Origin of the sequence: Flavobacterium piscis (assembly GCF_031457575.1) — a bacterium.
In the GTDB taxonomy this organism is placed as follows: Bacteria; Bacteroidota; Bacteroidia; order Flavobacteriales; family Flavobacteriaceae; genus Flavobacterium; species Flavobacterium piscis_A.
Genome location: NZ_JAVDWQ010000003.1, coordinates 115343 through 173013, shown reverse-complemented (window position 1 = coordinate 173013; position 57671 = coordinate 115343). Strand labels below are relative to the sequence as shown.

The following is a 57671-nucleotide window of genomic DNA, read 5'->3' as shown; positions in this document are numbered from 1 at the left end:
GATAATTCATAATGAGACACCATTTGAAGGAACCATTTTAGAAAACATCACTTTTAATGATTCTTCCATAAGTTCTGAAGATTTAAAATGGGCAATCGAAGGGGTCCAGCTTAGCTCGTTCATAAAATTATTGCCAAAAGGTTTAGACACGCATATTTATCCTGAAGGAAAACAATTATCTTCTTCTAATGCTCAAAAAATTCTATTAGCCAGAAGTATAATTCATAAACCAAAAGTGCTTTTTTACGAAGATCCTACAGATACTATGGATGAAAATGTTGCCAATGAAATTATTGATTTTATTACTTCAGATGAAAATAAATGGACCATTATTGTTTCATCCAAAAATCCGCATTGGAAGACAAAATCTACACGAAATATAACAATGCAAAACGGCCTTATCATACTTGATCAAAAAACAATGAACCATGCTTAACATTTCTGACAATAAAACAAAGTTACAACCTCTTGATCGATATGAAACTATTAGAAACCTCAGTAACAGACCTCATTATAAGATTTTAAATAAAATTATACTCGGCACTTCAATCTTAGGGATAATCGCTCTTTTCCTCCCATGGACACAGAATATTTCCGGATCAGGATCTGTAACGACTTTAAAACCAAATCAAAGACCACAATCTATTCAAAGTGTAATTTCCGGGCGAATTGAAAAGTGGTATGTGCAAGAAGGTGACTTTGTAAAAAAAGGAGATACAATTCTATTTATCTCTGAAATAAAAGAAGACTACATGGATCCTAATTTGGTAGCAAACACCAAAAACCAGGTAGATGCAAAAAAGAACTCTTTAGAATCCTACGGAGAAAAAATCAATACGCTTTCAAGCCAAATTCAATCTATAGAAAATGAAAAAAATCTAAAACTGGAACAGGCAAAAAACAAAGTCAGACAATCTCTCTTAAAAATAAAAAGTGACAGTATGGACCTTGTTGCTGTAAAAACACAATTACGAATTGCAAATACCCAATATATACGTTCGGTACAATTAAACAACGAAGGATTAAAGCCACTTACTGATGTTGAAGAGAAACATTTGAAGCTTCAGGATGTTGATGCCAAAATTATAACTCAGGAAAACAAATACCTAACAAGCAAAAATGAATACATAAACGCTAAAGTTGAAATTAATCGAATTTCTGCCGAATATTCTGAAAAAGTTGCTAAAGCAAAAAGTGACCAATTTACAACCCTGAGCAATAAATTTGATACTGAAGCTCAGGTAAGCAAATTAGAAAATCAATATGCGAACTATAGCTTAAGAAATGGCATGTATTATATTAAAGCAGTCCAAAGCGGTTATATCAACAGAGCCCTGCAGGCAGGTTTGGGAGAAACGATAAAAGAAGGTACACCAATCGTAACTATAATGCCTTCCCAATACGATATTGCAGTTGAGACTTTTATAAATCCGATCGATTTACCTTTGATTAAAAAAGGAGAAAAAGTGCGCGTTTGGTTTGATGGCTGGCCAACAATTGTATTTTCGGGCTGGCCAGATATATCATACGGAACTTTTGGAGGAAAAATTGTTGCAATCGAAAACTTCATCAGCGATAACGGAAAATACAGAATCTTAATTGCTCCTGATCCAAACGAAGCAAAATGGCCAAAACAGCTAAGTATTGGCTCTGGTTCTCAAACAATTGCTTTGTTAGACACTGTGCCAATTTGGTTTGAAATATGGAGAACCTTAAACGGATTTCCTCCTAATTATTATAAAAGTGACCAGAAAGTAATTAAAGAGAAAAAATAATGAAAACAATACTTATAGCTTTTCTTTTTTTTTATTGTACCGTTTTTAGCCAACAACCAATCTCTAAAGAACTTACTTATAATGAGTTTCTTGGCTATGTAAAAAAATACCATCCTTTGGTTAAAAATGCTAATTTAGAAATAAGTAAAGCACAAGCCAATTTGATGATGGCACGAGGTGGTTTTGATCCCAAAATTGAAGTAGATTTTAGTCAAAAGCAATTTAAAGACAAGGAATATTATTCTATTTTAAACAGCAGTTTTAAAATTCCAACATGGTATGGAATTGAGCTGAAAGCAGGGTTCGACAATAACGAAGGTGTTTATCTTAATCCGGAAAACACAACTCCAAATCAGGGATTAACTTCTTTTGGGATCAGTGTTCCTATAGGGCAAGGCCTGCTTATTAATCAAAGAATGGCGGATATCAGGAAGGCTAAAATTCAGATAAAACTCAGCGAATCTGAAAGAAAACTTCAAGCCGTTAACGTTTTGTATGATGCTTCGGTTACTTATTTTAACTGGAAGAAGAATTTTGAAGAAATGAAACTTTACGAAACTTACAACAAGAATGCTGAAATACGCTTAGAAGGAATAAAATCTTTAATCAATCAAGGCGACAAACCTGCTATTGATAGTATTGAAGCAGGAATTATTGTAAAAAACAGGGCATTGAGTCTTGAAGATTCTAAATTGAAACTAGCCAAATCCAAACTTGAATTATCTAATTTTATGTGGATTGACAACAACATTCCACTGGAAGTTTCAGATGAACTTGTACCGGAAACAGCACTCGAAACTACGTTGCAGGAAACTCTAAAAACAAACGATTTATTGCAAAATGATTTTAATTTAGAAACGCATCCAAAACTAAATGCATTGCAAAACAAAATAGAGATTTTGAATGTAGAAAAAGATTTCAAACAAAACATGTTATTGCCTAAAATAAATATTGGTTATTCTTACTTATCTGAACCAGAATTCATTGACAATTATCGTTTTCAGGATTACAAAATTGGATTAGAGTTATATTTCCCCTTATTTTTGAGAAAAGAACGCGGAAGCTTAAAATTAGCCAAGTATAAACTTCAGGAAAACCAATTTGTGTTAGCTCTGGAAAAAACACAATTAACCAATAAAATTGGTGCACAGAAAATAGAAATCAGTTCGCTGATAAAACAAAAAAAAATTGCTAACGCCTTGGTAGAAAACAATATGACCATGCTGAATTCTGAAGAACGTTTGTTTACTTTTGGAGAAAGCTCTTTATTTCTGATTAATACCCGAGAGAATAATTTAGTAAATGCAAAACTCACTTCTATTGCACTCGAAAACCGATTTTATATCTCCAATTCCGAACTCTTCAAAATTATGGCAAATCCTGATTAAGGTTTAATTTTAAACAAACCTTATGAGTGACATAATTCACTTGAGTTATAGTTAGCGTATATGGGAGCTAACTATAACTCAATGGTTCAATTAAAAGTAGTAACTATCTTTAAGCTTTTGTTTATCCGATTTTAGAAATATAAAATAATCCGATTTTTTAACTCCCTCTCCTTTGGAGAGGGCTGCAGTGAGAAAATTTCACACAAAATAATGATACGTCCATTCAACGCCATAAATTATAAGTCCGATAAGCCCTCCAACCAATGTTCCGTTTATTCTAATGTACTGAAGATCTTTTCCTATTTCTAATTCTAATTTTTCTGAAACTTCCTTCCCGTCCCAGCTTTTTACTGTAGAAGAAATCAAATCTCCTATTATTTTTTTATTATTCAAAAGAACGGAAAGCAAATCATTTTTGATAAAATTATTGATTTTATCAACCATAACAGCATCTTTTTTGAGCCCGTTTCCGAAACCCTGAATCAAACTGGCAATATTGTTTTTAATTGCCGATTCGTCACCTTTATTCAAATCGTTTGTTATTGATAATTTTATCTCATCCCAAATCCCATTAATATAATCCTGAACTTCTTTTTTTCCGGCAAAGCCCATGATGATAGTATTGATTTTAATTCTCATCTCTTCAGAGTTCTTCACTTTATCCAGAAAATCATGAACGTATTCATCTATTTTAAATCGGATTTCACTTTCCGGATTTTTGGCTTCATCCAGAAACTCCTGCAATCCATTAAAAATACCTTCTGAAATACTTTTATCGGCTAAGCCAAAACTCAGAAAAGGCGTAGATTGTTTTACTTTTTTCCGGATCAGTTCTTTGTTGTTACTTAATTCCGTACTCACAACTTCAAGTATATTAGTAAGCAATTCATCTTTAATATTTCCTTTCTGCAATGGTTCTAAAGCCAGTGCTACCCAGTCTCCAAAATTAATGGCTTCTAATTTTTCCCTGAACTGAACCTGAATAAATCTTTTTATATCCTCATCTTTTATCGTTTTCAGGATTCCCGGAATAATATTTAATGCTATAGAATTCGCAATTTTATTGGCATTTTCTTCCTGCGAAAGCCAATCAGAAGCTTTTGTGGCAAAGTTGAATTCATCTAGCTTAATTTCTAATTTTTCACGATTCAGAAATTCTTCAGAAACGAAACTGCCCAGATTTTCTCCAATCTCATTTTTTTTGACCGGAATAATAGCCGTATGCCAAATCGGAATTCCCAACGGATGTCGAAACAAAGCTACCACAGCAAACCAATCCGCAATTCCGCCTACCATTGCAGCTTCACTAAAAGCCTGTAACATCGGGATTTTAAAATAAATCGCAATTATAAACAGAAGTACCGCAGCACCCAGAAGCATTGAAGCATTTCGCTTCATCTTCTTTAAGGCTTTTATTTTAGACAGCGTTTCCTGATCGATTGAAGTTTTCATGATTGATATGTTTTACTACTAATTTAGGGCTTTTTCCTGAGATAAGAAATCATAATGATTTTGATATTCGACAGAAGTATTGTTATTCATCAAAATTTAAAAATACCGGCAGTAATTAATTTCAAAATCAACTTTAAAAAAATAATATTAAAATTGTACTTTTGCGAACTGAAAATCTGAAAAATATGATTATCCAAAAAACAAGGGAGGAAATAGAATTAATGCGCGAAAGTGCTTTGATCGTATCTAAAACATTAGGAATGATTGCTTCTGAGATAAAAGAAGGGGTTACCACATTATATCTTGACAAATTAGCCGAGGAATTCATTCGTGATCATGGTGCAGTTCCTAGTTTTTTGGGATTGTATGATTTTCCGAACTCGCTTTGTATGAGCCCTAACGCTCAGGTTGTACACGGGATTCCGAATAATACCCCTTTGCAAAACGGAGATGTGATCTCTGTAGATTGTGGCGCCTTTAAAAATGGATATCACGGAGATCATGCCTATAGTTTCGAAATTGGAGAAGTTGCCCCTGAAACCAAAAAGCTTTTGCAGGTAACCAAAGAATCCCTTTATGTAGGAATCAGAGAATTTAAAGCCGGAAATCGCGTAGAAGATGTTGGAAATGCGATTCAGAAATATACAGAATCTCACGGATACGGAGTTGTCCGTGAATTAGTGGGTCACGGTTTAGGCCAAAAAATGCACGAAGCTCCTGAAATGCCAAACTATGGTAAAAAAGGCAGGGGAAAACTTTTTGTCGAAGGAATGGTGGTTGCCATTGAACCTATGATTAACATGGGAACAAAAAACATCAAACAACTAAAAGACGGCTGGACAATCCTGACAGCTGACGGAAAACCAAGTGCGCACTTTGAACACGACGTCGCATTAATTGACGGAAAACCAGAAATCTTATCTACCTTCTATTACATCTACAAAGCTTTAGGAATCGAAAGCACCGAAGAAGATGAATTTAGAAAAGTGCCTTTAGTACTTTAGAGGTTACACAAAGATTCACTAAGAAAAACGCAAAGATTCACTAAATTATTTTATCCGTTCTTAATTAATGTACGAAGAAAGCACAGAATCACGTGATGAATTGGATGCAATCTCATATAAAATTATAGGTTTTGCAATTGAAGTTCATAGACAATTAGGTCCTGGTTTATTAGAGTCTGCTTATCAAGAATGTTTGTGTTATGAACTTATGAATGCTGGTTTAGTTGTTGAAAAACAAAAAGCACTACCGATAATTTATAAAGATATAAAACTAGATCATGGATATAGAATTGATTTGTTGATTGAAAATAAAATTGTCATTGAATTAAAAACTGTTGAAGCTTTTACAGATGTACATTTTGCTCAGATACTTACTTATCTAAAACTTGGAAATTATCCATTAGGATTACTTATTAATTTTGATTCTAAAATTTTAAAAAACAACATTAAAAGATTTATAAACACTTTGTGAAGCTTTGTGCTAACTTTGTGAAACTCTGTGAAACGCCCAATGAAAAAACTTTTTAAACTAGTACTTAATACAATTCCGCGCCCATTATTAATTCGCTTGAGTTATGTGGCTCGTCCAATTTTGGCTTTATCATTAAAAGGAGACAAATTTACTGATCCTATTGACGGAAAAAGTTTCAAGTCGTTTTTACCTTATGGATACGGAAAACAACGTAACAATGTGCTTTCGCCAAGTACACTTTCATTAGAAAGGCACCGTTTGCTTTGGTTATATTTAAACGATCAGACTGATTTTTTTACAGCACCGAAAAAAGTACTTCATTTTGCTCCGGAACAGGCATTTTATAAGCTTTTCCGCAAGCAAAAAAATCTGGATTATACGACAACCGATTTGTTTTCGCCTTTGGCAGATGTAAAAGCAGATATTTGCAACCTGCCTTTTAAAGACAACGAATACGATGTAATTTTGTGTAATCACGTTTTAGAACATATTCCGGATGATACGAAAGCCATGCAGGAATTATTTCGTGTTTTAAAACCTGGTGGAATGGCAGTTTTACAAATTCCGCAGGATTTATCGAGAGCTGTAACTTTTGCAGATGATTCGATTACAGATCAAAAAGAACGTGCTAAAATATTCGGACAATACGATCACGTCCGTATTTATGGCCGTGATTATTTTGATAAATTAAGAAGCAAAGGTTTTATTGTAATTGAAGAAGATTACACGAATAAAATTGCACCCGAATTGGTAGAAAAATATTGTCTGGCAAAAGGCGAAATTATTCCGCTATGCTTTAAACCGGAGAATTAAACATTCGATATTTTTTTGAACCATATATAAGGTGATATAAGTTCATTTAAAAACTTTTCGAACAATACAATTCGAAAATAAAAAATCATTTTTTAAGTATTTTGCTTTAGCAATCCGTTTTATCAGCGTTATTTTATTAGTTTTGAATTGAACTAATTTCACAAAAGTCCAACAGAATCAAACTCTTAATTTTGGATATTACAAAATCATTTCAGTTTTGTTTTGACATCAGTTTTGAAAAAAACCTGAATGTTTATATTCCAACAGCTTATATCGTTGAGAATACCGATGAAATTAAATATTTAAACAAAAAAGCAAGTACAAATGTGCTTGAAAGTTTCGGAATTGTTTTTGAAAATTTAGATTCAAATACCAAAAAAATACTTACAGTTTGTGAATCTTTAAAACCTGAATTTATTTTCAAGAAATTCAGTGCCAAAATCAAATCAGCTAAAACCATTGCCGATTTGCAAAAAGATCGCAAAATTGATTTTGCCATTCGTCAGCATTTAAAATTCAATTTAAGTTCCTTTTACGATTTGATTTTGAAGGAACAATTTCCCTTATCAATTAATATGGGATTCGAAAAAGACTTTTATCGGTCCAGGGTCAATATCGACTCTCGTGATTTTGAACCTCAAATTCGATTTGACAAGCATTCTGAAGGCATTACATATACTCTTTCTTTAAAAGAAAACGAAACTACTTTTCTACCCATGAATAGCAGCATTGATATTCTTTTGGATGAGCCGGGCTGGTTAATTATCGATAAAAAATTAGGAAAATTAAAAGAGCTTAATTCTAAAAAACTGACTCCTTTTCTAAAGAAAAAATCAATTGAAATACCTTCAAAATTAGTTGATGATTATTTTAAAAGTTTTATTCCCGAAATAGCCAAAAAAATTGATATTGAAGCCACGGGTTTTGAAATGGAAGTGCGGGATCAAATAATTTCGAGTACGATTCAGCCAGTTTATGATTTCTTTAAAAATTGTTATTACCTCAACCTTTATTTCGATTATAACGGTTACTTATTTGATGCCGGTAAAACTAAAAAAACACATTCATTTGTTGATTTCAGTATTGTTAATGAACCCAAAATAATTCAGTTTAAAAGAAGTGCCGTCGAAATTTTATATACAAAAAAATTGCTTGAAATTGGCTTGGTAAAAGTCAAAAACGAACTTTTTGGGCTGGATACCCATTTAGAAGCCAATGATCCTTATATCAATATTCAATTAATTATTGACAATAAGGAAAAGCTTGAAAATTTAGGTTTTACAATCCAAAACCTGAAACTTGAAAGCAAAGAAATTATTACTGAAAACCATACTGTTTCGGCCTCAAAAGAAACAACCGGCGATTGGTTTGACATTAAAATTATCATTACTATTGGGAAATATACAATCAATTTCAGCGATATAATTCCAAACATAAAAAGCAAGGAAAGAATGTTTATGCTGCCTGACGGAAACTATTTTTTAATTCCGTTAGAATGGTTCAGTAAGTATAGTTCACTGGCTAAACTGGCCAATACAGAAAATGGAAACCTTCTTTTGCGTAAAAGCAATTTCACCGCTTTAGATACTATTCCCGAAATAGAAAATGAGGTAATTGAACAAGCTGAATATAAACCTTCAGATTTACTGAAAGCAACCTTAAGACCTTATCAGATTGACGGGGTGAAATGGCTTCTGGGTCATTTCAACTCGAATTTAGGTGCTTGTCTGGCTGACGATATGGGACTCGGAAAGACATTACAAACCCTGGCCGTTTTAGTTGCTGTTCAGGAACAGTTAGGGTTTACAACCAAAATTACCAATTTTGATTTATTTTCAAATGAAACTACTATTGAAAAAGAACCTTTAAAAGCTCTGATTGTTTTACCTTCCTCATTGGTTTTTAACTGGTATAACGAAGCGGGAAAGTTTACACCGCATTTTTCAAAAATGCAATATGTTGGTAACGACAGAAAATTATTGGCAGGCAGATTAGATTCAACCGACTTAATTTTTACAAGCTACAGCATTGTTCATCGTGATATTTCAATTTTAGAAAAATATAATTTCCGCTATTTAATTTTGGACGAAAGCCAATACATTAAAAATAAAAATTCTAAAATTTTCAAAGCTATTAATAAAATAGATACAGCTCATAAAATGGCGCTAAGCGGAACGCCTGTCGAAAACTCACTGGACGATTTATGGTCGCAAATGCAATTTATAAACCCGGATATTTTGGGCAGTTATGCTTTCTTTGCAGAAAATTTTAAAATTCCGATTGAGAAAAAGCAAGACGAAAATAGTTTATCTGAATTAAAGAACCTTATTCAGCCTTATATTTTAAGGCGAACCAAAGAGCAGGTTTTGAAGGATTTACCCGAATTGACAGAACAGATTTATTATTGCGATATGGATCCTGAACAGGAAAGATTATATGAAAAAGAAAAATCTAAAGCCCGGAATTTTTTACTAAAAACAGATGGATCCAGCCCTGATAAAATTAGCATTATCAACACGCTGATGAAGTTAAGACAACTGAGTAATCATCCAAAAATGATCGATCAGGAGTCGGAAATTGATTCCGGAAAATATATTGCAGTCACTAATTATCTGGAAAGTTTAGTAAAAGAGAAACAAAAAACCATCATTTTTAGCTCCTTTGTTACTAATTTGAGTTTTTACACCACTTGGTGCAAGGAAAACAAAATAGAATTTTGTGAAATTACCGGCGAAACCCCTGCGAAGAAAAGAGAACAGCAGGTAAATCTGTTTCAGGAAAACGAAGATCCTTTGCTATTTTTTATTTCGCTCAAAGCAGGCGGTGTAGGTTTGAATATTACCAAAGCTTCATATGTTTTGTTCTTAGACCCCTGGTGGAACCCTTTTGCTGAAAAACAAGGAGTTGGAAGAGCGCACCGAATTGGGCAATTAAACAAAGTAAATGTGATTCGGTTTATTTCGAAAAATACGGTAGAAGAAAAAATAATCAAACTACAGGAAAACAAAAAGCTATTATCTGATTCACTTTTAGAAGAAAGTTATATTAACGACGAAATCGAAGTTAATTTAGAATACATTTTGGGTGCTTAATAAAATGTTCTTAAAACCAATAAACTAGCATCTTAATACGTTAGATAAAATTGTTATATTTACAATCTTACAACGTAATAAGATGCCAAAATTTTTATATACAAGTTTACTTTTGTTTTTTATTTTTGCTTCCGCAGAAGCCCAGGAAGTACAAACTGAAGTAATTCCACCTTATAATATCAAGACCGTTTCTTTCATTCAAAATGGCAGTAATGTTGTGCCAATATTTGAATTAGGGTCTGGATTTGAATTGCAATTTGACGATTTATTTGGTAACGAAGCCAATTATTATTTTGAAATTACCCATTGCGATTATAATTGGAGACCCAGTAGTATCCCTAAAACCGATTACATTCTTGGTTTTGACAATCAAAGAATTGTAGATTATATAAATTCCTACAATACACTTCAGGTATACTCACATTACAGACTGGCTTTTCCTAATCAGTTTACCACACAGTTACGTCTTTCAGGAAACTATATGCTAAAAATTCTGAATGAAGACAGAGATGTCGTTTTCTCCAGAAAATTCATTTTATATGAAAATCATGCCACAGTTGCAGCTCAGGTAAAAAGAAGCCGTAATCTAAGTAATATCGATTATAAGCAAAACTTAGATTTTTCAATAGCTTCAAATGATATTGTATTTCAGACTCCGTTAAAAAATGTAAAAACACTTTTGATTCAGAATGGAAATTTCAATACAAGTATCAAGAACGTTCCCCCACAATATACACTCGGCAATCAATTGGTTTATAAATACGATAGTGAAACACAATTTTGGGCCGGAAATGAGTTTTTATATTTTGAAAATAAAGACATCCGTGCGGCCAATAATAATGTTGGAAAAGTGGGTGCCAATACTGACATCTATAATGCTTTTTTATATACAAGCCCTGCAAGAGCCAACCAGGTTTATACTTTAAACCAGGATGTGAATGGAAATTTCGTAGTTAAAAATATAAATGCTTCCAATAATGAAATCGAAGCGGATTATGCCTGGGTTTATTTTAGTCTTTCTGCCCCGGCGTTCAGATTAAACAAAGATATTTACATTACCGGAATGTTCAATAATTACAGCTTGTCTCCAGAATACAAAATGGATTATAATGCTGAAAAAGGAGTTTATGAAAAAGCCGTGATGATTAAACAGGGTTTTACTAATTTTCAATACACTGTTGCTGACAAAAATGGGGCAATTGACTATGAAAATGCCATAGACGGAAACTTTTATCAAACTGAAAATGAGTATACCATTTTAGTTTATTATCGTGAAAATACAGAACGTTATGAAAGGGTTATCGGAAAAGGTAATGCGAACTCATTGAATATTATTAACTAAACATTCTAAAAAAGGATTTCAATCGAATCATTTTTTTTTGTAAGTTTGCAGATATAACACACACATATATACTACTTTAGTTATGGTTTCTCAGATAACAAGAGGCATAAAAATATCTGTTTTGACTAGTTTTGAAGGTACGTACTTCAAGAACTACAAGATTCATTTTGCCTTTAGTTATGTTGTTACAATCGAAAATCACAGTAAGGATTCTGTACAATTAACTTCTCGCCACTGGGAAATTTTTGACTCTTTGAATGATCTGGAAGTTGTTGACGGTGAAGGCGTTATCGGAAAAAAACCAGTTTTAAAACCTGGTGAAAATCACACTTACAGTTCAGGTTGTTTACTATCATCTCCATATGGTGCGATGAAAGGTCATTTTAATATGATTAATTTCACTACAACCAAAATATTTAAGGTAATTGTCCCTACTTTTAGAATGTGTGCTCCTTTTGCATTGAATTAACTGAGGCTGATTTCTATCACATCTTCTTTTGTAATGGCGTAAACCTTATCATTTTCCGTTGGAATCAAGTAATAATTTCCTGTAAATTCTCCAAACGCCGGAAAAATCATCTGATTGGGTTTCCTGAAAAAACAGGACAAACTTAAAAATTGTTTTCCCAATCCTCTTAATTGTATGCCGGGGTGTATATGTCCGCAAAAATTAAAAAGTCCATACTCCTCTTTCGGATGATGCGTCAGTAAAAAATCATCAATTACTAATTCGGAATAAATTTCAATATTCAAATCGGCATAATATTTTTTTGAAATGATATCATGATTCCCTTCTATTAAAATTATTTTATGAGAATAGGTTTTGGTCCATTCCACAAATAAATTCCATTCATTATTGATTTTACTGTGAAACAAGTCCCCTAGAAATATAATTGTAAACGGATTAAACAAATCCAAAACCATTTTTAACCTTGCAAAATTTTCAAAAATAGCATCATTGGGAATTCCAATCCCGTGTTTTCTAAAATGTGCTACTTTGCCTAAATGCACATCAGAAATAAGCAGTATCTTTTTTTTCTCCCAAAAAGCGGCACCCGACTGATGCAGAATAAAATCCTGGTTGTTTATTATAATATTCATATTTAAATATAGCAAACCTTTTATAGTCCATCAAAAATTATTTCATGTAACTGACCGTCATTTTTTTAATTCTTTCTGCTAATGTTTCACTGGATAATTTTTCCCTCAATCGATCTGTAATAATTGGAAAACTAAAAGGTGTTGGTTTTTTACATTGTTTCCAGACAATAGTTTGCCGGTTAACCCTTTCTAAAGCCTGAATCAAACGTCCTTCTTCTAACTGATGTTCAAATGTTTCTGAATAAGCCTGCTGAAGCAATAAATTATCCGGTTCATAATCCCTGAAAACTTCAAAGAGCAATTGAGATCCGCTCTGCAAATGTTTTGTTTTTACTGGCCGGCCAAGCATGCCGGTAAATACCAATCCGGCAATTACGGCGATATCCCTGAATTTTCTTCTGGCCATTTCGGTTAGATTAAGGCTTTTTTGCAAATCATGATGCACATATTCTGTTGAAAACAAATTGTTGTCAAAAACTGATTGCATATCAATTTCCTGATCAGAAAGCAATTCAAATCCGTAATCATTATACGCCAGAGAAAAAGTAATTGGAGACAATAAACTAATACGATACGACAAAATACTGGCTAAGGCTTCATGCACAAACCGACCTTCAAAAAGATAAAAAACGGCATGAAAACCTTCTCTCGTTTTAAAGGTTTCAATGAGAAATTCATCAGCATTTGGGACGATACTTTCTTTTCGCTGTCTGGTAAAAATGGGCTGTAATGCTTTTAATTCAGGAGTTAAATTCTCACTATTTGCAGTATATAATTCTTCCCGAAGCAATTCGCTCATTTGTACAGACAAAGCCATTCGTCCGCCCATCCAGCTTACTGTTCGTGATTCTTTTTTGGGATCTGCTTTTCGCACTAACACCTGCATATTTTTCACACTAAATAATTCCAGTCTCTTTCCGGCAAATGTAAAAACGTCTCCCGGCTGTAGTTTTGAGGCAAACCATTCTTCAATATTTCCTATATAACCACCGCTTAAAAATTTAACACTCAGTGATGCATCGCCAACAATAGTTCCAATTTGCATTCTGTGATGCATCGCAATCAATCGGCTGTTAATTTTAAAACGCCCGTCTTCTTCGACTTCAACTTTTTTGTATTCATCATACGCCTGTAAGCTTTGGCTTCCATTGGTAATAAAATTCAGAATCCAGTTCCAGTTTTCCTTTGTGATATTCTGATAACAGAAAGTTTGTCGAACTTCTTCAAAAATTTCATCCGGAATAAATCCGTCAGAAACGGCTAATGTATTTAGATATTGTACCAAAACATCCCAACTGTTCAAATAGGGAATTCGGTCTTCGACAATAGTTTTCGCAACCGCTTTTTTAAGCGCTGAAGCTTCTATTAGTTCAATAGCATGTGTTGCCAAAAAGTAAATCACACTCTCTTTTCCAGGCTGATGACCGCTTCGCCCTGCTCTTTGCAGAAAACGCGCAACACCCTTTGGTCCACCAACCTGAATGATGGTTTCAACTGGTGCAAAATCAACTCCCAAATCCAGACTTGAAGTACAAACGACTACTTTTAGTTCTTCATTTCTAATGGCATTTTCGACCCATAAACGTGTTTCTCTACTAATGCTTCCGTGATGCATGGCCATATCTCCGGCAAACTCCGGATATTTCTCCAATATCGCCTGAAACCACATTTCGCAGGCAGAACGCACGTTGGTAAAAATTAAAGTGGTTTTGCTTTTCCGCACTATTTTGGCAACCTCATCGATCAAATGCAGTCCCATGTGACCACGCCACGGATAACTGTCCATTTTGTCGGGCAATATCGAAAGTACTTTTATTTTTTTATTAATGTGGGCTTTAATCAAAACCGAATTTTGATAGGCTTCAGAATTTATTCCTAATAATACTTGTTGCGCCAATTTCAGATTCCCTATTGTAGCAGAAATTCCCCAAATGCGCATTTTAGGTGCAATGGTTTTTAATCGGGACAAGGCCAATTCCATTTGGACACCGCGTTTTGTTCCTAATAATTCATGCCATTCATCAACGACTATGGCTGAGCAATTAGCAAAAGTTTTCGCAAATTCTTTTGAAGCCAAAAGCAATTGCAGACTTTCCGGAGTGGTAACCAGCAAATCGGGCATTTTTTTGCTCTGCTTTGTTCTTTCGCTTTGGGAGGTATCTCCGGAACGAATTCCGACTGTCATTTGTGTATCCAAATCATGAAGAATTCTTTCAGCAGCTTGTTTTATTTCTACGGAAAGTGCTCTTAAAGGTGTTATCCAAATAGCTTTTAAACCGGGTTTATGTTTAGCTACGCTCCGTTCGGCTTTGCCTCGGGTGGTTTTATAATTTGGATTTTTCTTCATGTAATCAAGAACTATCGGAAACCATAAGGCATAGGTTTTTCCGCTTCCGGTTGGAGCGTTTAGCAAACCATTTTTGCCTTGCAAAAAAGCAGTCCATGTTTGGGTTTGGAACGGAAATACTTTCCAACCCTGATCGTGAAACCAATTTTCCGCAATAGCATATAATTCTTCTCTATTCATTTTTTGTGCTGCCTTGTAAAATCATACTTTTTAAATCTTCAATTGAATTAGCGTCTTCAATTTTCTTGTCCTGTCTCCATCTCAAAATCCTTGGAAAACGGGTTGCGATTCCACTTTTATGTCTTTTTGAAAGCGCAATGCCTTCAAAGCCAATTTCGAAAACCAATTGTGGCGTTACACTCCGAACCGGACCAAATCGTTCCAAAGTATTTTTTTTGATAAAATCATCTACTTTTCTGAATTCGGCATCGGTTAAACTGGAATAGGCTTTGGCAAATGTGACCAATTCACGTTCTCCTTTATCGTTATTTTGCCAAAGTGCAAAAGTATAATCGGTAAATAAATTTGATCGTCTTCCGTGACCTCGCATGGCGTAAGTCAATACAGCATCAATTACCAACGGTTCAATTTTCCATTTCCACCAATCGCCTTTTTTTCTTCCCACCAAATAAGGCGAATTGTTGCGCTTTAACATCAAACCCTCACTTTTCATTTCCCTGGCCCGCATTCTTTCGGCAGTCACATCTTCCCAGGAATGGAGCAAAACTCTTTCTGATAATTGAAAGTGTGGCGTTTTATCTTTTATCAAATCGTATAATTGTTCCAATAATAATCTTCTTTCCGAATAAGGTAAATTTCGAATATCCTGACCTTCCCATTCTAAAATATCATACGCTTTTAAAATTACCGGTACTTTTTCGAGCAAGCTGGCTGATATTGTTTTACGTCCGATTCTAGTTTGCAAATCGTTGAAAGTTCCAATTTCTCCTTCTGTAAAAGCTAAGATTTCAGCATCAATAACGGTTCCATCCGGAATAATTCCGATGAAGGATTTAAACTCCGGATATTTATCAGTAACCAGCTCCTCGCCTCTTGACCAGACATACATTTCGTTTTCACGGATAATGGTTTGTGAACGGATACCATCCCATTTATGTTCAACCGACCAGTCTTCCGGATTTCCGAGATTATCAACTTCTCCTTCAATAGGATATGCCAAATAAAACGGATAGGGTTTTGATAAATAATCGCTGCTTTTTTCATCCAAAATTAATTCCTGAAAAGTGATTGTGTTTGGATCCCAATTTCCCATTAATTTATAAGCCAAAGCATCTTCATCCACATCTTCTGCTTTTGATAAGGCACGCGTCATTAATTTCTGGCTTACACCGATTCTTAAACTTCCGGTAATTAATTTGGTAAAAACAAAACGTTCGTAATAATTGAGTGCCAGCCAATTCTGGTGTAAATATTCTTTTTTTTCAGAATCTGATTTCTTTCTTAGTGCAATGATTTCCTGAAGAAATTCAGTTAAACTTTTATCAGAATGTTCTTTTGTGGTTGGAATAATTAAGGCTATAGTTTCGGCCAAATCGCCTACGATGTGATAACTCTCTTCAAAAAGCCATAATGGAATATTCGCCAGTTCATTTGCCCAAATTCTCAACAAAGTAGTATTAACGGGTCTCGGCGGACGACGATGTGACAAAATCGCAATCGTCCATACTTTATCTTCCGGCGATGCATTTTTAAAATACGTCGTCAGAGCATCAACTTTTACGTTCGTTTTATTCGAGCTGTCAAGGGTTTTTATGAGTTGGGCGAAATTTTTCATCTACAATTCGTTATTTCCAGAAATAATCGGAGTCTCATTTTGTTCGAATACAACTTCTTCCTTATCCTCTTTTTCCATTTCTGCCGCTTCGCCTTCGTATTGAGTTTTCTCGGTTCTGGCATCGAAACCCAATTCTCTCAAATACTTAGAAAAAATATCCGTGTAACCATGTGTACAGATAATTTTTTCTGCTCCGGTTGCTTTGATGCTGTCTAATAAAGAATACCAGTCGCAATGATCGCTTAGCACAAAGCCTTTGTCAATTGCACGTCTTCGTCTTGCTCCTCGAAAAGCCATCCAGCCGCTTGCAGAACCTGTGACAAATGGTGTCATTTTTCTGATCCAGATACTTCCGTGTGCACTTGGCGGAGCGAGAACTATATTGCCTAATAAATCCTCTTTTTTAGTTTCGCGGGTTACTAAATTTGTTGGCGGAAAATCCACCATCGGACGCAAAACATTCGTCATGTTTTCTATTGCGCCATGGGTGTATATTTTTCCAATATCAGTATCTAAATATTTTAATAATCGTTGTGCTTTGCCTAAAGAATATCCAAAAAGTATGGATGTTTTTCCCTCAGCTTTATTCTCTGCCCACCAATTATTGATTTCTGTGATTACTTCTTCCTGTGGAGTCCAGTTAAAGGCTGGCAATCCAAAAGTACATTCGGTTATGAAAGTGTGACATTTTACCACTTCGTAGGGAACTGAAATTCCGTCATCTTCGGTTTTATAATCTCCCGTAAAAACCCAGACTTCCCCATTATGTTCTACCCGAATTTGTGAACTTCCGATAATATGTCCGGCAGGATGCAACGAGAACTTTACATTATTAATTACGAAGGTTTCTCCCCAATCTTTTCCGGTCACATTTATTTCGCCCAACCGATGACGAATGATAGGAACATTGGTATGATGCGTAATATAATTTTGATGCCCCCATCGTGAATGATCAGCATGCCCATGGGTAATAATTGCATTTTTTACCGGCCGCCATGGATCGAGATATACATCCGCCTGCTGACAGTAAATTCCTTTATCATTAAAAGCTAAAAGCGGAATTTTCATAGTAATAAAAAATTGAAGTAACTCAAATTTAAAAACTTTATAGAATACATATTTACAGGCTGACCGGATTAGTTTATTTAATTACAACATTTTAATATTGTATTGTGATATAATCAAAATTACCTTTGTACTTTTGCATAAAATTAAACAATTCGTAATTTTAAAATATCTCGTCCCATGTTAAAAGGATTCTTTCATGTACCAAAAGCGGTAAACGAACCAGTTAAAGGATACGCACCAAACTCACCAGAAAAAGCAGCTGTTCAGGCGGCCTACACTTCAATGTGGAACACTAAAATTGATGTTCCTTTATACATTGGTAGTGAAGAAATCAAAACTGGAAACACTAAAACAATCTCAGCTCCCCACGATCACAAACACATCGTAGGAACTTATCATTTAGCTGAAAAACAACATATCGAAAAAGCGATCGCCAATGCGCTTGAATCAAGAAAAGCATGGGCAAATATGGCATGGGAACAACGTGCTGCTATTTTCTTAAAAGCGGCTGAACTTATTGCCGGTCCATACAGAGCCCGTATTAATGCAGCTACTATGATTGGCCAGTCTAAAAATATTCACCAGGCAGAAATTGATGCTTCTTGCGAATTAATCGACTTTTTACGTTACAACGTAGAATTCATGACTCAAATTTACGGAGATCAGCCAAAATCGGATTCTACTACCTGGAACCGTTTAGAATACAGACCACTTGAAGGTTTTGTTTATGCGATTACTCCTTTTAACTTTACTGCAATTGCTGCCAATCTACCTGCAAGTGCTGCTATGATGGGTAATGTTGTAGTTTGGAAGCCAAGTGACAGTCAGGTATTTTCTGCAAAAATCATTATCGAAGTTTTCAAAGAAGCTGGTGTTCCTGATGGGGTTATCAACGTTGTTTTTGGTGATGCTTTGATGATTACAGATACTGTTTTAGCAAGCCGTGATTTCGCCGGAGTTCACTTTACAGGGTCCACTCATGTATTTAAAGATATCTGGGCTAAAATTGGAGCTAATATTCACCATTACAAAACATATCCAAGAATTGTTGGAGAAACAGGTGGAAAAGATTTCATCATTGCGCATCCAAGTGCTAATGTAAAACAAGTTGCTACCGGAATTGTTCGTGGTGCATTTGAATTCCAGGGTCAAAAATGTTCTGCTGCTTCAAGAGCTTATATCCCGAAAAGTTTGTGGCCTGCTGTGAAAGAGCAATTAATCACGGATGTAAAATCGATGAAAATGGGTTCTCCGGAAGATTTCGGAAACTTTATTACTGCAGTTATTCACGAAGGTTCTTTTGATAAATTAGCTGGTTTTATTGATCAGGCGAAAAAAGATGCTGATGCTGAAATTATCGTTGGTGGAAATTACGATAAATCTGTAGGTTACTTTATTGAACCAACCGTTATTGTAACAACAAACCCGAAATATACAACAATGGAAACCGAATTATTCGGACCCGTTATTACAATATATGTGTACGAAGATGCTAAATGGGAAGAGACTTTAGAATTGGTTGACACTACTTCTGAGTATGCTTTGACAGGGGCAGTTTTCAGCCAGGATCGTTATGCTATTGAAGTAGCAACTGTGAAATTGCAAAATGCTGCTGGTAATTTCTATATCAATGATAAGCCAACAGGAGCTGTTGTAGGAATGCAGCCTTTTGGCGGAGCAAGAGCTTCAGGAACTAACGATAAAGCGGGTTCTGCGTTGAACTTATTACGTTGGGCTTCTCCTAGAACGATCAAAGAAACTTTTGTAACTCCGGAAGATTACAGGTATCCATTTTTGGGATAAAATAGTCTTAAAGTCGAATGTCAAAAGTCCTAAAGGCTTTGTCAATATAAAAAAGCCGAATCTTACATTTTAAGATTCGGCTTTTTCCTTATTGTTTTTTTTGGTTTACGTAAATTTTAAAATCTTACTTACCATCAAAACTTATTCTCCACCTCTGCGGCCTGCAGCATTAAATAATGCAAATCAGTATTTTTTATAAAAGGCTTTAAAAGTTCGCTTCCCGGACCAAACATAGCCAGTTCTACATAATCGGCAGAGTGATCCATACTGATCCAGCCTACAGAATTTATTTTTTCCTGCATTTCTGCAAAAGCTTTGTATGGAAGTTTTTTGTAATTATACAAACCATCTTCTTTATGGAGCCCATCATAATAACTCAACACCGTTTTTGCATCTTCATCTGAAACGGAATGCCCATTTGCTTTCTCAATAATTTCCTTTACTTGTGCTACTGAAGATTCTGGTTTTATTTGATTCAAAATCCATTCGTTCGTCTGAGTGTATTTTTGGATACTGTCAAAATTATCATTGGCGTATTTCCCATAAATAATTCCGGGATTTGCATTTCCGTGATCTGTAGTGATAATCACTAATGTTTCTTTGTCTTTCTCTGCAAAATCTATCGCAACTTTTACCGCTTCATCAAATTCCACCTGATCATTAATCAAACCTGCAATATCATTGCCATGTGCTGCCCAGTCAACTTTACCACTTTCTATTTGTAACACAAAACCCTTTTTATGGTCTTTCATTCTATCAATAGCTTTCTGTGCCATTTCGCCTAGACTCGGAATCGTATTTTTTAAATTTTCGTCACTATTTCTATCCACGGAATATGGAAGTCCATCATCTGAAAATACGCCCAATACAGGTTGAGAATTAGATGTGGCTTCCATTTCAGACTTTGTTTTTACGACCTGATAGCCTTTTGATTTAAATGCAGCATACATATCTTTTTTATCTTTTCGTAATTCCGCACTGAAGTAATTGGCACCACCTCCCATCATAACATCAAAACCCAATTCTAAATATTGTTCGGCAATATCATCCTGGGCATTTCTGCTTTTACTGTTGACACAAAAACCTGCCGGTGTTGCGTGGGTAATGGGAACCGTAGTTACACAGCCCGCCATTTTACCGGATTTCTTGAACTTTTGCCAAATTGGCAAATGAGGTTCTCCCTTCGGACTAACATTAAGTGCCCCATTATTTACACGAAAACCACCGCCCCAGGAAGAACTTGCTGCAGAAGAATCGGTTACTATAGAACTGGCAGAAGCGGTATCCATCAATGCCCTTGAAACCCTGTTGTCTTTATATAATTGTATCCAATTAGAACCTTTGCCTGTTTTCCTGTTCAAAAACAAATCGGTCATATTAAGTGTGCCGGTACTCATTCCGTCACTGACCAGTAAAATTATATTTTTAGCTTTCTTATTTTTATTTACAGATTCTAAATCTAAAACATTTGCAGAACCCTCAAACGGATTCATAATTGCTGCTCCTATTGTAAATAATGAGCCATTTCTAAAGAATTTCCTTCTATCCATTACTACTTTGTTTATAAGTATTTTCAAAGATAAAGAAATTGGATAAGCTACAAAATTATCATTAGGTTATGAATTGCCTTTATAGAATAGTTTTGAAGTGAGATTGAGTAAAGGATTCTGTTTTTCTTCAAAGTAAAATTTTTCGAATTCATTTCTTAGCATAAAAAAGCCCGATACCAATAATTTAAACATTACTTGGTATCGGGCTTTTTATATAAGAATAAAATTAAGCGTGAAACTTCAACGGCAAATGCACCACTTTTTTCGTTTCAAAAAATTCATCTTCAAAAATTGTCGATAAATCGTATAAGGTTGCTTTCGGGAAGTCTTTTAATTCTTCGGTTAAATCACCACCTTTTAAATATAGAATTCCGTTTCTTAAAGTGTGTTTGTGCTGCTTTTTGATTTTGTCATGAATCCAGGATACAAAATCAGGCATATTCGTTACCGCCCGGCTTACAATAAAATCAAAATCACCTTTTACCAATTCAGCACGTTTTTGCTCGGCTTTTACATTTTTCAATTCCAGGACATCTACAACGCCCTGAACTACTTTTATTTTTTTTGCAATGACATCAATTAAATAAAAACGGGTTTCCGGAAAAAGAATTGCCAATGGAATTCCGGGAAAACCACCACCAGTTCCCACATCTAAAACTGTTGCTCCCGGTTCGAATTTCAGAATTTTTGCTATTCCTAACGAATGTAAAACATGTTTTGTATATAAGGCATCAATGTCTTTTCTTGAAATAACATTGATTTTTTCATTCCAGTCGTGATATAAAAAGTCTAATTTTTGAAATTGTTCGATTTGAATGTCGGTCAAATCAGGAAAATATTTCAGAATCTCGTCCATTGTTGTAATTTTTTAACAAAAGTACTACTTTCGAATTGAAATATTTAACTCAATTTTGCAAATTGAAAATTTATAATAATTACCTTTGACAACTATTTAAATTAATTATGAATAATACCGCACCTACATTTTCAAAGCAGGATAATCTGAAGTTTTTCAGAACACTTAACTCTCGGGTAAACAATTACTTCAAAGAGAATAACATTCAAAAAACCGGAAATTGGAAATTGCACTTAAAGGCAATTATTCTTTTTACCGTTTTCCTCACGCCTTATTTTTTGATTCTGGCACTTGATACTATGCCGTTTTGGGCACAACTACTATTGAATATCGTTATGGGAGTCGGAATGGCGGGAATCGGAATGAACATTATGCATGATGGCAACCACGGTTCGTATTCTTCTAAATCATGGATTAACAAAATCATGGGCGGAACCATTTATGTTTTAGCCGGAAATGTTCATAACTGGCAGGTACAGCATAATGTACTGCACCATACTTATACCAACATTCACGGTCACGATGAAGATTTAGATGCCGGAAGAATCATTCGTTTTACCCAAAATGCAGAATGGCATCGTTTTCATAAATTTCAACACTATTATTCCTTTTTCTTATATGGATTATTAACTTTTAATTGGTCTTTGACAACCGATTTCAAGCAAATGAAAAACTACCTGAAAAGAAAATTATCTTACGGAACACCTCAAAGTCCAGCTAAACTCTGGACAGTTTTAGTAATCACAAAAATAATTTACATTTTAATCTGGATGGTTCTACCAATGGTATTAGGAGTAACATGGTGGAAAGTCGTTGTTGGATTTTTTGTGATGCATTACGTTGCGGGATTAATTTTGAGTATTGTTTTCCAATTGGCACATGTTGTCGAGGAAACTTCAAATCCGGTACCTAATGAAGAAGGTGAAATCGAAAATACCTGGGCTATTCATCAATTGTACACTACTGCTAATTTTGCACCAAAAAACAAAATCGTAAACTGGTTTACCGGAGGATTAAATCACCAGATTGAACATCATATATTTCCAAATATCAGCCATGTTCATTATGGAAAAATTGCTGAAATTGTAAAACAAACTGCCCAAGAATGTAATTTGCCTTATTACGAATTCAGAACAATGAGAGCTGCTGTTTGGGCACATTACAAACACTTAAAAGATCTTGGGACAAAGCCTGAATTAGCATAAACAAACTAAAAAACCTATTAATATAACCTCTCTTAAAAACAGCAAAAATTAAGAGCAATTAAATTTTTCATAATGAACCATATTCTTTCAGACAGAATTAACAATTTAGCTACTTCGCAAACTTTAGCGATGGCTGCATTAGCCCGCGAACTAAAAGCACAGGGAAAAGATATTATCAGTTTAAGTTTAGGCGAACCTGACTTTAATACACCTGACTTTATTAAAGAAGCTGCAAAAAAAGCTATTGATGAAAACTACAGTACCTATTCTCCGGTTGACGGATACCAGGATTTAAAAGAGGCTATCTGCAGAAAATTCAAAAGAGATAACGGTTTAGAATACAAACCATCTCAAATTGTAGTTTCTACAGGAGCAAAACAATCTTTATACAACATTGCACAGGTAATGTTAAATGATGGTGACGAGGTTATTTTGCCTGCACCATACTGGGTTTCTTATTTCGAAATTGTAAAGCTTTCTGGTGGGGTTCCTGTTGAAGTTCCAACATCTGTAGATACTGATTTCAAAATTACACCGGAACAATTAGAAGCTGCCATCACACCAAAAACAAAAATGATGTGGTTCAGTTCTCCTTGCAACCCTTCAGGTTCTGTTTACAGCAGAGAAGAATTGACCGCTCTTGCAAAAGTGTTAGAAAAACACCCAAATATATATGTAGTTGCTGATGAAATTTATGAGCACATCAATTTCTCAGGAACTTTCTGCAGCATCGGTTCAATTCCGGGAATGTTGGAAAAAACAATTACTGTAAACGGAGTAGCAAAAGCTTTCGCCATGACAGGATACAGAATTGGTTATATCGGAGCACCGGAATTCATCGCAAAAGCATGTACAAAAATTCAGGGACAAGTAACTTCAGGAGCAAATTCAGTGGCACAACGTGCTACTATTACTGCTGTAGAAGCTGACCCAAGTGTATTAAACCACATGGTTCAGGCTTTCCACAGCCGTAGAGATTTGGTTGTTGGATTATTAAAAGAAATTCCAGGAGTAAAAATCAACGTTCCGGAAGGAGCCTTTTACGTTTTCCCGGATGTTTCTTCTTTCTTCGGAAAAACATTAAAAGGAACAGAAATTAAAGATGCAAACGATTTATCAATGTATCTTTTGTCTGAAGCAAATGTAGCAACCGTAACGGGTGACGCTTTCGGAAATCCAGACTGTATCCGTTTTTCTTATGCAACAAGCGAAGATATTTTAAAAGAAGCTTTGCGCAGAATCAAAGAAGCTTTGGCATAATTCAAACTTCTATTTCATATACCAAAAGCCTTAGGATTTTCCTGAGGCTTTTTTTGTGGAGGTTGCCTCCGGCCGGGCTATCCGTTTCAATCTTTTGTTCCATTTCATTCTACAAAAGGATTTCCACTTCTATCCCTAACCCAAATCGTAAACAAGAACATTTTTATTTCAAAAGGAACAACTAAATCTGCTAAATCTGCGTACCTATTTTCCAATCCAAAAAATGAACAGAACCCATGGCTCTCTATCTAAATCTTATCAATTTGAGCAGATCAAAAAACACCACACGTTAAGGTTCCTTAGGAACGGCCAATGTAAATCTCGATTCACCTGATCATTTATGACATCTTACAGAAAAATCATCTGAGATTGAATTCAATACTTTCAAAATTCCCATTCCACAATTTTATAAATCACTCTCATAATTCTGTAAGATATAAGGCTTTACAAATACCATCTTTGTAATATAAATTAATTAAAAAATTATTGTCATGATACATACAGATGAAAAAACAAAAGAAGCAGTTAGTACATTAGAAGGATTAATTTCAATTTTGGAAGACGGAAAATTAGGATATACCAATGCGGCTGAACATGTAGAAAGTCCTGTTATTAAAACTGACTTTTTAGAATACGCCCGTGAGCGTGCCTTATTTATTGTAGAGCTGCAAGACGAAATCAACAGATTAGGAAAATCAACTGATACTTCAGGCGGAGGTCCGTTAGGCGCTATTCACCGTGCCTGGATCGATATCAAATCATCTTTTACAAGTGGTGATACTGAAGCCATCATCAATGCTTGTATTACAGGTGAAGAAGCAGCTATTGAAAAATACAAAATGGCTTTGGAAAAAGAAGAATTGGATTCCAATCAAATTTCAATTGTTTCAAAACAATTAAACAGCATTCAGAATACTTTGACACTAATTAAAGCGAAAAAATTGTATTAATATCTGAGACTATTTTTTGAGAAGGAAAGCTACCTGGTTATTAAACTTGGTAGTTTTTTTGTTTTAGGGAAAAACTAAATCTCATATGTTTAATAATATTCAATTTACTTGTTATTATGTAATTGAAAAATTTTCAAATTCAAATATCTAAATTAAAAAAAAATGACTCATTTTTTTAACGCTAATGACAAATGATTTAATCGTAGAAAATCTTTTTAATAATTCTTGCTCCAATTAACAATGATAAAGCTGAAACTGAAGATGACAAAGAAAATATCATAAACAAAATACCTTTTGAATATAGTATGTTAAATTCTATTAATCTTAAAAAAGTATCAGCGCATTGCAAAATGCTATAAGTAATACCAGTAAATTAATTAATTCAAATTTTTAATAAAAGTTATAAACGTATTCTACAAGGTTTTTAAATACTACCACCCAATACAATACAATCCAACAATTTCAAAAAAAGTCACTTCAGCATTAGCAAACTCAAATAAAATATAAGAACTTTGCAAACTTTTTCCGTGAAATTCACACAAGCCTAAAGTTTTAAAAATGAAGAAGAAGATTGAAATATTAGCCCCTGCTAAAGATTTAATTGGAGGAATGGCAGCCATCAACAGTGGGGCCGATGCTGTTTATATTGGGGCCCCGCAATTTGGAGCGCGTTCTAATGCCAACAATTCAATTGAAGATGTAGCAGCTTTGGTACAATATGCGCATTTATTCAATGCTCAGGTTTTTGTGGTAATGAATACCATTTTGTACGACAATGAACTCGAAACCTGTCGTAAAATGATTTATGAATTATACGATATAGGTGTCGATGCATTGATCATTCAGGACATGGCGATTATGGAAATGGAGCTTCCTCCTATCATACTTCATGCGAGTACACAAGCTAATAATCGTGACGCTGATAAAATTAAATTCCTAAAAGATGCCGGTATCAAACGCGTGGTTTTAGCCCGTGAATTGAACCTGCATCAAATCAAAGAAATCTACAACGAAGCTGATGTGGAATTAGAGTTCTTCGTAACCGGAGCTTTATGTGTATCCTTCAGCGGAAATTGTTATATGAGTGTCGCTAATGGAGAACGAAGTGCCAATCGTGGTTCCTGTGCTCAAAACTGCCGTTTACCGTATAACCTGATCGACGGAAACGGAGAAACCTTAATCAAAAACAGTCACTTGCTTTCGATTAAAGATTTGGATATTTCAGATCAAATTCCGAATTTGATTGAAGCCGGAATCGTTTCTTTTAAAATCGAAGGACGATTAAAAGATGTTGTATATGTTAAAAACAACGTTTCTTATTTACGCCAAAAACTGGATAGCTTTTTAGAAAACGAAGGAAGTGACAAATACAGGAAAGCTTCTTCCGGAACTTGCACTTATACCTTCGACTCTTCTTTAAACAGAACGTTCAACCGCGGTTATACCGATTATTTTGTAAACGAAAGACACAACGCAATTGGCTCCTGGGAAAGCCCAAAATCTAAGGGTCAATATATAGGTAAATTAATCCGAACTATTGGAAACGCTTACGAAATCGAAAATGGTGAGTTACTAAACAACGGTGACGGGCTTTGTTTCATTAACGAAAACAACGAAGCTGACGGAATTTATGTCAACAAAGCCGAAAACGGAAGAATTTACCCAAACGTTTTAAAAGAAGTAAAAGACGGAACTTTCATTTACCGAAACAACGACGCAGCTTTCATCAAAATCGTTGAAAGGGAAGACAGTGCGGTTCGAAAAATCAGCACGACTTTATTGCTTACCGAAACTGAAACCGGTTTTGAATTAATCGCAACTGACGAAGACGGAAACGTAAGCATCGTCAACTTAGAACATTCAAAAGAGCTGACTAAAACCGGCGAATCGATAGAAAAAAATATCAAAACACAATTGGCAAAAACTGGATTTACGCCTTATACCGCCAATGAAATTAATATTATGTTTTCTCAAAACTGGTTCCTTCCTATTTCAAAAATCAACGAAATGCGAAGAAATGTTTTCGAACAATTATCAGAAATTCGTTTGGCGAATTACAAACGTGAAGAACACCAATTGGTAAAAACGTCACATCCGTATCCTGAAACCAAACTGGATTTCATGTACAACGTTTCAAACAAAATGGCACGTCAATTCTACGAGCGTCATGGCGTTACCGAAATCGAAAAAGCATTTGAATTACAATGGGATCCGGGAAAATCACGCGTAATGACAACCAAATACTGCATCAAATACGAACTGGAAAGATGTCCGAAATACCATCGGGAAAACATGGATCGAAAGGTCAAAGAGCCTTTGGTTTTAAAACAGGGTGAACTCGAATACAAACTAAAATTCAACTGCAAGCCCTGCGAAATGGAAATCTGGGAAAAAGACGCCGAATTCGAAATTGAAGAAGATCATTTTCACTAAAATACAAACCGATGCTTTTATGAAGTATCGGTTTTTTATTTGGGCGTGACCCGAAAAGGGTCGGGCTCATCCGCTGCAAGTCCTCGCTCTTCCTTCGTCTGGCTATGGGCTTTTCTCTTCTATCTCTCACCAAACCGTAAAACGAGAAAATTAGTTTTCAAAAAAATAAGAGACCAATTTTGAATTGCCTCCAGTTTTAGCTGGAGGTTAAAAAAATCCCACAATCTGGCTTTAGCCAAAAAATACGAATTTTGGCTAAAGCCATTGACTTAACAAATTACCAACCTCCAGCTAAAGCTGAAGGCTATTCAATCAATCAACAAAATTAAATCTGCTCGATCTGCAAAATCTGCGTGAAACTCTTTGGACTCTTTTTTAATTTATAAAGAAAACTTGGTATCCTTAGCGTTACCCATGTTATTGGCGTAAATCTTAGCGAACTTTACGGTTAAATATATATAACGTAGTGCGTCTCTACATTAAGACATCTAATAGAACTTTGCGTTAAAAACATTTTTCGTTACTTTTACTACTCCATTATTTACAAAACTCCCAAATGAAAATACTCCTCCTCGGTTCTGGCGAATTAGGTAAAGAATTTGTCATTGCCACACAACGAATCGGACAAACCATAATTGCTGTTGACAGTTACGAAAATGCTCCGGCCATGCAGGTTGCCCATGGTTTTGAAGTAATCAATATGCTTGACGGCGATGCACTGGACCGAATTGTAGCCAAACACCAACCCGATTTTATAGTTCCCGAAATAGAAGCCATTCGCACCGAGCGCTTTTATGATTATGAAAAACAAGGCATTACCGTTGTTCCTTCTGCAAAAGCGGCGAACTTTACCATGAACCGTAAAGCAATCCGCGATTTGGCTTCAAAAGAACTCGGATTAAAAACAGCCAAATATCAATACGCCACTTCTGCCGAAGAATTGCAAAAAGCCGTTCAGGAAGTCGGAATTCCTTGTGTGGTGAAACCTCTAATGTCTTCTTCAGGAAAAGGACAATCGACTATTAAAAGTGAAAGCGATATCGAAAAAGCCTGGCAATATGCTGTTGCAGGTTCGCGCGGAGATGTTATCGAAGTTATTGTAGAAGCTTTTGTAGATTTCCATTCGGAGATTACACTTTTAACGGTTACGCAAAATAATAATCCAACCCTATTTTGCTCACCAATTGGGCACAGACAGGAACGCGGCGATTATCAGGAAAGCTGGCAGCCTGCAAATGTTGCGGAAGCCGATTTGTACGAAGCACAGGATATGGCGGAAAAAATAACAGAAGCACTTGGCGGCGCGGGGCTTTTTGGTGTTGAATTTTTCCTGACCAATGATGGTGTTTATTTCTCTGAGCTTTCTCCACGTCCACACGATACGGGAATGGTAACTTTGGCCGGAACTCAAAACTTCAACGAATTCGAATTGCATTTGAGAGCGATCTTAAGTCTTCCAATTTTCGAAATCACATTGGAAAAAGCCGGGGCAAGTGCCGTAATTTTAGCTTCGAAAGATTCTGCCAATCCAACATTTACCGGAATCGAACAAGTAGCGGCGCTGCCCAAAACCGATTTCAGGATTTTCGGAAAACCAACTTCAAGGCCTTATCGCCGAATGGGAGTTGTTTTAACTCATGATTCATTAATAACTCCAATCGAAAAAGTAATCGAACGTGCCAAAGAAACGGCAAAATTAATAACTGTAAATTCTTAAAAAATGAAAAAAATACTATTCATGATTTTCCTGGTTATTGGGATTTCAACTCAGGCCCAAACTAAAAAAGTAATCGACAAACCGCAAATCGTGGAAGCTTCCTGCGGAGAATGCCAATTTGGAATGAAAGGTGAAAGCTGTGATTTGGCCGTTCGTATTGACGGAAAATCGTATTTTGTTGACGGCACAACAATTCACGATCATGGTAATGCGCATGCAGATGACGGTTTCTGTAATGCTATACGGAAAGCTTCCGTAACCGGAAAAATAGAAAAAAATCGTTTTAAGGCGACTTCCTTTACTTTAATAGAAGAAAAAAAATAATGATGTTAATTCTCGAAAATATTGCCAAACATGTTTCACTAACTCCTGAAGAACAAGCATTGTTTTTATCCAAAACAGAAACGCATAGCTACAAGGCAAAAAGCATTTTATTGAATGCCGGTGAAGTTTGCCAACACTCTTATTTTGTAAATTCAGGAATACTGAGAAGCTTCAATATAAACGATAATATTGTGGAGCACGTTTTGGCATTTGCCTGCGCTGGATGGTGGATGAGTGATATGTACAGTTATTTTTCGCAAAAACCGGGACAGCTTTTCATCGAAGTTTTAGAAGACGCAGAAGTGGTCACGTTATCCAAAGAAAATCAGGAGCAATTGTTTCATGATATTCCAAAACTAGAACGTTTTTTCAGAATATTAATCGAAAATTCATTGGTCGCTAACCAGGAAAGATTGTTAGATAATTTGAGTTTGACTGCCGAAGAGCGTTTCGAGAAATTTTGTGAAAAATATGGGACACTGGTTCATAAAGTACCTCAAAAACAAATTGCTTCCTTTATTGGTGTAACGCCAGAGTTTTTTAGTAAAATGAAAGCCAGGCTTTTGAAGAAATAACTAGTTACATTTGCTATTATCTATAATTAAAAAGCTCCGAAACTCAATTGCAATAATTGAATTTCAGAGCTTTTAAAACTAATTAAATTTTATCTAAATATTACTTTTTCAAAACTTTTACTGTTTTTTCTGATCCGTTTGAAGTTAATTTCACAAGATATAAACCTGCTGTCAAATCAGACAAGTCAACTACATTACTGGTGTTGCCATCTTTAAAATTTATTGTCTTTACAACATTTCCAAGCAAACTAAAAACAGTTACCTTTTCTAAAACTATATTATTAATGTACAATTCTCCATTCGTAGGATTAGGCGCTATTGATATATTTTCTAAAGTATTATCACCAGTTCCAAGAGAAACATTTTCTAAATAAACTGCCGAAGCATCTTTGTAAGTCATCCAATTAGTATCAGAATAAGACTTATTGTCAACCAAAATAACTAAAGCAGGATCATTTGCCTGAAAACCAAAGATTCCAATTGGATATGTTACTGATTTACTTTTTGCACTTTTAGCTGCATTCGTGGTTTCTATGCTTGTATTATTACCATTTTTCAGATTTACCGATTTCAATTGATTATTTTGGCAATTAATATGGGTTAATTGAGTATTTTTAGACACATCAAGTGTAACAAGCTGGTTAGAATAACAATTTAAGTATTTTAGTTCCGTATTACTGCTTACATCTAATGCTGCTACCTTATTATTACCAAAGTCTAAGGCTGTTAAAGCTGTGTTTTTAGAAACGTCCAAAGAAGTCAGTTGATTATCGATACAGTAAAAATTGACAAGTTTGGTGTTTTTAGTCACATCTAAACTAACTAATGCGTTATTATTTACAACCAGGTATATCAACTCTGTATTTTTTGAAACATTAATATTTGTCAGGTTGTTATTTCGACAATCAACATGTGTTAACTGTGTGTTTTTAGACAAATCAAGCGTAACGAGATGGTTGTTATAACAACTTAAATTTGTTAACTGTGTGTTTTTTGAAAGATCAAGTGTGGTTAGATTCACATTATTTATTAAATCTAATGAAGTTAAGGCCGTAAAATCCTGTAATCCTGTAAAATTTGAAATATTGCTGTCATAAATATCTAAATCAGTAAGAGAATTAATTTCATGTGTTAATACTTTACCATCAACAACTCCTGAATCTATATTTTTATCTATTAACAATTGCTCAAAATTTGCATCAGGTATAGCAGTATATTGTATACAGGCAGTTTCAGAAAAAACCGTGTTAGAACCTGCATTAGTTAGCCAAACAGGACCTGTACTTACCGCAAGATTATCAACTTTTACACAAGATAATAAATTACAATTCTGAGAAGAAAATCGAGTAATAATTTCATTGTGTCCGTTCGCCATATTTAGATTTAACAATGGGCCTCCTAGAAAAACATCTACCAGGTTAGGATTGTTATGAAAGTCTAAAGTTGCAAGTGTGTTGTCGCTTATGTGAGCCACCTTTAAAGCTGTGTTTTGAGATAAATCAAAAGTTGTTAAATTATTATAACCAAAATTAATAGACTCAAGTGCTTTGTTGTGACTAAGATCTACCTTTTTTAAACCCGTATAATAAACCGTAAGATCCTTTAAAGAAGCAAAATCTTCGATACCGGTAATGTCTTCTACTGTGGTATACATAACGTTTAGACTGGTAACACCAGCAATATTAGCTGTAATTACTTTACCGTCTATCACGTCATCATAGCCATTGTTTATTAATACCATTTCAAAGTTTCGGTCGGGGATTGCCGTTGATGGACATCCTGAAGCATAATAGCTTGCACTAACATCCTTATTTAGCCAATTTGTTGTAGCATAATTAATATCATTAACTTCTATACAACTCAGTTTTGGATTGTCATTGAAAGTATTGCCAGCTTCAAATGCGGTTTGATCAGCCCTGCCTTTAAGGTTTAAAACACTCAGGTTAGGATTACCATAACAAGACAATTTAGTAACTAATGGATTTTTAGAAATATCCAGTTTTGTTAATGCCCCCTCTGTTATATTTAATTCCTGTAACTTGGTATTTTTAGAGATATCAATAGCCGTTAAGTTGTCATTTCCCTTAATTTCCAGAAAAGTCAAGTTTGTGTTTTGAGACAAATCTATTGATGAAAAAACACCTTCCCCTCCTCTGTTATATTTAAAATGAGTTAAGGCAGCAAAATCCTGAAGTCCTGTAAAATCTTCCACAGGATTGTAATCACCTGTAAAATCAATAATTGTTATACCAGAAATATCAGATGTCAACACTTTATGGTCAGATACAGTAATACCATTTTGTGTCAAATAGTACATAAAACCAGCATCAGGTATTGCTGTATAAATACCACAATCAGTTTCAGAAAAAGTCGTAATATGATTGCCATCATCATCTGTGTATGTTTGCCAGATAGGGTAAAAACCTCCCTCTCCGTCAGAAATTGTACCAGAAGTATCCAGACCTGCATCTACTTTTATACAAGATAACAGGTTGCAATTCGCTGCCCAAAACCGAGTAACATTATGATTATTTCCGTTGGCTATGTTTAAGTTTACCAATCCGCTACCCAACGATATATCTGTTAACGCAATATTGTGTGAGAGGTCTAAAGTAGCTAGTTTATAACCGCTTACCTGTAATTTTATTAGGGAGATGTTAACTGAAATATCTAAAGTTTTCAAATTTCCGGAATTACCCAAATTCAAGTTGGTCAATTCTAAATTGTGCGAAAGGTCAATAGTATTTAAACTATTTCCATAAAGCTCCAATGATTTTAGATGTGTTAATGTAGAAAGATTAATACTTGTTGCATCAGAATAAATTACATTAAGACTTTCTAATGCAGTAAAATCCTGAAGTCCGGTAAAGTCATTAATTCCATACGTATTCAATTCAGTAACACCGCTGATGTCAGCTGTTGCCACCTGATGGTTTAAAAGCCCATCAGTATCAATGTTGTTATTAATCAGCCATTGCTCAAAAGTAGTATCGGGTATTGCGGTAACCTGTGCATGAAGGTCGCCAAATCCGAAAAGCAGTAAAATAAGCAGCAAATAATTGCTTTTTTTCATAAAGAGTAATTTTATTTCCATAGATTTAATTGTTAATGGTTATTAATATGCAGGACAAAGTTGCTATTATAATAAATAGCATCATATAAGGGGAAACCCCTGATTATTTACTCAAGAGCAGAAATTCATTTGAAATAGATACATTTGCTGAAAATATATTGGAATGAATAAGCCATTTGCACACGTTATATCAATTATAACTTTAATTATTTTTCTGGGATGCAGCGATAAAAAAGAAACCGAAGTTGTTTTTACAAAAAAAGAGCCTGCTAAAGAAGATGCAGTTAAGACATGGCTGCACAAAGTAGAAAACTACAAAAAAAGTGATAATTACTTGGTAGTTTTTCACAACTATTACAATCAAAAAATAAAAGAAAAAAACTATTCAGATGCAGCTGAAGTTTTAGACTTCGCTTGCGTATATCTGGCAGATTCTTATGATTTTAATGATCGGTTTATGGCAACAGTCAAACAATTTGATGCCAAATACAGAGAAGAATTACCTGCACTAAAAACTACTTTTGCAGATGCTTATCTGGCCAACTATTATTATGATAAGTATAATTTAAAAAAAGCATGTGATTATTTTAGAAAGATAACGACATTAGAGCCTGATGACTACGATAGTTGTTATAACATAGCCAGAGCTTACTATGATTTATCCTATATTTATTATGTAATGGGCAAGCAAAATTTAAGTCTGCTTGCCAACCAAAAATCTTTCGAATACTTCAGCAAAATAAATAATCCTAAAGGCCTGGCTTTTGTTTATTCAAATTACGCTAATATTTATACTGCCATTGGCGACAAAAAAAGAGCTATTGAAAACGCTGACAAAGCTATTCAGGCATATAAAAAAATTGACAATACCTATAACGTCTATATTGGCTTAATTAATAAAATTTCGATTTATGAATATTTAAAAGATAAACGCGAAAGACCATTAATCGATTCTGTTTATCAAGCTTTTATAGATAGCAAAGACGAAAGTAAAATATTAAAAATTAAAATATTTGATTTTAAGGCAGAAAATTTAATCCATGAAAACAAGTTATCAGAAGCCAAAAAATTGCTTGATGATTTAAAACCAGTTGTAGAAGAAATAGGTTCTGATGATTTAACTCAGGAATATAAGATAACAACGGCCTTGCTTGAAATAAAAGAGAACCCTGATTATGCAAATTTTACCGATATAAAAAAGGCATTACCAAGTTTAATAGCCAATCAGCAATACGAAAAAGTGAATATGTTTTATGGCTTATTGCAAAACAATGCGATTCATAACAACGATTACAAAAATGCTTTGCACTATGAAACAGAGAAGAAAATTATTGCAGACAGCATAGGAAACATCATTGAAAGAGTGAAAATTGCCGAATTGGAAACCAAATATAAAACTCAAAAAAAACAACAACAAATAGCCATTGACAAAAAAACAATTGTAAACAAAAATACCACGATAGCCTTATTAATCTCTTTGATTGTGGGCTTTTTCTTAATTTTAATACTCTACAGTATTCGACTAAAACAAAAAAAATTAAAGCAAGAAAGACAAAACGCACAACAATATACCAAACAACTATTAGAAAAAACTGAAGAAGAACGCAAACGAATAGCCAGTGATTTGCACGATAGCGTAAGCCACGAATTGCTTAGTTTAAAAAACTCCCTGAATGAAAAAACAGAGGCTGCCAACACCAAGATAGACAGCATCATCAACGATATTAGGAGCATAAGCCGTAATTTGCACCCCGTATTATTTGATAAAATTGGGTTGAAAGAAAGTATTAATCAAATGGTTGAACGCACCCAATTAGTAAACGACTTTATGGTTACGGCCGATATCGATTATGTTGCTAATTTATCATCGTCAGATGAATTGCAAATTTACCGTATAGTGCAGGAAGCTTTATCGAACATTATTAAATATGCCGATGCCATCGCTGCCAAAATTACTATTGCCGAAACCAAAAATAACATTACCATTGAAATAAAAGACAACGGAAAAGGATTTGATGTAAACGAAACCCTGAATAATAAAAAATCCTTTGGCTTGCACAACATCATTGAACGCAGTCGGGCCATTGGCGGCGAAGCAAAAATAGTTTCGGATAAAAACGGAACCATCATTACCATCGAAATAAAAAAAACAGTATGAGGATCGTAATTGCAGATGATCATCCGTTTACACTTCAGGGCACGAAAAGTTTTGTAGAATCGTATGGCTACAAAGTAATCGACACCTGTTCCAATGGCATTTCGGCATTAAATTGCATTAGATTGCATTATCCTGATATCGCTGTTTTAGACATCAATATGCCCGGTTTGGATGGTCTGGACGTTGCCAAAGCAGTGCAAGAAAGCAAATTAAAAACAAAAATTATTTTACTGACTATGCACAAAGAAACAAGCATACATAAAAAAGCTAAAGAATACGGAATTTATGGCTATATACTAAAAGAACATGCTCAAACTGAATTAGAAAAATGCTTGCTGGAAGTAAAAAAAGGAAACCGCTACTTTAGCCTTTTTTTAGAAGACGATCTAATAACAGATGTACCAAATGAGGCTGATGAATTATCCAAATTGACCTTATCAGAGAGAAAAATTATTGAGCTTATTACACAACAAAAAACAACAAGACAAATAGCCGAACTGTTATTTTTGTCTGAAAAAACTGTAGAAGGACACCGAAGCAAAATAATTGAAAAATTAGGTTTACCAAAAGAAAAAAACACACTCTTAATTTGGGCTATCCAAAATAGCAAAAAATAGAAAACACGATCCTTGAACGGGATCGTGTTTTTGTTTGAATTAAAAATTAAAATTGTTCAACCTCCGTAGAATGCTTCATAGCGGTGGTTGAAGATCTTCCGATTGTTACCGTATTTTGCACGGCATCAAAATAAGAAGTTCCAACAAAAGCCTGATGTTTTACCGCTCTGAATCCGTTTTTCTGCAAAGCAAATTCTCTTTCCTGTAATTCAGAGTAGCCGGCCATTCCTCTTTCTTTATACGCTTTAGATAATTCGAACATACTCGTATTCAAAGCATGGAAACCGGCCAAAGTAATGAACTGAAATTTATATCCCATTGCCGCCAAATCTTCTCTGAACGTTTCCATTTCTGCAACAGATAATTTTGCAGCCCAGTTAAAGGATGGCGAACAATTATAAGCCAGCATTTTATCCGGAAATTCTTTTTTCATGGCATCTGCAAATTTTTTCGCATAAACCAAATCCGGATTACTGGTTTCCATCCAAATCAAATCGGCATACGGTGCGTAGCTCAAACCTCTCGCAATTCCCTGCTCGATACCATTTTTTACATAGAAAAAACCCTCGTTCGTTTTTTCGCCTGTAATGAATTTGGCATCTCTTGGATCAGCATCACTTGTTAATAAATTAGCCGCATCGGCATCTGTTCTTGCTACAATAAGAGTTGAAACTCCCATAACATCTGAAGCCAGGCGCGCCGCAATCAATTTATTTATGGCCTCTTGCGTTGGTACCAAAACCTTTCCCCCTAAATGCCCGCATTTTTTAGCCGAACTCAATTGATCTTCAAAATGAACTCCTGATGCTCCGGCTTCAATCATTGATTTCATAAGTTCAAAAGCGTTTAGGTTTCCCCCAAAACCAGCTTCGGCATCAGCCACGATCGGAACCAGATAATCTTTTTTGTCTTCAACTTCATTTACGGTCTGAATCTGATCAGCGCGCAACAAGGCATTATTGATTTTTTTTACCACCATCGGAACGCTGTTTACCGGATATAGCGATTGATCGGGGTACATTTCTCCAGCCAAATTTGCATCGGCAGCAACCTGCCAGCCACTTAAATAAATCGCTTCTAAACCAGCATCGACTTCCTGAATCGCCTGATTTCCTGTCAACGCGCCCAAACCAGCAACATAATCCTGACTTTTTAACTTTCTCCATAATTTTTGCGCTCCCATTTTGGCAATAGAATGCTCAATTTGATACGAACCCTGAAGTGTCACTACTTCTGTCGCGGTGTAAGGACGTTCAACACCTTTCCATCTTGGGTTTGTAATCCAATCGTTAATCAATTCCTGAATTCTGTCTTCTGTTGTTTTCATAAATAATAGTTAAGTTGGTTAGTAAAGCATTTTATTCAATTAAAAATTGAGAATTAAAAATCTGCGTTATCTGCTAAATCTGCGTGAAAAAATGTTTTTAACTTTTAATTCCAAATTTTTAATTATTTATAGGTATTTGTAACACGGAATAGTCAAAAAGTCAACAAAATCAGTATTTACCACTAATCTTTCCAATACTTTTTCGGCTAAAGGAAATTGACGTTTTTCATAATTTTCTTCTCCTAATTCCGATTTAATTTTCTGATATTCATCTAAAGCCAATTCATGATAATAAGCCAGATTTAAAATTTTGCCATTATCCAAAGTCACTTTATTCTGAAGCCATTGCCACAATTGCGATCTCGAAATTTCGGCAGTTGCAGCGTCTTCCATTAAGTTATGTAAAGCTGCTGCACCTTGTCCGTTGAGCCAGGAGGCCAAATACAAAACTCCAACATTGATGTTTTTTCGAACACCATTTCCTGTTATGATTCCGATTGGCGGTTCAATCAGGTCTGCTTCTGTTATTTTACGATGTTCCCTTTTAATATGAATTTGATTTGGAGTTGGCATACCTTTATCAAAAACTTCTTTTGCCAACGAAACCAAATCAGGATGTGCTACCCAGGTTCCGTCGTGACCGTTGCGAACTTCACGTTCTTTATCGGTTTTTACTTTTGCAAAAGCAACAGCGTTGGCTTCTTCATTATTTTTAATCGGAATCTGGGCTGCCATTCCGCCAATAGCATGAATCCCTCTTTTATGACATCTTTGGATAACCAAATTCGAATAGGCATTCATAAAAGGCGAAGACATATTTACCTGATCGCGGTCCGGAACGATAAACTTTGAATTTTTTCGGAATTTCTTGATGTAAGAGAAAATATAATCCCAACGTCCACAGTTCAAGCCAACGATATGTTCTTTCAATTCGTATATAATTTCGTCTAACTGAAAACTCGCCGTTATGGTTTCAATTAAAACCGTCACTTTTATGGTTCCTCTTTCTAGTTTCAAATAATCCTCTGTAAAATCAATTACATTATTCCACCAGCGGGCTTCCAGATAATGCTCTAATTTTGGAATATAGAAGTATGGTCCTGAATTATTTTCTAAAAGCCTTTTATGATTATGAAAAACATACAAACCAAAATCTACTAATGAACCCGAAACTTCTTTTCCTTCAATCAAAAGATGCTTTTCTGGCAAATGCAAACCTCTTGGACGAACTATTAGTGTAGCTGTTTTTTCATTTAACTGATAATTTTTGTTTTTAACTTCATCAGTGTAAGAAATCGTTTTGTTTACAGCATCAATTAAATTCATTTGACCATCCATTAAATTTTGCCAGGTTGGTGAAGTGCTGTCTTCAAAATCGGCCATAAAAGTTTTGGCTCCGGAATTCAAAGCGTTGATAATCATTTTACGATCAACTGGTCCGGTGATCTCCACTCTTCTGTCTAATAAATCTTTCGGAATTTCCCCAGCTGTCCAATTACTCTCTCTAACGCTTTTGGTATCTGAAGGAAAAGATGGCATGACGCCCTGATCAAAAGTTACTTGCTTTTGGTCGCGTTGCAACAACAACAATTTTCGTTGCGATTCGAATTTTCGATGCAAATCGGCTATAAAAGCAATTGCTTCTTCTGTCCAAATAGTTGGATAAGAAGGGTTCTTTTCGGCTAAAAATTCCATTGCCGCCTCAGTAATCTCTAATTGGTTTTTCATAACTGTGAATTTTAATTTTCTAATTAATCAATACGTTATCGCTTTATCTATTTATGTCTCTTAAAAACATTTATTTAGCAATCAATTACATATCTAATAATTTCTACACCACAATATTAGAAAAAAGTTTTTTACAAAACAAGCGAACGTTCGCTAAATATTAAAAATAATTTTTTGGCGATTATTTTTATAATAACTATATTTGATTCATGGATATCGAAAAAGACTATATAAAGCTGATATTTGGGCTAAAATTGAAACAAGTCAGAACCCAAAAAAATCTTTCCCTTTTTGGCTTAGCCAAATTGACCAATCTTTCAAAATCGTACTTAAACGAAATTGAAAAGGGTAAAAAATACCCAAAGACGGATAAGATTTTGCTTTTATGCCAACATTTAGACATCCCTTATGATCAATTAGTATCCTTAAAACTGGATAATAACCTCGCTCCGATTGGCGAAATCCTGAGATCGGGTATTTTAAAAGAGATCCCGCTAGAGCTTTTTGGGATTCAGGAAGCTGATTTAATTGATATTATTGCCAATGCACCGGCCAAAGTCAATGCGTTTATTAGCACCATTATTGAAATTGCGCAACATTATAATCTGAGTAGAGAAAGTTTTTTTCTTGCTGCCTTAAGATCTTATCAGGAAGCACACAGTAATTATTTTGAGGATTTAGAAGATAAAGTAATTGCGTTTTCGAAGTCGTTTCAGATTAATTTAGATTCTAAAATTAGCGTTGAAGAGTTAGAGGCAATTTTAAAAGAAGAGTACGAATACACAATTAATGAAATTGCTTTTACAGATCAGGAAGCCCTGGGTGATTTACGTTCGATTTATGTTCCGAAAAGTAAAACCTTACTGCTTTCGACAGAAATTGATGATCCTCAGAAAGCTTTTGTTCTGGCTAAAGAAATTGCTTATAATTATCTGAAAATTTCAGATCGGTTATTGACTTTCAGCTGGATAAAGTTTGATAATTTTGATCAGGTTTTACATAACTTTTATGCTTCTTATTTTGCGGGAGCGCTATTGTTGCCAAGACAATTGGTTGTTACTAAAATCAATGATTTTTTACATAATGAAAAACCAAATCCGGAAGAATTTGTAGCACTAATAGAAAGCTTTGAAGTTTCTCCGGAATCATTTTACCAAAGATTAACCAATTTATTACCAAAGGATTTTCAGCTTAAAAATTTATTCTTTTTGAGAATGTCACATCCAGTTGGTTCTGATGTTTATCAGATAAAGAAAGAATTACATATAACAAATCAGCAAGAGCCGCACGCAAACGAAACCAACGAGCACTATTGCAGAAGATGGGTTTCGGTTAAAACGATAAACGAAGCGATCAGACAAAACAAACCCCATTTTTTTGATGCCCAGATTTCGAGTTACGTTCATAGCGGCAATGAATATTTAGTTTTTTCATCGGCCACCAAGGATCCGTTTGTAGAGAATAATATCCGCAGTATTTCTGTCGGGATTCTGATTACTCCGGCAATGAAAAAGAAATTCAAATTCATTGATGGAAAACCTCTTGTTAAAAGAATTGTTGGTGTTACCTGCGAAACCTGCGATGTAAAAGATTGCCTTGAAAGAGCAGCTCCGCCAATTGCTTTGGAAATAAAAAAACGTCATGAGAATACGGATGCGGTTGTACAACAGTTTATTAATCAATATAGCTAGAATGTTATGAAATATTTGTTTATAATAATAACTCTGCTTTCTATCAACTTAAACCAGAAAACAGACAAACTTAATGGCCGATATAATTATTTAATTGAAGACAACTATTTATACATCCAAAAAGATAAAATTACTTTTAAGGATAGTGTTTTTGTTTTTGACAACAAGTATTTGCCAAAAGGAAAAATCTCTTATGGCAACACAATACTATTGGATAATTTCATAAATACTGATTTAATTATAAGTATTTCAAAAGATCAAATCAAAAAAGACACTATTCTATTTTACATGCATGATAAGAAAAGTTCCTCTGCAAATTATCTTGACGAAATAGTTGGTAAAGGGAAATTAATCAAAATTAAATAATTCAGTTTTTTTTTAAGACTTTCGACATAATTATTCATCTCAATCTTGTCATCTCGACGAAGGAGAGATCAAACTGGATATTCCAACCCTATTAATAGCCAATGTTTGTCGAGCTACTTGCGGAGATTACTCCTTCGTCGAGATAACAAACTGAATGGTTAACTTCAAAATCTTCAAACCTTTGTCATTTTTTTTACAGACACTTCTGAAAATAAAATTTCTAATTTGAGCCCTGATAGAAGCGACATCCTATTGTTGCGGGGTTCGCAACAATAGATATAGCGGATAGCAGGACCAGAGGTTTTTTGAAACTAAATATTACTGCTCCCGAAAAAACTTCCACAATTTAAAACTTAGATTCTTAGCAACTCAGAACCTCAGAATCTTTTCTTAATCTACATTAAGTGCATTTCATTGATGTTGATTGTAAATTTGTACTATCAAAATAACAAAACATATAAATCATGGAAAATATAGTATTGCACAAAGCAGAAACAAGAGGAAATGCAAATCACGGATGGCTTAACGCTTATCACAGTTTTAGTTTCGCAAGCTGGTACAACCCGGAAAGAGTCCAGTTTGGAGCACTTCGGGTTTTAAACGATGACACGATTGCTGGCGGAATGGGTTTTGGAACACATCCTCACGATAATATGGAAATCATTACGATCCCCTTAGAAGGTGATTTAGCACACAAAGACAGCATGGGAAATACTGAAATCATCAAAAATGGCGATATTCAGGTAATGAGTGCGGGAACCGGAGTTCAGCATAGTGAGTTTAACCCAAATGCAGATCAGCAAACTAAATTATTACAAATCTGGTTGTATCCAAATAAAAGAAATGTAACACCGCGTTATCAACAAATTACTTTGGATGTTGCAGACAGACACAATAAATTATCACAAATCTTATCGCCAAATGCTGATGATGAAGGAGTTTGGATTCATCAGGATGCCTGGTTTAATATGGGGAATTTTGATGCCGGAATTGCAACAGAATATAAAATCAAAAAAGAAGGGAACGGCGTTTATGCTTTTGTTTTAAAAGGAAACGTAACCATCAACGGCCAGGAATTAAACACCCGTGATGCTGTTGGAATTTCAGGAACTGATACTTTAGAAATTATAGCGAATACAGATGCTGAGTTTTTATTAATGGATATTCCGATGAATTATTAATTCATAAAAAACACAACACATTCTTTTTTTAACCGACAGACAGATTCCGAAAGATTTTGTTTGTCGGTTTTTCAATTCGTAAAAACAATTAATTATCAAATAATTACGTTTTTATTATTTCTTAATCTAGGTTAAGTGCCTTTAGAATACTCTCAACGTAAATTTGTCTTATCAAAATGAAATTAATATTTAAAAAATAAAATTATGGCAACTACAAAATGGTCAATTGACCCAACTCACTCAGAAATTGGTTTTAAAGTAAAACACATGATGTTTACCAATGTTTCAGGAAAATTTGGAACTTACGATGCAACAATCACTACAGAAGGAGACAGCTTCGAGAATGCTGCAATTGAATTTTCTGGAGATATTGCATCTATTGATACTGCAAATGCAGACAGAGATGGCCACTTAAGAAGTGCAGACTTTTTTGATGTAGAGAACAATCCAAAATTAACGTTCAAAGCTTCATCTTTCAAAAAAATTGATGCTGGAAACTACGAAATAGTTGGAGATTTAACTATCAAAGGTGTTTCAAAAGAAGTGAAATTTCCTGTAGAATTTAGCGGTATCATGACTGATCCTTGGGGAAATACTAAAGTAGGTTTAAGTATAGAAGGGAAAATTAACCGTAAAGACTGGGGGTTAAACTGGAACTCTGCTCTTGAAACTGGGGGAGTTTTAGTTGGTGAAGAAGTTAAACTGAATATTGAATTGCAGTTTGCTAAACAGGCGTAATTATTACTTTTATTAAGATTATTGCCCATATAAGCGAAAATCAAAATGATTCAAAATTTGTATATTTGCAAATAAAAATATATTTTTAATTAAATTAAAGATTATGGCAACAACAATTAAAATTACTCCAATAGTAAAAGGTAAGGAATCTGAAAGGTTCAATGCTGTCATATCTACAAGTAAGACAAATAAAATTTCTGAAGCGAAAAAAGCTAAAATATTTGCTTTAGTAAGCAAAGTGATGGCTAAAAAAGCATAAATGGATTTGTCGAATTTTGCTTTTTCATTGTTAAATGACGATGAAATTTTAAACAGTTTTGATTGTGAAGACGAAAAAATAAATGAATTCTTAATTCAAGATTCCAAAAATTTTCAAAACGAAAAAATTACAAATACATATTTATTTTAAGGAAGGCAATGAAATAGTTGCCTTCTTTTCTATATCAAATGATTGCTTGAATGATTTAGGCTATGAAAATTCTATTTGGAATAAATTGCATAGAAAAATCAGGCTCCCTAACGAGAAAAGAATCAGACAATATCCCGCAGTTAAAATCGCAAGATTAGGAATAAATAAAAATTACCAAGGAAATGGTTTTTCTCACCAATTACTAGATTTTATCAAAGGTTGGACATTTATTGAGCATAAACCTGCTTGTCGATTATTAATTTTAGACGCATATAATCAACCAAAACAAATGGCAATTTATACAAAGAATGATTTCGTATTTCTTTTAGAATCAGATAAAGAAGAAGAACATAGATTTATGTATTTCGATTTGATGAGATTAGAATAACAACTCAGTAAGCAACAACAGAAACTAAATTTTAGACTTAATTTAAAAATCAACACATAAAATTAATGCCCACACAAAAAACCCTTCTTAAACTATTTGTCTAAGAAGGTTTTTTTTATTTTAGGGTATATTAAATACTAAAATTTAAGCATTCGCAGTAACGGCTTCTTTATCAATTTTGCCAATCAAACCTGCCAATACTTTCCCAGGACCTACTTCTGTAAATAAAGTCGCGCCATCAGCGATCATTTGCTGTACCGATTGTGTCCATTTTACAGGAGCAGTCAATTGAATAATTAAGTTCTTTTTGATTTCGTCAGCATCAGAAACTGCGCTTGCCGTTACGTTTTGGTATACCGGACAAATTGGAGTAGAAAAAGTAGTCGCTTCAATAGCTGCTGCCAGTTCTTCTCTTGCAGGCTCCATCATTGGGGAGTGAAATGCCCCTCCAACAGGTAAAATCAATGCACGTTTTGCTCCTGCCGCTTTCATTGCCTCACACGCTTTTTCTACTGCCGATGTTTCTCCTGAAATTACTAATTGTCCCGGACAGTTATAATTTGCAGCGACAACAATTCCGTCAATAGAAGCACAAACTTCTTCTACCACATTGTCTGCCAATCCTAAAACTGCAGCCATTGTTGAAGGTGTTATTTCGCAGGCTTTTTGCATAGCCAAAGCACGTTGTGAAACTAATTTCAGACCGTCTTCAAAAGATAAAGTTCCATTCGCTACCAAAGCTGAAAATTCTCCTAAAGAATGTCCCGCTACCATTTCAGGTTTGAAATCCCCGCCTAAAGTTTTGGCCAGGATAACCGAATGTAAAAAAACGGCCGGCTGTGTCACTTTTGTCTCTTTTAGTTCTTCGGCAGTGCCTTCAAACATAATATCTGTGATTCTGAAACCTAAAATTTCGTTTGCTTTTTCGAATAATTCTTTTGCTAATGGAGATGTTTCATATAAGTCTTTGCCCATTCCTGGAAATTGTGCACCCTGACCCGGAAATACGTATGCCTTCATTTGTCTAATTTAAAGATTGATATTTTAAGTTGAAATTAGTTTCAATTTTAAAGGCAAAAATAACATTTTTTTAGCTTGTATAATTCTTAAACATATAAATCCACAACAATCTTGAAAATCGCAGATTAAAGAAGGAAAATACAATAATTACCGCTGCAATAATTGGAATAATTCTTAAATCGAATGTTTTTTCGAAGAAAAATTGAGCTACGCAATAGGTCGCAATAGCCTGCGCCACGGTCAATCCGTAATTGACGTACATTGCCCCAAAAAAATAACCCGGTTCTTTTTGGAACTTATAATGACAATGACTGCATGTTTCATTCATTTTTGGAAAGCCGAAATTCAGGAAAATATTCTTGTCTTTAAAAACTTTTCCTGTATGACAATGTGGACATTCGTTTTTTAAAATATGGGCTAGTGTATTTGACATGACTTTGCTGTTTTTTATTTAAACAAAGGTAAAATACATTCTATCAAAACCTTTTTTATATCTTCGCTACATATAGCACAATAAAGACATTTTGTTATGAAAAAGTACCCTGTTTATAGTGTTCAGAATTTTAGTTGTAATGATATCCATCGTGATTTTTATGTAAACACTTTTAAGGAACATTTAAAAAGCCACAGTTTTGTCGAAGAACCTCATCGGCATGATTCTTATTTGATGGTCTTTTTCACACATGGTTCCGGAATTCATGAAATCGATTTTGACAGATTCGAAATCCAAAAAGGAAGCTTATTTGTCTTGCAGCCCGGGCAAATGCATCATTGGAGTTTGTCTGATGACATTGAAGGTTTTGTGATTATATTTTCGCAGGAACTTTACAATTTATATTTCGGGCAGAAAAAAATTAATGATTATAATTTTTTTCATTCGATTCACAATCGGCCGGAAATGCTTTTTGAAGCCAAAGAAATACCAAATATTTTGCCTTATTTTAATCTTTTAAGTAAAGAAAATATGCAGCATAATAATTTTCAATTGGATAAAATGCTGAATCTACTGGATTGCATCCATATTGAAATTGTACGCAAATACAACGAGACCCACTCACATCAGACGCATTCATACAATGTCAAAATCAATACATTTGAAAAGCTTTTGGAACTGAACTTCAAACAAGAAAAATCACCTTCTTTTTATGCTGACAAATTAAATATCACCCTAAAACACCTCAACCGAATTTGTAATGAAATTTTACAAAAAACAGCGACAGAAGTGATTATGGGTCGGGTAATTCTTGAAATCAAACGGATGCTGACAGACAAACAATTTGCGGTAAACGAAGTTGCTTCTGCCATTGGATATGATGATTACTCCTATTTTTCGAGGGTTTTCAAAAAACATACTGGGCTTTCTCCAACTGGATTTCGGGATTTAAAAAAACTGAAAAATTAAACCATATAATATAAGTTCATTTAACTTTGGCTTATATTCTGTTATCAAAAAGCATTTTGACTTCGCTCAATGTGACGAAAAAACTTAAATTATCTTATATCACTTTATATGGTGAAAAAATTAAATGGTTACAGCTTCCAGAATTTTGAAATTGCTTTTTGGCGCTTCACATAAGGAACAGCAATAGGTTTCGGCTAAATCGGTAAACAGAATGCCTTTTGGAATGTTCTGGCTTTCATCTCCATATTCCGGATTATAAGTGGTTAGACATTCCTGACATTGGTAAATATCCAATTGTGTTTTTTCTTTTTTCTGCGTATTTTCAGTTGTTTCAGGAACTGAGTTTCCTAATTCTTCAAAGTATTTTCGGCTCAGTTCAATCAAAATGGTTGGCAATTCCAACTTATCAATATCTTGTGAATGCACAATATATTCACGCGTATTCGGATCGAAATTCTTCGCATACAATACATTATAAGTATCACGAATTTTAATCGATTCCAGATCTTTGGGCAAATCATTTTTTTCGACTACAATCGAAGTAAAATAATGCCCGTCTCGATTATATTCCGAAATTCCGAAATTTAATCCATAGGTACTGACATCAAATTGATCCAGTGTTCTTACTAAAAAGGTTTTCAGGTTTAAAGCCCATTCCATTGCTACCGGTAAATGCCAGTTCAATTCTAAAAGTGAATGACGGACATTGATTCCTTTTTTTCCTAAAAATTTCTCCCATTCCAGTTTTCGGTCTTTTGGAATTCCTTTTATAATAAATGATTTCCAGGGTGTGATACATATTTTCCCGATTTTACAATCGAAGCATAAATCGCACATTTCTTTCAGAAAATCCAAATCGTAAAGATTGTTTCTCCAATACAAACCAAGCCAATACTGGTCGATTCCCATTCGGTTCATGCCTTCGTAGTACGGAAAAGGATAAAACGGTACATTTAAAGGTTTATCGATAGTTCGGTTATTGGTATTCAAAGCTTCACTTGCCAGACTAAAGATCATATCAATACCGCATGATTCTTTAGAAACAATACGTTCAATTTCATAGTAAAAGGTGGCAATATCCCAACTGTAAATTAATACGGGATATACTTCCATACGCTGCCATTTCGGTAAACGAATGTACAAATACCAGTAATCTTCATGCTCAGAAGCAATAAAATTAAGATGCCCGGTAAACAACGGAACCAATTGTTGCTTTGGGTCGTTGATATTAACTTTAAGTTTTGGCTGTTCTTTAAATTGCTCTAATATATATAAAAAACGGTTTCCGGTAAGCCAATTGGTATTCCTGAAAATATCCGTAGAAACATAAGAAGAAACGATATTATTACCACTCTTTTCATCCGGAAAAACAAAATGATGTTTCCCCATTTTTTCTTTATCCAAAGCTTTAAAGCCTTTTGGAAAAATAATATCCTGTCTTGAACCAAATGAAATCGAATCTAAACCCTGATCCGCAGCCATATTGACAACTTCTTTAAGTTCCCCTGGCGAAATAACGCCTCCCTTTACTATTAATCTCGTTAATTCCATGTTTTCTTTAGTTTACAGTTTTAGGTCTCAGTCTCAGTTTTCTCAGTATAAAAACTGATTACTGCGACTGAAAACTAATCTATACTTTACATTTCGCTAAAATCTCTTTAACCTCTGTTTTACAACTTCCACAACCTAATCCTGCTCCTGTATTTTTACATAAATCAGTAAAATTGTTCACACCACTTTTAATGGTTTCCTCAATGTTTCCGGCTCCAACCTGACTGCAGGAACAAACTAATTTTCCAAGAACCGGCTTGGCATTTGAACTTCCCCTTAGCAATGAATTTCGCTTGTCTGATAATTCGATTTTACTTTCGATCATCGTTTTAAATTCGGCAAACTCATTTTTGTCACCCATTAAAATAGCTCCAACCAACAAATCATTTTTAACGATACATTTTTTATAATAACGCTGTTTTAAATCGGCAAAGATAATTTCTTCATAAGAATCATCATTTTCCGGAATCTCAATATCTCCGATACTACACAAATTAATATCTTCCAATTTCAGGATATTCATTAAAACAGAACCTTTATAGTAGCTACTAATATCTCCGGCCAAAAAATTAGCCAGAATATCGGCTTGTTCTTCTGCAGCAGATGTGATTCCGAATAACTGATTATTGAATTCAGCAATTTCTCCAATGGCATAAATATCAGGATTCGACGATTGTAAATACTGGTTTACCTTTACCCCACGACCACAGGCTAGACCTGTTTCTCTTGCTATTTCAATATTTGGAATTGTTCCAATTGTGTACACAATAGCATTTGCAGTAATGATACGCCCACTTTTCAGGGCAATTTCAAGTTCGTTATCATTATCAGTTTCAAAAACAGTACTTACTTCATTATCAAAATAAATCTGAATATCACGAAGCTGTACTTCTTCTGCCAATAATTTACTTGAAACACGGTCCAGCTGGCGTTCCATCAAACGTGAAGCTCTTTGAATTATAGTAATTTTTACTTTTTTATGTTTTAAGGCTGCGGCCAATTCTAATCCCAGCAAACCTCCTCCAACGATCACAACGTGCTGTTCTTCCGGAGGCAAATTTGTGTCATCAAGGTGTTTTTTTAAACGATCAGCATCTTCTTTTCGTCTAACAGTAAAGCGTCCCGGCAAATGTAACTGAGCATTTTCCGGCACAAAAGGGCGGCTTCCGGTAGCTAAAATCAGGGAATCAAAAGTATGTGTATCGCCTAAAGTGTCTATTATTGTTTTGTCAGCTGCATTTATCTTACCAACAGCAACACCTGCATTCATGGTAATTTTCAATTTATTTAGTGCTTCTCCATCCTTAACTTTTAATAATTGCTGCCATGTAAATTCGCCTGTCATATATTCCGGTAGCAACACACGATTATAAAACGGATTTATTTCATTTGAAAAAACCACAATTTCATCAGTAGAATTAAATTCCCTGTAATTTTGTATAAAACGGAAAGCCGCAGCCCCCGCTCCCACAATTGCAATTTTTTGAAAAGGCTTTACATATTTGGTAATAGCAACGGTAGTATATTTAAAGTCTGGTTCTTTGGAAACCGGATCAATTAAGGTATTCGTTAAATTATTGGTTCGGTTTAAATCATTTTCAAGTTGTTTTCCCCAATGCATTGGCAGAAAAACCACTTTTTCTTTGATTGAATCCGTAACTTTTGCTTTTACGCGAACTTCTCCGTTTTTACTGGTTACAATAACAATATCACCATCTTTGATATCGGATTTAAAGGCATCAATTGGATTTATTTCCAAAACCGGACTTGGTGTATGCGTCATTAAACGCGAAACTTTTCCTGTTTTTGTCATCGTATGCCATTGGTCACGAACCCTTCCTGTGGTCAGGATAAACGGAAATTGCGGACTTGGTGGCTCTGATCTGTTTTCAATTGCAGCTGGCAAATTGAAAATTGCTTTTTGTGATGGTGTATAGAATTTTTTATCCGTAAAAAGACGAGGTGTTCCGGGATGTCCGTAATCAGGAACCGGCCATTGAAAAGTACCTTCGGTTTTTAATCGGTTATAATTTAAGAACGAAATATCAATATTGGTGTTTTTGGTCAGCGCACAATGCTCTTTGTAAATTTCTTCGGCATTATTGAAATTGAAACCGTTAAAATTCATTTTTTTAGCAAAACGAATCAGGATTTCAATATCCGGAAGCGCTTCACCGGGAGCATTTATCCCTTTTGGCAAATACGAAATACGACGCTCAGAATTGGTCATTGTACCATCTTTTTCCAACCATCCGGCTGCAGGCAATAATAAATCGGCATATTTAGCTGTATCTGCATTGTGTGAGATATCCTGAACGACAACAAATTTTGCTTTTTGCAGTGCTTTTTCGACCCGACGGGAATCTGGCAAACTCACTAAAGGATTTGTACAGATAATCCAAACGGCTTTCATCTTTCCAGATTCTAACGCTTCAAACATCTCTGTAGCTGTCAGGCCCGGTTTTTCTGAAATAGCATCAACTCCCCAAAAATCTGCAACCTCTTTTCGATGTTCCGGATTGGCTAAATCTTTGTGCGCGGCTAATAAATTGGCCATTCCGCCTACTTCACGCCCACCCATTGCATTTGGTTGTCCCGTTAATGAGAAGGGTCCGGAGCCAGGTTTTCCTACCTGTCCGGTTAACAATGATAAATTCAGTAAGGCTGTATTTTTATCAACACCTACTACGCTCTGATTTAGTCCCATAGCCCAAAGCGAAATAAATCCTTTTGCTTTTCCGATGATGTCAGCAGCGAGTTTGATATCGTTTACTGAAATTCCACATAATTTTGATGCTTTTTCCAGTGAAGTATTTAAAACTAAATTTTTATATTCTTTAAAATTTTCCGCATTGTTTTTTACAAAATCATGATCTACATACCCTTTTTCAATGATACGTTTTGCCATCGCGTGATATAAAATAATATCAGAACCCGGAATAATCTGCAAATGCAAGTCGGCAAAAGCAGCCGTATCCGTTCTTCTTGGATCAATGACGATTATTTTAACCTTAGGATTATTTTCTTTGTGCTTTTCAATTCTTCTGAATAAAATGGGATGACACCATGCCGGATTTGCTCCGGTAATCAAAAATGTGTCTGCCAATTCGATATCGTCATAGGCAATTGGAACAGAATCTTCCCCAAACGTCTTTTTATATCCCACAACTGCTGAACTCATACAAAGTCTGGAATTGGTATCTATATTATTGGTTTTTAAAAAACCTTTTACCAATTTATTTACCAGATAATATTCTTCGGTTAAACATTGGCCTGAAATATAAAAACCAACACTATCCGGGCCATGTTTTTTTATTATCGAAGAAAAAACAGCCGCTGCACGATCAATTGCAGTATCCCAGCTTACACGTTCCAACGGATATGTTTTGCTTCCGCGCATTTGTGGATACAAAATCCTGTCTGAAGTATCATTAACTACATAATGCAAATTCATTCCTTTAGAACACAACATTCCTTTATTTACAGGATGGTCTTTGTCACCTTCAACCATCACACCATTTTTCGCATCATTTGTAACGATAATTCCGCAGCCAACGCCACAATATGAACAGGTAGTTTTGATTTTTGTGTTTTGCATTCTGGTTATCTTTTAAATACTACAATTAAGGTCTTTTGACAAGGCTTTAGAAAAAGCACTTATTTTAAGCCATACAAAAATAAGTATTTTTACGTATAAATACTTATTTTATCAATTTATTTTCATATTTTTGAATCAAAATAAATAAGGAACAGAATTGTACAGTGCTGAAGTGAATAGTTATTAGTATAAAGGCATAAAATCAAAATAAACAAAAAGCTAATCACTCTTCACTAATTACTATGGATTAAGTAGGAAATCAATAAAAAGGGATACCATGAAAGAAGAATTGGCCATTTGTTATACCTGTACAAACGAAAACTGTTTTATAAAAAAACACCTGCACTTAGAGCAGATGAAGCAGTATGTTGCGAAAAAGCACAGCTTCGTATGTAAAAAATCTCATCAGTTTATTATTGAAGGTGCTCCAATTCAGGGATTGTACTTTATTTGTAAAGGAAAAGTAAAAACTGTAAAAACCGGTATTAATGGTCGTGAACAAATTGTCAGGCTAACCAAAAACGGAGATACAATTGGGTTTCGTGGTTTTGGAACCAGCAAACGCTATTTAATAGGGGCTTATGCACTCGAAGATACTGTTTTATGTAATTTCAGTAATGAAACGATGATGGAAATTCTTCAGAATGTTCCTGAATTTACGTATGCCCTAATGCTATTTTATGCTGATGAATTAAACAAAAGCGAGAATAATATTCGAAAAATTGCTCACATGAATGTTCGTGAACGCGTAATTGATTTACTATTATACATTCACCGTAAATTTGGTCAAACCAATGGCTTAATTGAAATTGAACTTTCCCGAAAAGAAATAGCCGACTTTGCCGGTACTACTGAAGAACAGGCAATCCGTGTGCTTTCAAGCCTTAAAAAAGAAGCACTTATCAAAACCGTTGGCAAAAGAATTGGCTTACTGGCACTTCCGAAATTACAATCCGAAATTATGGAACACAAGTATTTCTAAACTCCAAAATTTCTTCTTCAAAAAACTATACCTGAATTAAAAATCTCCTTTTTTTAAGTAATTATTACTACCTGTTAAAATAATTTCTACGTATATTTTAATCTATTCAGTTTTTTTATGTCAAAAAACACTTAAAAAACTATTCATTTTCTCTTATATAAATTCTATTTCTTTTAAATAGTAGTCAAAATTCCAGAATTTAAATATCTCAACACCCCTTATTTCACTTAGGTTATTTTAAAATTTATGCAATAACGCAGTAAATAAATTGATTTTAAAACGATTTTTTCAGTTAAAAAAAAATGTTTTAACATGGGATAAATATAGTACTTAAGTATTAGTACGTATGTAAGTTTGCCTCATACTAATCAAAACAAATAACCATGTCAAAATTAACCCAACTAATAATTGATCAACAGAATTTAAGAAAGCACTCTGTTTTTACATCAAAAATAACAAAATCACTTGTTTTAGGATTTGCTATTACTCTCTTAGCAAATTACGAAGCAAAAGCACAATTTACATTTACTGGTCAGTTGAGAGACCGTGTTGAAATGCGTGCCGGACAGGGAACGTTGCAACAAGACGGAGATAAAGCGGCCTTGTTTACCAGTCAGAGAACAAGATTATCTGCAGGATATACAGGTTATCGTTTTAAAGTTTACACCTCATTGCAGGATGTTCGTGTTTGGGGTCAGGATGCATCTTCTATCAATAAAACAACGACCGAAGTGAATAACGGAATTTTATTTCATGAAGCCTGGGCAGAAATTTCATTAGTAGATACATTAAGTACAATTCAGAATTTATCTGTAAAAGCAGGACGTCAGGAGATTGCTTATGATGATCAGAAAGTTTTAGGAGGCTTAGACTGGTTGCAGCAAGGTAGACGACATGATGCGATTATTTTTAAATATGCAAACAAAGGGTGGATTGTAGATGTTGGAGCTGCTTTTAATCAAAATAAAGAAAATAATACCGGAACGATCTACAACGGAACAAATCCTGCGTATGGTGCAGGAACAAACGGAATTGGAACCATGTACAAATCGTTTCAATATGCATATATAGGTAAGAAATTCTTCTTTGGAGATTTATCATTTCTATTCTTTAAAGACGATTTTAATAAATATACTATGGTCACTTCAGGAACACCAGCCGTAACAACTAAGGTAAATGGAGAGGGAACCTGGAACAGAAACACTACGGGAATTTATTTTAATACTAACCCAACCCGAAAATTAAATTTCACAGGAAGTCTTTATCATCAAGGCAGCCATGATAAAGATGGAAGAGCTTTAAATGCTAACATGGCTTCTATTACATCAACTTTACAAATTGGAAGAAAATTATTCATTGGTCCCGGCGTTGATTATTTGTCCGGTGATGACGGAACAGAAGCTGTAACCGCTACGTCTGATAACCATCGTTTTGATCCTCTGTACGGAACGCCACATAAATTCTGGGGAACCATGGATTATTTTTATGCTGCCAATGGTTTTGGAAAACAAGGCTTGCTGAATTATTTCTTTAAAATGAAATATAACGCCAAAGACAATCTGAGTTTCTTTTTAGATGTACACGGTTTTGAAGCTGCCAATACACTATCTGATGGAGCTGGCGGAAAACTAAATTCATATTTAGGAACTGAAATTGATTTACTTGTAAAATACAATCTAACCAAAATTATCAATATCGAAGCCGGTTATTCAATCATGAAAGCGACCAACTCTATGGCTTCAACAGCAGTTAAAAATGTTACCAATGCCGATTTAACTCCACAATTTGCTTATGTAATGCTAAATATCAAACCCAATTTTCTGGCTAAGAAATAATTCAAATAATTTTTAAATCTATTTAAAATGAAAAAATTACACACACACACAACAAGGGTTTTCAAAACAACAATAGTAACCTTCGTACTTCTTTTAGTAACTTCTTTTTCAGAAGTTACTGCTCAGAATGAACCGGTAAAACTAGGATTTATCCCACTTACTGACTGTTCCCCAATCGTAATGGCAAAAGAATTGGGATTGTTTAAAAAATATGGTGTTGAAGTAGTTGTAACCAAAGAATCATCATGGGCAAATGTTCGTGATAAAATTTTAACCGGGGAATTAGACGGAGCGCACTGTCTGTATTCTATGCCGTTTTCGGTTTACACAGGGGTAGGAGGAAAAGCAGGTTCTGAAATGAAAATCGCCATGATGCTGAATGTAAATGGTCAGGCGATTACACTTTCAAAAGATTTTTGCGGAAAAGTGGGTTTCAAGCAAATGAATAAAGTAGCCCCCGTTGTAGCAGCAAAATTAAAAGCGGACAAAGAAGTGACTTTCGCTATGACATTTCCCGGAGGAACGCACGATTTGTGGTTGCGTAACTGGATGGCAATTGCAGGTGTGAGTCAAAAAACATCTAAAATCATTACGATTCCGCCTCCGCAAATGGTAGCCAATATGAAGGTTGGTAATATGGACGGGTTTTGTGTTGGAGAACCTTGGGGCGGTGTTGCCGTAAAACAGGGAATTGGTTTTACGCAAGTGGCATCTCAGGATATCTGGAAAGACCATCCTGAAAAAGCATTGGTTGTCAATAAAGAATTCAGTGAAAAGCGCAGAACTGATCTTGTAAAAGTAATGAAGGCAGTTTTAGAAGCCTGTATTTGGTTAGACAATCCTGCCAATCGTAAAAAAGCGGCAGCAATTATCGGTAAAGCGCCTTATGTGAACGCTCCTGCAGATGTTATTGAAAACAGATTGATGGGTAATTATGATCTGGGATGTAATCAGGGAATTCAGGTTTATGCTAAAGATTATATGTTATTTCACAAAGACGGTGCGGTAAATTATCCACGTAAATCACATGCTATCTGGGCAATGGCACAATTTGTAAGATTCGGATATTTAAAAGAAGCTCCTAATTATAAAGCAATTGCAGACAAACTGATTTTACAGGATTTATACGAAGAAGTTGCAAAGAGCATGAAGGTAAAAGTTCCAAATGATGACATGAAGCCTTTCTCATTAACAATGGATAAAACGATTTTTGACCCTTCGGATCCTGCAGGATATTTAAAAGTAGTTAAAAAATAAAGTGCTTACTGAGTTTATTTCCACCACAGATTTAATGCTATTATTAAACCTACTTAAAGTTCTTTAATCTGTGGTAAAATTAACTTCATACTAGATATTCATTAAATATAATTTTCAAATTTTAAATTACAATGCCATGTCAGATAAAGATACATTAACACTAAGAGATATTTCCGGTCAAGCCGAGGTTTTGACTTCGGAAACTATCAATGATTCAGTAAAAAGCGAGAAGTTTAAATTAATAATGGGTCAATTTGCAGCCAAATTAAAATCGACTTTGTTAGCCGGAGTTGGAGTCCTTGTTTTTATAGGATTTTGGAGTTTACTTAGCATTTATACCAAAGAAGCTCTTCCGGGACCTCTAGCGACTTTTACCGTTTTGAAAGAAATGCTGAGTGATCCTTTTTACGATTATGGACCTAATGACAAAGGCATTGGATTACAATTATTTAATTCAATCAAAACTGTTTTATTTGGATTTTTATTAGGATCATTAATAGCGATTCCTATTGGGATTTTGATGGGAGCCAGTACCACTTGTAAACAAATTTTTTATCCGATTGTACAGCTTTTAAAACCGGTTTCGCCTTTGGCATGGTTCCCAATTGGATTGGTCGTTTTTAAAGATACCGGAATGGCTACTATTTTTATAGTTTTCATTACTTCACTTTGGTCTACCTTAATCAATACTTCTTTTGGAGTGGCTTCGATTCCGCAAGATCATAAAAATGTAGCAAAAGCATTCGGATTTTCAAAAATGCGTTACTTAACCAAAATTTTAATTCCGTACAGCTTGCCTCATATCATTACTGGATTGCGTTTAAGCATCAGTGTTGCCTGGCTGGTAATCGTTGCCGGTGAAATGCTTTCAGGCGGTGCAGGAATTGGATTTTTTGTATGGGACAGCTGGAATGCCCTAAGTTTAGAAAAAGTAATCTCAGCTATCATCATCATCGGAATCGTTGGCCTTCTTTTCGACAAATTATTCACTTTTATTGAAAGTAAAGTGGCTTATAAAGCGTAAAAAAAGTTTCTGAGTTTCTAAGTGGCTAAGATTTTAAGTTTTTTTTAGTTAAAACTTGAAACCTAAAGCTTCAAACAATCTAAAATCTAAAATCAACAATCTAAAATTAAAAGTTATGAGTTATTTAGAAATAAAAAATTTAGAAATATCATTCCCAACGCCAAAAGGGAAATACATTGCAGTTAGCGACATTAATTTGTCTATTAAAAAAGGAGAAATTATTTCGATTATCGGACATTCCGGTTGTGGAAAATCGACTATTATGAATGCCATTGGAGGAATGCTAACCCCAACCGCGGGAACTGTGGAATTAGCGAATCAGAAAATAAAAGGGCCAGGACCGGATCGCGGAATCGTTTTTCAGAATTATTCGCTTTTGCCGTGGCTAACCGTTGAGGAAAATATTTTTCAGGCTGTTGATTCGGTAATGAATTGTTCTAAAAAGGAGAAACATGAAATTGTGATCCAGAACCTTAAAATGGTGAATCTTTTCGAGCATAAAGACAAATTGCCGGGACAGCTTTCGGGCGGAATGAAACAGCGTGTCGCCATTGCGAGAGCATTTGCCATAAATCCGGGAGTATTGCTTTTAGACGAGCCTTTTGGTGCTTTGGATGCCCTGACTAAAGGTTCTATGCAACTGGAAGTTTTAAAATTATGGAACTTAAATAACCGCGAAAAAACCATCGTTATGATTACGCATGACATCGAAGAAGCGTTGTTTTTATCAGATAGAATTGTAGTTCTGAATAACGGCCCTGCGTCAACAATCAAGGAAATTGTAGAAGTACACCTTCCAAGACCAAGAAACAAAATCGAAATCGTAAAAATGCCCGAGTATATTGCCTTAAGAGATAAATTATTGCATTTATTGACAGATAAATTCTCTATTGAAGATATGGGGATGGTGTATAAAAATTAATGACACTTTTTATGGAGCTATAAGCTATATTGGAGACGCACAACATTGCGTCTCCAATATATTATTTTATTTTTTTTCCATT

The 57671-nt window shown here is 34.7% G+C and carries 46 protein-coding genes (2 of these 46 running past the window's edge); 31 read left to right on the top strand and 15 right to left on the bottom strand.

Translation table 11 applies throughout. From position 1 onward, the window contains the following. The 3 genes in view from J2W48_RS06085 to J2W48_RS06075 are tightly spaced (each overlapping or abutting the next) and all read left to right on the top strand, a layout consistent with a single transcriptional unit that may run on beyond the window. Positions 1 to 436 carry the end of a peptidase domain-containing ABC transporter gene (locus J2W48_RS06085; RefSeq protein ID WP_310279424.1) on the top strand. The gene continues 1235 nt to the left of window position 1, outside the view, so the window shows 436 of its 1671 coding nt (coding positions 1236-1671); the start codon falls outside the window, past its left edge; the stop codon is at positions 434 to 436. Further along, on the top strand, positions 429 to 1775 hold the full coding sequence (locus tag J2W48_RS06080; protein WP_310279422.1) for an HlyD family secretion protein: 1347 nt from the start codon (positions 429 to 431) through the stop codon (positions 1773 to 1775). Before J2W48_RS06085 ends, J2W48_RS06080 begins: the two co-directional genes overlap by 8 nt. Continuing rightward, positions 1775 to 3163 carry a TolC family protein gene (locus J2W48_RS06075; protein ID WP_310279420.1) on the top strand — a complete coding sequence of 463 codons (1389 nt, stop codon included), beginning with the start codon at positions 1775 to 1777 and terminating at the stop codon, positions 3161 to 3163. Before J2W48_RS06080 ends, J2W48_RS06075 begins: the two co-directional genes overlap by 1 nt. 198 nt (positions 3164 to 3361) lie before the next feature. Here J2W48_RS06075 and J2W48_RS06070 read toward each other — a convergent pair whose 3' ends face one another. Continuing rightward, positions 3362 to 4615 (bottom strand): DUF445 domain-containing protein, encoded by a 1254-nt coding sequence (locus J2W48_RS06070; RefSeq protein WP_310279418.1) that lies wholly within the window; start codon positions 4613 to 4615, stop codon positions 3362 to 3364. 185 nt (positions 4616 to 4800) lie between these two features. Here J2W48_RS06070 and map point away from each other — a divergent pair, with 185 nt between their 5' ends. From map to apaG, 6 genes are all read left to right on the top strand, one after another. Continuing rightward, positions 4801 to 5619: a type I methionyl aminopeptidase gene (gene map / locus J2W48_RS06065; protein WP_110348911.1), complete on the top strand. Its 819-nt coding sequence runs from the start codon at positions 4801 to 4803 to the stop codon at positions 5617 to 5619. 67 nt (positions 5620 to 5686) lie between these two features. After that, positions 5687 to 6091 (top strand): GxxExxY protein, encoded by a 405-nt coding sequence (locus tag J2W48_RS06060; RefSeq protein ID WP_310279415.1) that lies wholly within the window; start codon positions 5687 to 5689, stop codon positions 6089 to 6091. 39 nt (positions 6092 to 6130) lie between these two features. Further along, entirely contained in the window at positions 6131 to 6904 is a 774-nt protein-coding gene (locus tag J2W48_RS06055) for a methyltransferase domain-containing protein (protein ID WP_310279413.1), read from the top strand. A gap of 191 nt (positions 6905 to 7095) precedes the next feature. After that, positions 7096 to 9996, top strand: coding sequence for a DEAD/DEAH box helicase (locus J2W48_RS06050; protein ID WP_310279411.1), 2901 nt, complete (start codon positions 7096 to 7098; stop codon positions 9994 to 9996). An 82-nt stretch (positions 9997 to 10078) separates the two neighbouring features. Beyond that, positions 10079 to 11338, top strand: coding sequence for a type IX secretion system plug protein (locus tag J2W48_RS06045; protein WP_310279409.1), 1260 nt, complete (start codon positions 10079 to 10081; stop codon positions 11336 to 11338). Between the two features lie 82 nt (positions 11339 to 11420). After that, the gene (gene apaG / locus J2W48_RS06040) at positions 11421 to 11807 is read left to right on the top strand and encodes a Co2+/Mg2+ efflux protein ApaG (RefSeq protein WP_110348906.1); all 387 of its coding nucleotides are present in this window, start codon (positions 11421 to 11423) and stop codon (positions 11805 to 11807) included. Here the strand turns inward: apaG and pdeM are convergent. Genes pdeM through J2W48_RS06020 form a run of 4 tightly spaced genes read right to left on the bottom strand, consistent with a single transcriptional unit; the run spans position 11804 to position 17649 of the window. Further along, the gene (gene pdeM / locus J2W48_RS06035) at positions 11804 to 12439 is read right to left on the bottom strand and encodes a ligase-associated DNA damage response endonuclease PdeM (protein WP_310279406.1); all 636 of its coding nucleotides are present in this window, start codon (positions 12437 to 12439) and stop codon (positions 11804 to 11806) included. The two genes, apaG and pdeM, sit on opposite strands and share 4 nt — an antisense overlap. A 37-nt stretch (positions 12440 to 12476) precedes the next feature. Next, positions 12477 to 14966: a ligase-associated DNA damage response DEXH box helicase gene (locus J2W48_RS06030; RefSeq protein ID WP_310279403.1), complete on the bottom strand. Its 2490-nt coding sequence runs from the start codon at positions 14964 to 14966 to the stop codon at positions 12477 to 12479. After that, a complete protein-coding gene (locus J2W48_RS06025) occupies positions 14959 to 16581 on the bottom strand; it encodes an ATP-dependent DNA ligase (RefSeq protein WP_310279401.1) in 1623 nt (540 codons plus the stop codon). The genes J2W48_RS06030 and J2W48_RS06025 overlap by 8 nt, the downstream gene beginning before the upstream one ends. Next, entirely contained in the window at positions 16582 to 17649 is a 1068-nt protein-coding gene (locus J2W48_RS06020) for a ligase-associated DNA damage response exonuclease (protein ID WP_310279399.1), read from the bottom strand. A 177-nt stretch (positions 17650 to 17826) separates the two neighbouring features. On the opposite strand from J2W48_RS06020, the gene pruA reads away from it, so the two are divergent. Beyond that, positions 17827 to 19452, top strand: coding sequence for an L-glutamate gamma-semialdehyde dehydrogenase (gene pruA, locus J2W48_RS06015; RefSeq protein ID WP_310279397.1), 1626 nt, complete (start codon positions 17827 to 17829; stop codon positions 19450 to 19452). Positions 19453 to 19586: 134 nt separating this feature from the next. Here pruA and J2W48_RS06010 read toward each other — a convergent pair whose 3' ends face one another. Together J2W48_RS06010 and rsmG are read right to left on the bottom strand one after the other, a co-directional pair. Further along, complete coding sequence (locus J2W48_RS06010; RefSeq protein ID WP_310279394.1) at positions 19587 to 21002, bottom strand: alkaline phosphatase; 1416 nt, start codon at positions 21000 to 21002, stop codon at positions 19587 to 19589. A gap of 226 nt (positions 21003 to 21228) precedes the next feature. Beyond that, positions 21229 to 21858 carry a 16S rRNA (guanine(527)-N(7))-methyltransferase RsmG gene (rsmG, locus tag J2W48_RS06005; protein ID WP_310279392.1) on the bottom strand — a complete coding sequence of 210 codons (630 nt, stop codon included), beginning with the start codon at positions 21856 to 21858 and terminating at the stop codon, positions 21229 to 21231. Positions 21859 to 21965: 107 nt separating this feature from the next. On the opposite strand from rsmG, the gene J2W48_RS06000 reads away from it, so the two are divergent. The 7 genes from J2W48_RS06000 (at position 21966) to J2W48_RS05970 (ending at position 30322) form a co-directional block, all read left to right on the top strand. Further along, entirely contained in the window at positions 21966 to 23063 is a 1098-nt protein-coding gene (locus J2W48_RS06000) for a fatty acid desaturase family protein (protein ID WP_310279390.1), read from the top strand. 72 nt (positions 23064 to 23135) lie between these two features. After that, a complete protein-coding gene (locus tag J2W48_RS05995; RefSeq protein WP_310279387.1) occupies positions 23136 to 24323 on the top strand; it encodes a pyridoxal phosphate-dependent aminotransferase in 1188 nt (395 codons plus the stop codon). 491 nt (positions 24324 to 24814) lie between these two features. Next, positions 24815 to 25273: a ferritin-like domain-containing protein gene (locus tag J2W48_RS05990; RefSeq protein WP_310279385.1), complete on the top strand. Its 459-nt coding sequence runs from the start codon at positions 24815 to 24817 to the stop codon at positions 25271 to 25273. A 558-nt stretch (positions 25274 to 25831) separates the two neighbouring features. Further along, on the top strand, positions 25832 to 27706 hold the full coding sequence (locus J2W48_RS05985; RefSeq protein WP_310279383.1) for a peptidase U32 family protein: 1875 nt from the start codon (positions 25832 to 25834) through the stop codon (positions 27704 to 27706). Between the two features lie 556 nt (positions 27707 to 28262). Then, a complete protein-coding gene (gene purT, locus J2W48_RS05980; RefSeq protein ID WP_409025165.1) occupies positions 28263 to 29423 on the top strand; it encodes a formate-dependent phosphoribosylglycinamide formyltransferase in 1161 nt (386 codons plus the stop codon). Positions 29424 to 29426: 3 nt separating this feature from the next. Continuing rightward, positions 29427 to 29747, top strand: coding sequence for a DUF6370 family protein (locus J2W48_RS05975; RefSeq protein ID WP_310279381.1), 321 nt, complete (start codon positions 29427 to 29429; stop codon positions 29745 to 29747). Continuing rightward, positions 29747 to 30322 (top strand): Crp/Fnr family transcriptional regulator, encoded by a 576-nt coding sequence (locus J2W48_RS05970; RefSeq protein WP_310279379.1) that lies wholly within the window; start codon positions 29747 to 29749, stop codon positions 30320 to 30322. The genes J2W48_RS05975 and J2W48_RS05970 overlap by 1 nt, the downstream gene beginning before the upstream one ends. A gap of 100 nt (positions 30323 to 30422) precedes the next feature. On the opposite strand, the gene J2W48_RS05965 is transcribed toward J2W48_RS05970, so the two are convergent. After that, entirely contained in the window at positions 30423 to 33395 is a 2973-nt protein-coding gene (locus J2W48_RS05965; RefSeq protein WP_310279376.1) for a leucine-rich repeat domain-containing protein, read from the bottom strand. Positions 33396 to 33558: 163 nt separating this feature from the next. Between J2W48_RS05965 and J2W48_RS05960 the strand changes: the two genes are divergently transcribed. Both J2W48_RS05960 and J2W48_RS05955 read left to right on the top strand, forming a co-directional pair. Further along, positions 33559 to 35553, top strand: a complete 1995-nt coding sequence (locus J2W48_RS05960) for a tetratricopeptide repeat-containing sensor histidine kinase (RefSeq protein WP_310279375.1) — start codon at positions 33559 to 33561, stop codon at positions 35551 to 35553. After that, positions 35550 to 36170: a response regulator gene (locus J2W48_RS05955; RefSeq protein WP_310279373.1), complete on the top strand. Its 621-nt coding sequence runs from the start codon at positions 35550 to 35552 to the stop codon at positions 36168 to 36170. Before J2W48_RS05960 ends, J2W48_RS05955 begins: the two co-directional genes overlap by 4 nt. Before the next feature lie 46 nt (positions 36171 to 36216). Here the strand turns inward: J2W48_RS05955 and aceA are convergent, their stop codons facing one another. Together aceA and aceB are read right to left on the bottom strand one after the other, a co-directional pair. Continuing rightward, positions 36217 to 37497 (bottom strand): isocitrate lyase, encoded by a 1281-nt coding sequence (aceA, locus tag J2W48_RS05950; protein ID WP_310279371.1) that lies wholly within the window; start codon positions 37495 to 37497, stop codon positions 36217 to 36219. A gap of 126 nt (positions 37498 to 37623) precedes the next feature. Further along, complete coding sequence (aceB, locus tag J2W48_RS05945) at positions 37624 to 39225, bottom strand: malate synthase A (RefSeq protein WP_310279369.1); 1602 nt, start codon at positions 39223 to 39225, stop codon at positions 37624 to 37626. Positions 39226 to 39434: 209 nt separating this feature from the next. Here aceB and J2W48_RS05940 point away from each other — a divergent pair, with 209 nt between their 5' ends. From J2W48_RS05940 to J2W48_RS05915, 6 genes are all read left to right on the top strand, one after another. Further along, complete coding sequence (locus tag J2W48_RS05940; RefSeq protein WP_310279367.1) at positions 39435 to 40916, top strand: helix-turn-helix domain-containing protein; 1482 nt, start codon at positions 39435 to 39437, stop codon at positions 40914 to 40916. Between the two features lie 6 nt (positions 40917 to 40922). Next, positions 40923 to 41282: a hypothetical protein gene (locus tag J2W48_RS05935; protein ID WP_310279365.1), complete on the top strand. Its 360-nt coding sequence runs from the start codon at positions 40923 to 40925 to the stop codon at positions 41280 to 41282. Between the two features lie 464 nt (positions 41283 to 41746). Next, a complete protein-coding gene (locus J2W48_RS05930; protein ID WP_310279363.1) occupies positions 41747 to 42463 on the top strand; it encodes a pirin family protein in 717 nt (238 codons plus the stop codon). A 204-nt stretch (positions 42464 to 42667) separates the two neighbouring features. Continuing rightward, positions 42668 to 43201, top strand: a complete 534-nt coding sequence (locus J2W48_RS05925) for a YceI family protein (RefSeq protein ID WP_310279361.1) — start codon at positions 42668 to 42670, stop codon at positions 43199 to 43201. 103 nt (positions 43202 to 43304) lie between these two features. After that, complete coding sequence (locus tag J2W48_RS05920; protein ID WP_310279359.1) at positions 43305 to 43460, top strand: hypothetical protein; 156 nt, start codon at positions 43305 to 43307, stop codon at positions 43458 to 43460. Between the two features lie 196 nt (positions 43461 to 43656). Next, positions 43657 to 43998, top strand: a complete 342-nt coding sequence (locus tag J2W48_RS05915) for a hypothetical protein (RefSeq protein WP_310279357.1) — start codon at positions 43657 to 43659, stop codon at positions 43996 to 43998. A 144-nt stretch (positions 43999 to 44142) separates the two neighbouring features. Here the strand turns inward: J2W48_RS05915 and fabD are convergent, their stop codons facing one another. Further along, positions 44143 to 45018: an ACP S-malonyltransferase gene (gene fabD / locus J2W48_RS05910; RefSeq protein ID WP_310279354.1), complete on the bottom strand. Its 876-nt coding sequence runs from the start codon at positions 45016 to 45018 to the stop codon at positions 44143 to 44145. 70 nt (positions 45019 to 45088) lie between these two features. Beyond that, positions 45089 to 45451: a DUF983 domain-containing protein gene (locus J2W48_RS05905; RefSeq protein ID WP_310279352.1), complete on the bottom strand. Its 363-nt coding sequence runs from the start codon at positions 45449 to 45451 to the stop codon at positions 45089 to 45091. Positions 45452 to 45547: 96 nt separating this feature from the next. Between J2W48_RS05905 and J2W48_RS05900 the strand changes: the two genes are divergently transcribed. After that, complete coding sequence (locus J2W48_RS05900; RefSeq protein WP_310279350.1) at positions 45548 to 46420, top strand: helix-turn-helix domain-containing protein; 873 nt, start codon at positions 45548 to 45550, stop codon at positions 46418 to 46420. Positions 46421 to 46540: 120 nt separating this feature from the next. On the opposite strand, the gene J2W48_RS05895 is transcribed toward J2W48_RS05900, so the two are convergent. Together J2W48_RS05895 and J2W48_RS05890 are read right to left on the bottom strand one after the other, a co-directional pair. Next, a complete protein-coding gene (locus tag J2W48_RS05895) occupies positions 46541 to 47971 on the bottom strand; it encodes a rubredoxin (protein WP_310279348.1) in 1431 nt (476 codons plus the stop codon). Between the two features lie 79 nt (positions 47972 to 48050). Further along, the gene (locus J2W48_RS05890) at positions 48051 to 51569 is read right to left on the bottom strand and encodes a molybdopterin-dependent oxidoreductase (protein WP_310279346.1); all 3519 of its coding nucleotides are present in this window, start codon (positions 51567 to 51569) and stop codon (positions 48051 to 48053) included. Positions 51570 to 51846: 277 nt separating this feature from the next. Here J2W48_RS05890 and J2W48_RS05885 point away from each other — a divergent pair, with 277 nt between their 5' ends. The 5 genes from J2W48_RS05885 (at position 51847) to J2W48_RS05865 (ending at position 57589) form a co-directional block, all read left to right on the top strand. Beyond that, positions 51847 to 52551 carry a Crp/Fnr family transcriptional regulator gene (locus J2W48_RS05885; protein ID WP_310279344.1) on the top strand — a complete coding sequence of 235 codons (705 nt, stop codon included), beginning with the start codon at positions 51847 to 51849 and terminating at the stop codon, positions 52549 to 52551. Positions 52552 to 52934: 383 nt separating this feature from the next. Then, the gene (locus J2W48_RS05880; protein WP_310279342.1) at positions 52935 to 54386 is read left to right on the top strand and encodes an alginate export family protein; all 1452 of its coding nucleotides are present in this window, start codon (positions 52935 to 52937) and stop codon (positions 54384 to 54386) included. A 27-nt stretch (positions 54387 to 54413) separates the two neighbouring features. Continuing rightward, positions 54414 to 55643: a CmpA/NrtA family ABC transporter substrate-binding protein gene (locus J2W48_RS05875; protein ID WP_310279340.1), complete on the top strand. Its 1230-nt coding sequence runs from the start codon at positions 54414 to 54416 to the stop codon at positions 55641 to 55643. Positions 55644 to 55779: 136 nt separating this feature from the next. After that, on the top strand, positions 55780 to 56667 hold the full coding sequence (gene ntrB, locus J2W48_RS05870; protein ID WP_310279338.1) for a nitrate ABC transporter permease: 888 nt from the start codon (positions 55780 to 55782) through the stop codon (positions 56665 to 56667). A gap of 115 nt (positions 56668 to 56782) precedes the next feature. Continuing rightward, positions 56783 to 57589 (top strand): ABC transporter ATP-binding protein, encoded by an 807-nt coding sequence (locus J2W48_RS05865; RefSeq protein WP_310279336.1) that lies wholly within the window; start codon positions 56783 to 56785, stop codon positions 57587 to 57589. A gap of 61 nt (positions 57590 to 57650) precedes the next feature. Here J2W48_RS05865 and J2W48_RS05860 read toward each other — a convergent pair whose 3' ends face one another. Further along, positions 57651 to 57671: the 3' end of a hypothetical protein gene (locus tag J2W48_RS05860; RefSeq protein WP_310279334.1), read on the bottom strand. The gene runs 495 nt beyond the window's last position; only the last 21 of its 516 coding nucleotides appear in the window; the start codon falls outside the window, past its right edge; it ends in the stop codon at positions 57651 to 57653.

Excerpts from the sequence above, each read along its gene's own strand:
- J2W48_RS06010 (WP_310279394.1), bottom strand. The coding sequence starts at position 21,002 with ATGGATAGAAGGAAATTCTTTAGAAATGGCTCATTATTTACAATAGGA.
- J2W48_RS06045 (WP_310279409.1), top strand. The coding sequence starts at position 10,079 with ATGCCAAAATTTTTATATACAAGTTTACTTTTGTTTTTTATTTTTGCT.
- map (WP_110348911.1), top strand. The coding sequence starts at position 4,801 with ATGATTATCCAAAAAACAAGGGAGGAAATAGAATTAATGCGCGAAAGT.
- J2W48_RS05975 (WP_310279381.1), top strand. The coding sequence starts at position 29,427 with ATGAAAAAAATACTATTCATGATTTTCCTGGTTATTGGGATTTCAACT.
- J2W48_RS05920 (WP_310279359.1), top strand. The coding sequence starts at position 43,305 with ATGGCAACAACAATTAAAATTACTCCAATAGTAAAAGGTAAGGAATCT.
- J2W48_RS05905 (WP_310279352.1), bottom strand. The coding sequence starts at position 45,451 with ATGTCAAATACACTAGCCCATATTTTAAAAAACGAATGTCCACATTGT.
- J2W48_RS06025 (WP_310279401.1), bottom strand. The coding sequence starts at position 16,581 with ATGAAAAATTTCGCCCAACTCATAAAAACCCTTGACAGCTCGAATAAA.
- J2W48_RS06070 (WP_310279418.1), bottom strand. The coding sequence starts at position 4,615 with ATGAAAACTTCAATCGATCAGGAAACGCTGTCTAAAATAAAAGCCTTA.
- rsmG (WP_310279392.1), bottom strand. The coding sequence starts at position 21,858 with ATGGACGAGATTCTGAAATATTTTCCTGATTTGACCGACATTCAAATC.
- J2W48_RS05935 (WP_310279365.1), top strand. The coding sequence starts at position 40,923 with ATGAAATATTTGTTTATAATAATAACTCTGCTTTCTATCAACTTAAAC.
- ntrB (WP_310279338.1), top strand. The coding sequence starts at position 55,780 with ATGTCAGATAAAGATACATTAACACTAAGAGATATTTCCGGTCAAGCC.
- J2W48_RS06075 (WP_310279420.1), top strand. The coding sequence starts at position 1,775 with ATGAAAACAATACTTATAGCTTTTCTTTTTTTTTATTGTACCGTTTTT.
- J2W48_RS05970 (WP_310279379.1), top strand. The coding sequence starts at position 29,747 with ATGATGTTAATTCTCGAAAATATTGCCAAACATGTTTCACTAACTCCT.
- J2W48_RS06060 (WP_310279415.1), top strand. The coding sequence starts at position 5,687 with ATGTACGAAGAAAGCACAGAATCACGTGATGAATTGGATGCAATCTCA.
- J2W48_RS06000 (WP_310279390.1), top strand. The coding sequence starts at position 21,966 with ATGAATAATACCGCACCTACATTTTCAAAGCAGGATAATCTGAAGTTT.
- J2W48_RS06030 (WP_310279403.1), bottom strand. The coding sequence starts at position 14,966 with ATGAATAGAGAAGAATTATATGCTATTGCGGAAAATTGGTTTCACGAT.
- J2W48_RS05960 (WP_310279375.1), top strand. The coding sequence starts at position 33,559 with ATGAATAAGCCATTTGCACACGTTATATCAATTATAACTTTAATTATT.
- J2W48_RS06020 (WP_310279399.1), bottom strand. The coding sequence starts at position 17,649 with ATGAAAATTCCGCTTTTAGCTTTTAATGATAAAGGAATTTACTGTCAG.
- J2W48_RS05990 (WP_310279385.1), top strand. The coding sequence starts at position 24,815 with ATGATACATACAGATGAAAAAACAAAAGAAGCAGTTAGTACATTAGAA.
- J2W48_RS05875 (WP_310279340.1), top strand. The coding sequence starts at position 54,414 with ATGAAAAAATTACACACACACACAACAAGGGTTTTCAAAACAACAATA.
- pdeM (WP_310279406.1), bottom strand. The coding sequence starts at position 12,439 with ATGAATATTATAATAAACAACCAGGATTTTATTCTGCATCAGTCGGGT.
- J2W48_RS05885 (WP_310279344.1), top strand. The coding sequence starts at position 51,847 with ATGAAAGAAGAATTGGCCATTTGTTATACCTGTACAAACGAAAACTGT.
- J2W48_RS05880 (WP_310279342.1), top strand. The coding sequence starts at position 52,935 with ATGTCAAAATTAACCCAACTAATAATTGATCAACAGAATTTAAGAAAG.
- J2W48_RS05890 (WP_310279346.1), bottom strand. The coding sequence starts at position 51,569 with ATGCAAAACACAAAAATCAAAACTACCTGTTCATATTGTGGCGTTGGC.
- purT (WP_409025165.1), top strand. The coding sequence starts at position 28,263 with ATGAAAATACTCCTCCTCGGTTCTGGCGAATTAGGTAAAGAATTTGTC.
- aceA (WP_310279371.1), bottom strand. The coding sequence starts at position 37,497 with ATGAAAACAACAGAAGACAGAATTCAGGAATTGATTAACGATTGGATT.
- J2W48_RS05940 (WP_310279367.1), top strand. The coding sequence starts at position 39,435 with ATGGATATCGAAAAAGACTATATAAAGCTGATATTTGGGCTAAAATTG.
- J2W48_RS05895 (WP_310279348.1), bottom strand. The coding sequence starts at position 47,971 with ATGGAATTAACGAGATTAATAGTAAAGGGAGGCGTTATTTCGCCAGGG.
- J2W48_RS05965 (WP_310279376.1), bottom strand. The coding sequence starts at position 33,395 with ATGAAAAAAAGCAATTATTTGCTGCTTATTTTACTGCTTTTCGGATTT.
- J2W48_RS05995 (WP_310279387.1), top strand. The coding sequence starts at position 23,136 with ATGAACCATATTCTTTCAGACAGAATTAACAATTTAGCTACTTCGCAA.
- fabD (WP_310279354.1), bottom strand. The coding sequence starts at position 45,018 with ATGAAGGCATACGTATTTCCGGGTCAGGGTGCACAATTTCCAGGAATG.
- J2W48_RS06055 (WP_310279413.1), top strand. The coding sequence starts at position 6,131 with ATGAAAAAACTTTTTAAACTAGTACTTAATACAATTCCGCGCCCATTA.
- J2W48_RS05865 (WP_310279336.1), top strand. The coding sequence starts at position 56,783 with ATGAGTTATTTAGAAATAAAAAATTTAGAAATATCATTCCCAACGCCA.
- J2W48_RS05930 (WP_310279363.1), top strand. The coding sequence starts at position 41,747 with ATGGAAAATATAGTATTGCACAAAGCAGAAACAAGAGGAAATGCAAAT.
- aceB (WP_310279369.1), bottom strand. The coding sequence starts at position 39,225 with ATGAAAAACCAATTAGAGATTACTGAGGCGGCAATGGAATTTTTAGCC.
- J2W48_RS05925 (WP_310279361.1), top strand. The coding sequence starts at position 42,668 with ATGGCAACTACAAAATGGTCAATTGACCCAACTCACTCAGAAATTGGT.
- J2W48_RS05955 (WP_310279373.1), top strand. The coding sequence starts at position 35,550 with ATGAGGATCGTAATTGCAGATGATCATCCGTTTACACTTCAGGGCACG.
- apaG (WP_110348906.1), top strand. The coding sequence starts at position 11,421 with ATGGTTTCTCAGATAACAAGAGGCATAAAAATATCTGTTTTGACTAGT.
- pruA (WP_310279397.1), top strand. The coding sequence starts at position 17,827 with ATGTTAAAAGGATTCTTTCATGTACCAAAAGCGGTAAACGAACCAGTT.
- J2W48_RS06080 (WP_310279422.1), top strand. The coding sequence starts at position 429 with ATGCTTAACATTTCTGACAATAAAACAAAGTTACAACCTCTTGATCGA.
- J2W48_RS05985 (WP_310279383.1), top strand. The coding sequence starts at position 25,832 with ATGAAGAAGAAGATTGAAATATTAGCCCCTGCTAAAGATTTAATTGGA.
- J2W48_RS05900 (WP_310279350.1), top strand. The coding sequence starts at position 45,548 with ATGAAAAAGTACCCTGTTTATAGTGTTCAGAATTTTAGTTGTAATGAT.